The organism is Sphingobacterium bovistauri, from assembly GCF_020295405.1.
GTDB lineage: Bacteria > Bacteroidota > Bacteroidia > Sphingobacteriales > Sphingobacteriaceae > Sphingobacterium > Sphingobacterium bovistauri.
The window spans coordinates 1-57671 of the sequence record NZ_JADEYP010000027.1 but is presented as its reverse complement, the minus strand read 5'-3'; the positions used below and the strand labels follow the sequence as shown (position 1 = coordinate 57671).

Genomic DNA, 57671 nt, shown 5'->3' with positions numbered 1-57671 from the left:
CTAAATTATATAATACCAAGTCTAATGAACAATTTAATTTAATTGCAGCGTATGTTAAAATATTACTATTAATTATAAGACAAATTTACGATAATTCTATTGCTGTTGATAAAGAACTAAATTCAACAGTAGATGCTATGCAAGTCAGAATAATTAATAATTTTTTTTTAGAACTCAAAAATGTTATTGATATTTTAGGAGAAAAGCATAGAGATTATACTGTAAATTATTTTGCACAAAAACTTTCTATACACCCGAATCATTTAAATGCAACCCTAAAAAAGTACACTGGAAAATCAACTCAAGAACATATTCATCAAGAAATTGTCAATATAGCAAAAACGCTTCTATCACATACTAACCTATCAATCAAAGAAATAGCATTTCGTCTATCTTTTAATGAACAATCTCACTTTAGTAACTTTTTCAAGAAAAAGGTTAATAAAACACCTCTACAGTTTAAAAAGGAAAACCGCATTTGATTTACTTATATTTTATTTAATTCACGCAATTCACAACTTTCCTAATTAAAATCTTATGCATATTAATACCAAAATATCTATATTTGTATAATATTTCTGTATAAATTTCAAATTATATGCTTTCTATGACTTTATAAAAATATTTTTCCATTGCTAAATATCAATTTTCACAATTATATTAATCGAATGAAGCTCTCTATATTGAATAAGTTCCAGTCATAATTATCCTTCTTTTCAGTATATTTAAAGTGTATTATTGCAATAAATCCAATCAAAATTTAGATGTTTTCTGCATTTTCTAAGTTAATTATCAAATCGGTGTACATTCAGTCGCTGTTTAAGATGTTAAGAAAGCGTTCCGTCTTTCCTTGTATAAAGATGCTATATTGATGTTTTACAGCTTAATTGCTGTTCAATAAAACATAACCTTTCCTTGTTACGACATTTAATCATGAGCAAATCAATTTCAATGATCTAAAGGATATACAATACGGTCTTCTTCATATTTTAATTTTGAAATGATCTCAAAACTGTATATTTAATTTTGGATTTAAACCGTGTAACAAAAAATTACTGATTGCTTTCAACCGGGATTTTTTTACAAAGCGTCATACTACTATTACGACACATCCTTAAGGTAACCAAATTGTTTTCGCTGTCATAAATTGATGTTTTTTCCATATGTAAAAAACTCGACTTACAACTGTAATAATCAACTATAGTATGAGTCACTCGCAATATAATTCCAGTAATAATTTTATTATTTAAATATTATAATAGGTTTAGATGGAGAATTATGGATAAGTGATAATCGTAGAAAAACCTAATCAGCGTTTAATTTTTCCTATATTCCTAAGGCTTTAGGAATATAGGAAAAATACAAAAATGACCCTGACGGTATTTCTAGTGTTAGAATATTACCTGCTAAATCTAATCAAAAGATGAACGAATATCTAAAAGAAATAGCTGCATTATTTGAACTTAATACATTCTAGAATACGCATAAAGCTAGACGAACATTATGGAGTACAGTACCTTTAGCGAATGGAGTACCTATTCACGTGGTAAAAGACATGCTTGGTCTTCAATATGTAAGACAAACTGAAGAATATGCTATTACAGAACAAGAAGCTATAGGTGAGGGAATGAAACAATTAAAAGAGAAACTTATAAAAAAGCAATTTAAACGAGAGGAATTAAGTGTTAGTCATATACTTAATAGCAAACTGTCCTCTGTTGAAAGAAAAATGGGATTAGAACTCACTGAACAAGAGAGTTTATTAGTAGAAAAGCTCATTAAATCACTTAGAAGTGACCAATAAATTGAGTAATAAAATAAGAGTGATTTAATTCGATTAAAGCAAAGCAACAAGCCTTAAAAATAGGCTTGTTGCTTAATTAATATTAAGTATTACAAATTACTGGAGAAGTAATTTAGTAATTTGGATGGAAATTTTACTTCTTACACGGGGATCGTAAGAAGGATAATAAGTGCAATATTTAAAATGAATTATATCATTCAGATACCTATGATAAGTAGCTATGCTTTTAATTCCTGCCTTCTGCATCAATTGCCGTCGACTTATCAAAATGTCATTTATGAGGTTTTGTTTAAATGATAAATTGATAATGGCTATTAAAAGTGATTTATGCCAAACATTGAGTCTCTTATCACTACTCATAGCATATAGAAGAGAAATCAATTGTTGAGTGTATTCCATGTTAATCTTCAGAAAACAATTTCATCAAATCTTCCTTATTGTAATAATAAGAACCTAATATTTTTCTATACCTAATTTTACCTGTAATCCTTAGATTTTGTAGTGTAGCAGGAGAGATATTCAATAAGCTTCGTACAGCTTTACTTCGAAGCCACAAAAACTCTTCATCCTTTTTATCTGTAATAAGCTTATCATGCTGGAGGAAATCTCTAATTTCCTTTACGAGTAAATCTTTGAATTCAAATAGATCATTCTTGGTTATATTTTGGTCCATAGTTATGAGAATTATAAAAGCTATTTAATTTTTTAAAAGGTAAATGAAATCATGTGCTAGAAGAGTTCTTCTATTGTAAAATCTATAAGGTTTCCATCGATTAATAGTGTAACCCTACACTTAATATCAGGCTTACCTATACTATCTACAGGAAAGCGATTCCCGTTCAAATGATAGTAAGAAGATGAAGGTTTTAAATTCAATGTTGCCATACCAGATCCTCTGATACGGTCGATTCGTTGAAATATTTTTTTCATATGATTGTAAATAAGAAAATTTTGAATCCATCAATTATATTTACATCCTTCGTGCTGTGGATTCAAATGAGGTGTTCAACTGTAGGTGGGTTAGTTATCTAACAGGGAAAATGGTTGGTTGATCTCCTCATGTGCAATTTGAAGATCTAAGGTTGGCTCAAAGTGCAGATCTACCAAACTTAATGGTAGTACATCAGGTGAGACTAACCTTAGTTCTAACAGGGGTATAGAAACTTATCTAGTTCTCTTCTGTGTTTGCTCCTGATCAGGAGTTTGTTCCCAAGGTTGAGTTTCTTTCTGCGGTCCAGCTTTCTGGTTTGTAGAATCTTCTATTCCTTGAGTAGCATTCAATTTCTCCTTGACCACTTTTCCTGGAAATATCGTTTCATCACGAATCTCTACCCTATTTTTATCGTAAATATCAATAGTCTTCATTTGTGGATTGGCAACGATTGAGACAGGTACAGCTTTTTTACCGATCAATATTTCAGCATGCAAATAATTTCCGTTCTTTAATGTGGCTATAGCTTCTTTCAGCTTTTCAGGAGATTCTACTCCTTTTATCGGGTATTTACCAATTGCTTCAGCTAAGTCATACCCGTACTCTGGACGAAAGGTACGAAGTGGATGATTCCCAAAAGCATCCGTTACATCTAGATTAAGCTTAAACCACGTATTAGTTTTATCGGGTTGTTTAGCTGTATCTTGATTTTCCTCCTTGTTACTTAGGAATACTTCTTTTTCAAAAGCTAATCCCGACAAGAGCTTATGTGCTTGTACAGCTGTAATGCGATGATCTCTCGCTAAATCAAAACGCTGGGAAACAGCAATCGGATTATCGACTTTCTTTAAGGTAACATCATAATTGTTCAAAAAATACATATTACCGTCCTTTGATCTATTGAAATTTAAGGTAAAAGCCAAGTGATCTGTTCGAGCTGCATTAAGATCATTTGCATCTAATGGTTTACGCAAACTGCCTATTCCAAGACTAAAGGAAGGCATTTCCCGTCTGATTGCATTTTCAAGCACATCATTAAGTTTAGAACCGAAACCCAGACCTTCAAGCGTTTTCTTTAGGTACTCTAAATTGTTCTCATTCATAGTTATTTGATTATTGGATTAAAAAAAAGGGATTTAAAATAGTGTCATTTGACCTTGCGTAGGTGGTTTATAACCATTTTCAATGGATAGCTTTTCAGCAATAGCTGTTACCAACTCTTCAATATTTTTCATGTGTGTATTGCTTAGCCCTTGCGTGAAGAGGAAATGGGAACGATATCCGGTTTCACTGATAATATGGGAATCAGATCGGTATTCTATATGACTCACTAAAGGATCTTTTTGATTTTCATCACGCTTTTCTGGCCAATAGAATTTGTAGTTGACCTTAACTGGAAATCCGAAAACACGGATTTCCAAATTGAGGTTCTGTTTAAACTGCTCAGGAATCATACTAAATATTGCTGCGCTAATAATTGTGAAAATGAGACAGCGCCTTTGGGTTTTAGTGTTCGGTGATTGGAACGAATTCCTGTTAACATGCGAAAGCGATGAAGTGATAAAAATGATTCAGGAACAGTAAATTCATTTCCTTTATAGGAAAAACTCAGTTGACTTTTTAGCAACTTAAAACTTGCCTGTTGTCCTAAGTATGCTAGCACAACTTTACAGTCCAACACTTTTCCTAGCAGGTCATTATCAAAAACAGTTACAATTTTTGCCTTGGGAAATTGACTTTTTAGTTGTAAAAGGAAATTTATACAGGGATTTAAACCGATAGCGGTAAAGATATTATGACCTGGGGTTTTAAGCAGATTTTGATGAAAGTGGCAAAAGCATAACATATCAGCAGTGCTATAGAAAAGGAAATGCTGTCTAACCATAACTGGCTCAATTAAACCTGCTGTATTTTCATACATAATAACTTCAGGCAAATTAAAATCAATCCAAGCTGAAAAATAATCTTTAACGTTACTGTCAATATGATTTAAAATCAGCATTGCTTACTAGCGGCTGTAGGTATTTCCTAAACTGTTTTCCTGCTTTATATAGTTCTCAGGCTGATTGTTGGCTGTAAATGAATGATTAATCATGGGTTTATTTCGTTCATGCTGCTTCATATCTTGAAGTGCACGTTGATAGCCCTCCGTATAGGGGTCCATTTGTTTTGATTTGTTACCAAATAAATTTCTTAGGTTATGAATTAGAAAATAAGAAATACCACCATCAAGCACAAGAGAATACATTAAGGCTTCTCTATTTGATATCACTCCACTCCGACTACTTGCTCGTCGCTGAAGACGAGTGCCATCCGAAAGTTCCACTACAGAACCATTTCTATATTGCTCTTTCTGTAATTCACTTAGCTTTTCACCATTTATCATAGTAGGCACTTTAATCTTTTCAGGATCTGCAGCTATAAATTCTTTGGTTTCTGGATCATATTCGATAATCCAAGATTTGCTTTTCCCGTTCGCTTCTTGGTAAGTTTTTACAACATGAGTCAATTTCCCTTGCTCAAGTTGTTCTACTTCATCATCAAGTAATAGCGGATGTTTTTTTACATTACGGTATATGGGATGAAGCTGCAATCTCACCTGTCCATCTGCTGTTCTTTCTAAGGATATTTTCGCATCCATTTTTTTAATGTGAATACCATCACCATTTAAATCCTGCAGTGTTATCAATTCTGTTCTGTGGCCAGAAAGTAGCGCATTCATATCTTCTTCGGATAAATTAGGTTTACCATTATTAAGTAGCCCCAATTTTTCTAGTTCTGCAACAGGTATATCCTGCTGATAAAAAATTGTATCCATAAACAATCTATTTAAGAGAAGTATTAATTAGTTTTTGTAAAAATTCCATGGGATTGATATATAACCCATCGTACATTATACCAAAGTGCAAATGTTCACCTGTCACGCGCCCCGAACTTCCAGTTATTCCTATCGGATATCCAGGACTAATCTGCTGATGTACTTTTACAGTAATGGCGGATAAATGACCATATACACTCCGAAAATTACCATGATCAATTCGTACATAATTCCCTAGGTTTTTGTGATATCCGCTATCAATTACATTTCCTTCCATTATATTTCGTACAATCTTATCATTACCTGCAAGATCTACCCCTTGATGAAAATCAGATTTTCCTGTTACGGGGTGCCTTCGCCAACCAAATGCAGAGGTTACCCTAGCATCCATTAAAGGCATTTGAACAACTAATTCAGTTTCAAGCGAATTAGATTCTTCAAGATTAGTAATTGGCTCAACAGCCAATTGTTTAAATTTTAAATCAAGAGCAGGGTAAATTTTAATTTGTTTTACTTGTGCACGCAACAAGCTGGAATATACAAGAAACAGGAAAGTGAACATTAAAAACTTTTGTTGCATCAGCATTAGGTTAAAGATTAATTTAAGAATCATTGCTAGATTTGAGCCCCGATACAATCTCAAGAACTTCATTATTTATACTGTAAAAATTTTGAATGAGTATTTCATCTTGTCTACCTCCAAAATCATAAAAAATGGGTAGTTCCTGATAGGCTTCTTCTTCTGCCTTAATAGCCTTAATGTCAAGATTGATTCGGCAGTTAATTGCAGAGGTATCGTATTTTCCGGTGTATTTTTCTACAGCATCACTGGCAAGCATACCCACCATCTCTCCTGCTTTTAATGATGCTATTTTACCAGCAGGTATCAATGGCTCTAACCTTTCACTAATAGATATAGAGGTTTTAGTGCGGTCTATTGAAATGCTCTCGTTGATCTGTTTGACCTTTCCAAATATTCGTTCTAACCATTCAAGTGTTTCTTTGTTTCTTACCGAGCCTGAAAGCACATTTCCTACTACTGAGGCTATCGTAGATGCAGTTTCTTTGCCGTATTGCTGCTGAAATTGCGGGAGCTCTTGTAAGCCTAACAATACGGCAGTTAAGTTAGAGCGAGCTTGAGCGATAAGGTTTTCTATCTTATGCGCATAGAGTGTTGGTGCCTCATCGATAATCAATCCTACAGGTTTATTACCTCTAGCGTTAACCAGCCTTGTGATACGATTCAGAATCACTGAATAACAAGCAGAATTAATACTCTGCGTATTTGGATCATTTGCCAAAATAAGAATAGATGGACTTGCTGGATTAGAAATTTTAAGATCGAAATCTTCACCAGAAAACACCCAAAATGTTTCCTTTGTAGCTAACCTGCTGATAAAGATTTTTAAGGTTCCCACTTGTCCTTCGAGTTGATCAAAAGCTTTAGCTTTATAGGCCGTCATAAAAGGCGAGAGTAATGACTCCAGTTCTTTATTACTAAATAATACGGTAAATATCTCTTCATAGGAGCGGTTTAGAAATGCCAATACATGCGGAAAACTAGAGTACTTCCCCCCGTGATATTTACTGAAAAAATAAATACAAGAAGCGAGAAAATTGATAGCCGATTGGGTGAAAAATTGATCACTACCTCCACCCTTATCCCCTTTCTTCATTGCTTCAACCAAAGCTTCTGCGGTTTCAGATGCATCGGCTAATGAACGCAGGTATTCAGATTTCCATGGATTAATTCGTCTACTCTTTTGCGGCTCAGTCAAATTGACAACATGAAAACCATAATTATGGCACTTTCCCTGATTTTTGGCGAGCAAATAGTGGTAATAAGCTACTTTACCAAGATCAGGATATTTAAAGTCGTATATACATAACGTAAATTCTAATGCTACAAACTGCCTTATCACAGGCATGACTACACCGAAACTCTTTCCACTTCCTGGTGTTCCTACAAGTAATGTACCTCTGAATACATTTTCAAGTACGACGTATCCTTTACGCACCCGATTTTTGTAGTAAAAAAGCATAGGTATATTGACGGCATAGGCCGTGACTTTAGGCTTTGTAGGTTGCATAAAAGATTCGCCTTCTACATTCCATTTATCCTTCCCAAGCTTAGAACGTATAATCTTAGAGATATTGTCCATCGCTAAGTGGATCAAAAGCACACCAAGTAGACTACAGATTATATAGCCTATATCATACCAACTGCTATATAAACTCAGTATATCTCCAGGTCTATCATAAAACCAAAGACTAGCACAGAGTATCATCAACCCAAAGGTTAGTGGATATACTATGGCATTCTTAGGGTTTAAATCCTTTTCCTTTCTGCTTAATGTACCTATGGCAACTAAGCATATCAATAAAAGCGTAAACAGTTTACAATATAATGGAAAGTGGTAGATGATAATCTTGGACATGCGCTCAAGAAAAAGTACTAAGCCATATCGTTCAGCAATCTGTGCTGAAACCAGCTTTTCTGCATAGACAAACATTAAGATGTCTAAACCCACGGAAAGATAAATGGCAAATTGAAGAAAGCGGTGCATGGATTGCTGTTCTTTACTTTCTTCCATCGTGATTAATTGTGTATAATCTTAAAATGTATCTGCGTTAAGTATATCCTTATATTTTACTTTTAGAGTCAATGTCCTTCCTGAGATTTGTTTTTCAGAAAGCTCAATATGAAGTATTTTGTTATCTGGAAAAGTAGTTTTCTTGAGTACATAAATATTCCTATACTTCTTTTTAAATGTGTTATGTGGGTAAAGCTGCCAGATAGGCTTTATCTCGATAGACTGCACATTTGTGGCTTTTGTAATTTTTCGATCTTCAATCTTAAAGCGTAGCTCATCTATATCATAACTGAGATTAGTATTGTTATAATAAGTAACATCTAGTAGTACGAGATCTCCAACAGTATAAACAGCACCAAGTTCTGCACGCATACCATAACTACTGGACTTTCGGATTGGTACGCTGTTACGCTCAGTTAATAAAGTCAATGCATGACGTTTAAGCTCTGGCGTAGTGAGCTCAGGCATTACAGCAATTGATTTGGTATGCTCGGGCATTATTTCAAAGCTTGCTACTGCATGTTGTGAGGACAGATCTTCACAAAATCGAAGTCTATATTGTGCGATAAAACTTTCACCAATAATTGTGACTACGCCAAGGTCAGCGCTATGTTGGTCATAGTTTTGTACTGAATCTCTCACATGTTTTAGTCGCAAGATATTCACCTCAGGAAGATCACCTACGACCTGATGTGTCGCTATATCGACATAGCGTATCGGCTCGGGTGAAATGATATGAATGGAGCTAATACCATCCAAAACCAATTTAGGAAGCTCTTGCTGTAAAGTACCAGCAATGTCTTGAGCAGCGAGTTTTATAATCCCCGTAACCAGTAGGAATACAGTAAGTATGAATAATTTAATCTGCATGAGTTTTAGTTTAAAGATGTACATTAATAGTTCTTTTGATTGTTACGTAATTGCTCAGGATCAATTAGATATACCATGGTATTATATTTGATTTTAGCCTTGTTCTGCCGGATCATCTTATGTACAGCACCTGTTGTTGATTGAAACATTTTCTGCACCATACTCATGACCAGCTGACTATTATTTTCAGCTGCCTGCTGTAAATTCATTCCCTGACTAGCATTACCTCCTAGTTCTTTGGTAAACTCACGGAATGCGGATGCTGGAACATAAAGTCCACGCAAGCCATCATGATCGTATACATCAAGCCGAACAGGAAGGATATGTTGTCCATTCATAATAGAGCTTATAGTCAGATTTACACGCTGACCTGAAAAGCCTGAAATATCCGCATAGATATAAGTTCCTTTTTTTATCAAAAAATCTCCAGCGAACATATCCTCCAACAAGCGTATACGCAGGCGTGATCCAGCATAGCCTTTAATTTCTTGATCTACAATAGCTGTTATAAACGTTTCCTCCTCATTGGGCTTTACCGTATTAAATAAGTCAGCTGTAGCAGAGGTTTTAGTAACATTTAGGCGTAACTGTTGTTGTTGCTGTACTAGCAACTGTTCATTTTCTAGACGTCTATTTTGCTCCTCTTTGTAGTCTGGATCATTTGCTTTACCGATACTATCTATAACTGCCATTTGCTGCCTAAAAAGTTCCATAGCATCCGGTTCTCGTGCTAGTTTTTGTGTACGATCACGCTGAGGGCTATTGATTTCCTGAAGGGCTTGTTGCAGCGCACGTTCGTGTGGATCATTTACTGGATATCCTTGTCTGGGTGTTACATCTGGAAATCCATTAGTATTGCCACCATATTTACCCTTTATTGCACGATCAATGGAGTCAAGCATATTACGTTCTTGCTGATTGTACAAGGTGTTTGGTGCTTCATTGAGCAGCTGCTCCTCTTGGATATGTCCAATTGCCGTATACCCGTCAGCTTGTTTATACTGGTTACGGTAGGCATCTAGTTTATCCGATAAGGAACGGTTACGAACTTGATCAGAGACTTCTGCTAGTTCAGTCTGCAAGGATTCCCCTCCTGCTTGAGGTAGTTCCTCTTTTCCGAAACTACTTTTATATACGTAAAAAAATATACACAGAAAAGGAAGCAAAATTAACGGTATGGCATACCTTGGTTTATTAAAATCTACATTCATCTTATTAAAATGTTAGGGTTGATGATGAAATGAAATGAAGTTGTATTTATGGTTTGGAGCTAGTGTCTACAGAATGTATAAGCGTGCGTTGAATCTGTTCATAGCGTTTTAGAGCATTGCTTAGTTGTATACTATCGGAATCGGATAACGAATCCTTTTGGATTATTAAAGCAATACTACGTTGCAGTTCCTCCAGTTCTAAAACAGCACCATAAGTCCCAATAATATTTGTCGTCGTATTGACTATCCCTTCAGTATCTAGTCCTGGAAATGTTGGAAGCTTAGCGGACTCATCTACACGCATGATTGTAAAGGCGAGTATTGCAGAAATTAGCATACATCCAAACATGCACAGAAAGAAATAAAAAGGATAGCGATCTATTAGACTGCGAAATATAGCTTTGAATTTTCCAGCATGTTCGACTATTACGGTACTTTTTAGTGCTCTAAAACTATTTTTAGAAGGTGTTTTTTTGTGCATGTTGGATATCTTTATTTGCGATGGTTTTCCAGTTGCTAATAAGTACAGCATGGGGATTATTATCCGATCGTATTTCTAGGTCGTTTAGAAATCCTTCGGTGATCAGCGAACGGGTAATCGTTGAGCTTCTTCGATCGATCTTTTGTGTTCCGTAATACTTGAAATAGCGTTTAGGCATATCCAGTACTATGCTATCAGTCCGTATTGTCAACACCGCACTTGAAGAGAGTATAGAGTTAAAATAGCCCTTTTCTTTGAGGTTATTGTACTGTAGAGCACCACTTTCATCAATCAGGTACATGGCTTGCTTCATTTGGTATTCCATAAACCGATCATCAGGCGTAAGGGAAAAAAATAAGCTATGGAATCGTCCGACATGAGATCGGTATTCTGCTTCGCGGTTCATCTGCACATCGGTCTGTTTGGCAGACATTGGTACATTTGCTTCATCCATGATGTATATACTCTTACGCGCATTGAGAACCTGTCTGTAGGCAAAAAACGAAACGCTGATTACCATAACCAAAGCTACTATTAAACTACCTGCAGATAGAAATGTAGCTAGTTTGATCTTGGATTCTATATTTTTTATAATCATCTGTTTTATCTATTTAATGCTATAATCCTTTTCTGATCACTTTACCCATTATTCGCGATAAGCTTCCCGAACCTCTACCCATCGTTGAGGCTGCAGATGAAATTCCTGACGTGGAGATTATCCAAGTTGAAATACTTGGGACAGTAAGCATCGTTAGTGCTCCTATTACAAATGTGCCTATAACCATTCCGAAGGACAGTACACCGTTAGAAGCAAATACAGTTAGTTTTTCAAGCGCAGCCCCTGATGTATCAACTAGCTGCTGGTAACGAGATATCTCTGCTTCCATGGCATAATGTTGAATCAGTGAGGATACATACATCACCAAATAAGCTATACCAGAGTAAAGATTAACAGAAATAAATCGTGCTACCCATGTACTAAAGGAATCACGAAAAGCCGGTAATATACTTGCCGCCACAGAAAAAGGTCCGAGTATAAGCAGTATGGTAGAATAAATGATCTGTATAATAAAAACGATATATACACAGATACGAAGTAACCATATGGCTAAAATTTCCAGTAAGGAAGTCATTAAAAGCTGCCATCCCACTTTTAGTCTATTACTCATTTCTACGATAGGATTCCAAACTTGTGAAAAACCTTCCTTTACCGATGATCGGACAGATTCCCAAGCCTTTTCATACCATGTGTCCGCCTCTATTCTTGCCGTCTCCGCTTCCGCTTCTAGGGTAAGAAGCTGATCGGCGACATCTACCATCAATTTTGCCCTTTCTAACCTCAGGTTATTGACCTCTGTCTGACTTTCGTTAAATAGCACTTCTGTCTTAAGGGATACAAGATCTGTTGGGTAAGCGATAACTTTAGTAAAAGTAGGCCACCATAAGATTACCATCACGAGTCCAAAAGGACGCAATAAAGGCATTACTTCGAGTTGCTTATCACCAGCCATCATTTCATAGGCTTTAATGGCAAAAAAGACGAGCATAAATATCGCACTTAACGCTTGAGCATCGGCAATAAAAGCATCATAATGTGTCCAAAGGGTATTTTTCATCTGCCGTAAAAAATACATCATGACATCATCGTATACCCCATTCCCTTGCTGAAAATTGAATGTATCTTTAAATGATTGCGGTACATCTACTGCTACTTGTTGAGAGGGTATCGCTGAGATTAATAAATTAAAATTCATCGTGTATCGTTTAGAATTTGGATTTACTTAATATATCATCTGCAATCTGTCGATCACTTCTACCAGCTGGTGCCAAAGTCGACCAGTGCAATCCCTTTATTTGCGCATTTACCTGACTGAGTTTAAGATATAAGTCGGCCCTTTGTTTTTTAGCATCCCATGTAGCTAGAAGTTGCCGGTATTCCTGCAGGATAAGGTGATAAGTCATGATGCTTGATTCCCTTTCCATATTTAATGATCTGGTCGAATTTAGCCGCTGCGCCAGCGCTCTCATCTCTTCCGTATACCATTCTAGCGCTCCAGTTCTAGTCATGTACTGTTTAACCTCTAATGTACTTCCTTGAAGAGGATCATCCTGCTCCATAAGTAGTTTTAATTCATTTTGGTAGTAAATTTGCCATAGTGGATCAGCTATTGAGGTAGCTCCAGAATAACCTGTTATTTCACTAAGAGCTAAATTCCTAAGGGTGTCAGTATGCTTTTTATAAGCCTCCACTGTATTCTTCATTGCTACAACAAGCAGCAATCGTTGCGTCTGCGGTCCAGACGCGCTGAGCGGTCTTAAGTCTTTTCTGGGGTAATTGGGGTGCCATGCCCAGGTCAACCAATAATTTGGATTGAGCCCAAGAAAACCTTTTGTAGGGGTAAACTTATTTGAATCCCATTGTTTATACACCATGCGCTGCTGCTGGTTGACAATATGTTGGTCGGTCAGGTACCTGACTGTCTGCGCAATGCTCTGTTGGAACGCGCAAGTTGCTAGGAACAACAAAATGGAAACTATTAATTTCATAAGCTAATTCTTTAATTGATTAATGTTATAGCGTATATTTTCGATTATACGTTTATCGGTATTAATAAATTGACTATAAGGGTTAAGGGTTCGAAAAACTCCACGCAACTTTGCCCAATACATTGATTTGTGCATACTATAGGCTAGGGCTCGCATGACTTGGAGTTCGAGTACAATCTTACGAAGCAATTGATCGCGTTTGCTGTAATCCATCAATAAATTCTGTCCCTCTTTCAATACGAAGCTGGAAACTTCAGCGACGAGATTAACACCTCTGTTTTTCAACTGTAGGGCAATCTCTTCAGCAAAAAGCAATAAATGAGGATCCTCTTTTGCTGTTTGAATCATCGCATTACATTCAGCAACGATCTCGGTACTAATCTGTGCAATCTGCCGTACTGTAAGCCCCGTGCGCAATGCCTGATCAACTTCTGTTAGCGAACGGTGAATCATATCTTGCACTAAAACCACAGCGCTAACATTGAAGTTGATATCATCTAGTCTGTCATGGATAGTTCCGAGGTAACTGTTGTGTGTTAGCTCTGCTGCGGTACGGGCAGCTCCATTTTCGAGAACTGTTGTCAAGTGTTTTCTATCTAATATGACAGATACCACCCCCTGCCCATATCCATTTCTGCTACACAAAAAAATCAATAGGAAGTAAATAATTTTACGCATTGTCAAAACTGTTTGATTTTAGAAAGAATGCTTTCCAAGAGCTGCTTGTCTTTGTTCAGATATTCCGAAAATGGATTGATAGATTCGAGCATTCGTTTTCGGTTACTGTAGTACATGTTTGCGGCAAGCCCTCTTGATGTACTTGCCATCCTGCGCAGCTCGGTCAATACATGTTCAAACAAAATCTTACGATCGCTGGACTTCATCCGGTTAATGTCGCCTATACTTAGTGCGAGAGCATAGAGAAATTGGCTGAGTCGGTATGCATTGTCGACCAGATCAGCTTGGGTTTGATAGGCCATCACGAGGAGTAAAGGATCCTGCGTAGCTAGGTTAAAAATGGTCGTTTGATGATCTACAATTTCTCGAATGATAGGCGCAGCTTGCAGTCCAATTTGTGTAGCATCAATAGCTAAACCTATGCTGTGAAACCTACTTTGCAAAATCCGATACTTGTCTTTCAGCTCATCCATTTTAGATCGGTTTACTTCTTCATTCGCTGAGGTTTGCGCTTGACGATTACGAGCAATATTTTGACGATCGTTTTCCTCCTTACTGTGGTTCACTAACTGATGGAGCAATTCTACATTCAGTTGAGCATGGCCTTTATAGTGGGACAGCATAAATAATAGCAGGATCAGGACCTTTCTCATTGTTTCAAATATTTAGCGTTGCGTATAATGTCATCGGCTAGACGTCTATCGATATTGATAAATCCTGCATAAGGATTTAATGCGTTCAAGATCCCGCGTTGTTTTGCCCAATACATGGATCGATACATGCCATATACGACACCACGAAGGATCGTCATTTCGGTTACTATTCGGTTTAATAGTTTTGCTCGCTCCCCAGAATCCATGAGGTTGTCCTTTCCCCCTCTGGTAACAAAAGCAGTTACTTCTACCGCCAGATTAGAAGCCCTAGTTTTAAACTCCCTTGCCCCTTGTTCAGCAAAAAGCAGCAGAGCGGGATTATTTCCGGCTAACTTCATCGCACGGTTACCGTACTGAATGATGTCTGTACTTATATCTGCAATATCTCGTACGGCTAGTAAATTCCGAACTACTGAAGACACCTCACTTAGGCCTTTGTAAATCTTATCTTGTAAGTCGTTTACAATAACAAGCTGTCCCGTTACAGCAAGTTGACCACGTTGGATTAATGTTAGTTTATCATTTGTATTATTGAGCTGACCATTAATTACTGCTGCATGGGAAGCTGTAGCTGTTGCTACGGCAGGATCAATATAAATCTGCGCTTGACACTTTATATAGTACAGCATAAAGCAGACTAGAAAGGCTATCTTCATCATAGAGTGGAGGAATAATTAATAAATGAATAATTGGAAATTTTATAGAGATGCTTTATTCACCTGGGTCACAAACTCTCCGAGCTGTAGACCAGAAGATTTTAAATCTTCTACAAAAGCAGTTAGGCCATCACGGTAATTACCCTGTTTACGTACATAACTTTCTACAGCACTCTTTTCAGGTTTCTCAGTCGTATAGCACAGGTATTGATAAATAGAAACCTCAACACCATATACTTCACCTGTTGTACCTCGGCGGATATAAACTTCTTTAAAACGACCTCTTTTCTCCTTATTTTCAAGTTGATTGATCGTAAAAATCTTACGTTGTTCCGTTTCAGTTATGGATAGTAGTTTAGCAATAGCGTCATAGTTCTCTCGAAATTTACTTTGATCAAGCAGACAGATAGTGTCTGAATTGGCTAATATGGAGTCTTTAACAATGGGGTTACCTAATATATCTCCCAATTCCTGCGTTACGACAACAACCTCTCCCCAAAACTTACGTACAGTTTTATAAAGGTATAACAGGTAAGATGCCATTAGTGGGGAGGCTATCGCTTTCCAAGCTTCTTCCACAATAAGAGCTTTACGCCTATCTTTTCTATGCCTCATTTTTTGAAGAAATACATCCATTATAATAAGGGTTACAATGGGAAAAAGCACTTTATTTTCCTTTAGGTTATCAATTTCAAAGACAATAAACTTTTCAGTAAAAAGTGAAGAATCAGCAGTCTCATTAAGTACAGTACCGAATTCCTGTCCAGTATGAAACTTTCTAAGTACATAGCGATACTCATCCAAATCAAAGCTTATCGATTCCTGTTCGGTAATATTCCGTATTCTATCTACAGAATAGGTATAAAAAGAGTCAAAGTCTAGTTTTTCTGGACGTTTGGGGTTTTGCTCACCCGGGTCTAACCAGAAATGTTCGTAGTAATAGGAAGACAATACATTAGAAAGCACCGTATCTTCAATCTGTGTGAGCTGTCCATCAGCACCCTTCCAGAGTAAAGCAATTAAGGTTTTTAAAAAGTCCTTTTTCTCCAAATTGAACTCCTTTCTTGATAGCGCAAAGGGATTCATGGAAATAGGCTTCTCTTCCGTATAGGTAATGTATTTCCCTTTGTAATAACTGCATAATCCGGAATAACTGTCGCCTGTATCCACGATTACTACATCCATATTATACCGGCAGTACTGCTCGACCAAGGCATTCATGAAGAAAGACTTTCCTGAGCCAGATGGACCAAGTGTAAATTTAGAGCGATTGTTTATCCTTCCTGTGCGCATAGGCACATCTGCTGGATCAATCCCTATGGGTATTCCTTGACGATCGGTAAATCGAATTAGAAAATCCGAATTTTCTTCAGTTTGTAACGCTTCTTTAAAAAGAAGACAAATAGCAGCATCAGAGGTTGTTAAAAACCAATCGTACTTTTTGATTTCTACCCCATTTCCTGGCAGAGCGGTACGAAAGAGCTCCAGTTGGTTATAGGCATTTCGTGAGGGAATAATACCCAATTGAAAGAGAGATGCTTCAATAAAGTTAGCGGCTTTACCTATTTTCTTATGGTCAGCACACAGCAAAATATTAAAATGCGCATGTACGAGCAGCTGATTTTCGCGTGCTACATCAACAAGTAGTTTATCGATGTCCTCCACACAAATTAAATTAGCTGGATCAGGCACCCCAGAATGCCTCTTACGCTTCAGCTCCAATTTGTTCAATGTCTGCTGTTGCCCAGGAATTTCTATTAGCTGATTATAGATGATGCAACTGTAATCGGGAACATGGTGTAAAAAGAAAAGATTGTCCACGGGGAAATCACGAAGGTTTCTACTTTCCTGTCGCTGTGTATAGGTACTTACAGTCTCAGGTAGGTCTATGACGTCAGTATTGATTAAACTTATGTTTCGTAGTGCGCGATCACCCAATTTAAGTTCTGTGTCACCTGCAGCTATGTTATCCAGAACAATATTTTCAGAGGTAAAATCCATAGTAAGTATTCGCGATACGAGCTGATGAATTTGTTTTTCATTCAGTCGCTCAGGCATCATCCCAGCCCCTTGCATTAAATCAAATAGCTTATCCAGTTGTTGCGTAAACTCAGCCAAAGCTTTGGGATCATGAACATAAAAAGCATTTCTTTTAACTAGTTTAGTGATTGTCAGGTAGGTCGTAATCTGCGTGTATTCACGCCCTTTGAAGTGTTCAGCATATTTCTGTTGTAAAAACTCTGACGCCACTTCTGATTGAAACTGCATTCTAGAAAACACATCCTGCTTCTGAATAATATACCCCTCCCCGAGTATTTTAATCGTATTCAATAACAAGTTATGATAAGCGGTATAGGGTTCAGGGTCAGCCCCATATTGTGTTACAGGATTGCGTAATTTGAATATTGCTGAAAAATCTCCACGATCTCCATACAGCAATGCTTCACCATGGAAATGATCAATACCGACATAGGGCATTCGGAATTCTGTTTTAGGAGATGTACGCTGCATATTTTTTCTTGAGGTTTATGGGATGAATAAATACACCTTTGGCTCTTGCTTTATCGTGGAGTCCGGATTTCTGTCTATGGAAGGTATAGCTTATGCCTGCTGCAATGCTGATTAGGGTAATAAATCCACCGAAATACATACTACTCAGTGCGCCTATAAGACCTCCAGCAACAATACCTGCTATTAAAGAGCCGATTCCCCAACCGATAAATTTTCCTTTAAAGCCACGATATACAAGGGGCTTCTGCAGCCCCTTGTATATAGAAAATCGACGTAACATTACACCCCAAAGAATGCTTTGATAACCACAGAAACCAATACCAAGAATAGACAGGATCCTCCCCAACCCATTAACTCTTTATTGATATCATTATCGCCAGAATTCCACTTGATATAGACGCGTACACCGCCGATAATACCGACTACAGCTCCGATAGCAAGTGTTAGGGTTGATACGGGATCAACATAACTAGTGAGTGAAGAAGTCGCCGCATTAATACCTGTAGTTCCTCCTCCTGTCTGTGCTATTAATGCATTAACTGCGGCAATCATAAGCACAGCAGATGTAAACAGTTTTTTAGTTGTTACTGTCATTAGATAAAAATTAAAGGATGTATAAAAATTGAATTAACTGATTCCGTAAAGTGCGCGTAGGAATACGCCGATCAGTGTGAGAAAAAGGCAGGAAAAGAACCAGCCCATGACCTGCGCATCGATATGATGGTGCTTACCTGATTGCCAGTTGGTAAAAACTCGTAGTCCCCCAAGAATTCCAGCTATTGCACCAATAACCAAGATGAGGTCTGAAAAAGAAAAGTACCAGCGGTGCACCTCCCTTGTGGCACTATAAAAATCATTAATTCCAGGCTGAGCATTGCCTATTAATGGAGATAAGAACAACAAGCACAGCCAAATCATGCTTACGATCCATCGTGAATTACTAACCATCAATAGCTTATTTCTCCTGTGTATTCTATTAAGTTAATTTTGGCTAGGCTAAACAATTCTTTTAAGCTAACAGCACCAGTTGATTGAATGGGATTTGTAGATGCCTGCGTCTCTTTAGCTGTTTGCTCTAGTATTTGATAATCAAATTCCATATCTATCGAAGGCTGAGAAATACGATCAACATCTTGTTGTGGCTCTTCTTTTGGCAGTATAAGTTGAGGCTGTATGTCCTCATCAAAAAATAATAGCTCTTCTGCACTTTCATTCTTAATAGGCTTTCGAGCTCTAAATAAATCATACAGGAGGTTTAGACCATAATACGTTAGGTATAATAGCGTAAGGATAAGTAGGAAATTTGTCCAGTTCATAAATCGGTATTTTTAAGTATTTCTTGGATATGTTTGGGAAGCCATGGGTGCTGGCTTATGTATTGATGTAGTGCGTATACGATAAAGCGGTTCATATCAATTTCTTTGGCAAGTTTCATCCGTTTGAGTAAATTGATTGTGCGTGAATCAACTCGAATCATACTTTTTTCTGTAGCTTCCAGCTTGAATTCTTCAATGGCTTTAAAGAACGCATCTACTTTTTGTTGATCAGGTGATATAGGTGTTTTATTCTTAGAGGGAATTGCTTCCTTTTGAAGTAAATTTTCAGCCTTTTCTAATCGCTTATCTTCAGTATCAGCAGTTCGAAGCTTTTCTCGGAGCTGATCAGCCAGTGTTTTTATTTCTAGCATATAATGTCCTTTCTACGGATATAGGTTTCATAGATAAGGTCAAATAAGGGCAGAATAACAGGCAGTACTATCGCTGGTGTATAAAGTGTACTGACACGCTGAAAATCTATACGATCAGAAATACCTGAAGTAACTGTTCCAAATTTTTTAAGAACATTATCTACTTCGCCACGAGTGCTGTAGCGTACATTTGATTTTATACGGTTAGGTATAAAAACGATAGGTGCCTGATTATTGATTTTGCTTGCTACCATTGCGAACAGCAGTGTAGAGTCTACTGATAATTCATCGTAATTGAATGGAGAAATAATTAAATCACCTGATAGTATGACTGGTATAAGACCATCATCGTCCATTTTTCCAGGAAGATCAATTAGTACTATTTCATTTGGGTTTTTGGTTAGTACTTTTAATAAAATTGGAAAGTGCTTCAGATCAGCAGGTATTACCTCGTAAGGCGCATCGTTGTCAAGTATCTTAGCCTTCACGTATTTAGATGAAACAGACTGCTGATAATCCATGTCAAGAACGGTTACTTTTTGCTGCTGTACTTCACTCAGGTAATTGGCTAGAAGCAGCGTTATTGTGCTTTTTCCTGCCCCTCCCTTTTGATTTCCTATTAATATGACCATAGTGAATTGCTTTTAAATGATTTATCGTGTAATTGAACCTGGTTTTTGTTTTCCTTTTCTTCTACGGCTATGAACAGCTTCATCATCTACATCATCAGAAATATTGATTTCAACAACCGAAAGACAATTCGAGGCTTCTTCATTAGCACTTGAGGAAAGGTTAAAGAATCCATCTTGGGTAAGAACAGTAGAAAATGCACTAACATTCAGAGCTGTATTTTTGAAATTAAATACCTCAGCTACCTCTTTATCATAAGACTCTTTAATGCCTTTAATTAAATCATCACTTAATGTAATAAACTCTCGTAGTGGCATTATTTCACCACCTTTAAACACTGATTTTTCAGCATGATCAATTACGGTATACCCATATGGAGTTTTACCTGCTTTCCCATGAATGATGACCTGTAAACCAAATTTTTCGTAAAGAAATCTAGACAATTGTGAGCTAAATTTAGCGTCTACTAATTGCAATTTGTTGTCGTATTCACCAGCGTAACGATGCATTAGAGCACGTATCTGCGCAATGCGTACGGTATCCTTATTTCTACCAGCTATTAAAGTATCTAGCTTCTCTACTTCAATTTTATCAATTACGCGACCGTATTTACTGATTTTAATACAGGTCTCTTCTATGCTTATCGCATACCCCTGTAATTCTAGTAAAAGTGTAAATTGAGCACGAGTGGAAAAGCTGTAGGATAATGCTTGTTGCATGTATTGCGTTAAGGTGTATTGTTCATTTTCACCTAAGATTTGGTTCAATACCTGATAAGCACGTAATTTCTCATAGCTGTCTGCTATTTTCTTTCCATCTCTACCTACACGACTAGATACAATATGGATATGGTTGTTTGCACTATCCTTGTGAAATATCAGTAGATAAGGCTGTTTTCCGTATCCCATGCCCTGCATCCACTGCTGGGCAATAGTTGAAAGCTCCTCTTTGCTATGTGCACGTCCCTTTGTGGAGATTGCAACATGAAATTGAGGGTACTTTATTCGGCTATTTCGTGATGATAATGCTTCTAAATAATTAATGTAATCTTGCGGACGAAGATTCTCAATCCCATTTAAAATTCCGAAATTCTGCACAAGGAGAAGTTCACCTCGGTCTTTTTCCACCTTACTAGTATTGTACCGAACTGCTTTAAATGATGCGCTCTTTTGGAGTATTTTTACAATCATTAAATGGCTATTAAATATTCTTAATTTTTCGAAGTAGCTGGCGAAGTGCTTTCTCTAGTTCACCTTGAATCTGGACATATTCTGCTAAAAGTGAATTGAATGCGGAAACTGTAGTGGAATCCAATTTGTGCTGTCTGTTGAGCATATTAGCATGACGGGCCAGTTGGTTGATATTGTTTCCAGATCTTCCTAACTCCGCACCAATAGGATCAAATAGGGCTATAATTTCTGCTATATTCATGTTTAAGACTTTACCTGAAAGAACTCGTTTGCGTATAAGATCTGTTCTGTTCAGGCCTGATTCCCGTTGTATATTATTGAGGAGTATTATTTCGGCATCTGTGAGTTTGGCTTTAATGAGATGTATACGTTTACCACTCATCATGACTGGTCTGCCGACCTTTTTAAGCGCTTTCTTCATCGACATATTGATAATCGTTTTAACTAAAAAAATCCAAGTTGCGCAGGTTTTTCATTCTTTCTACGAGGTCACCGCGAGGGTGTCAGAGGACGAAGGCAAGGTCGTTTTTGGGTACCCGAAAACACAACTTGCAGCTAACAAAACAAGTAATCTTTTACGATATCCTACTCAAGCTTGTGGCGGAAAACACGATAGCAATAGCATATAAAAAAAATAACGATTCATTAAAATGATACTACTTATAATCACATAGTTTACAGTATACTTATGTTATTTTGAATAAACTATCAACTTACACTAAGTATTAATGAATTGTTATAATCGTCAGCACTAGAAAATTACATCAATGGCAAGAGATAAGAACTACTTACTATTTTAAGGGCTATTCAATAGTTCAATAGCTGAACGTTAGGCTAAGTAGTAAACAGGTAGATTACAAAACGACTAAGCTACTAAGCAAGCTAATTATATAATCCATTCCCTCATATAGTAGCAAATCAGCCAACTAGCAAATCCATTAGCTATTCGTAAGGCTAATTTGCTAAAGGATGAGCTGCCCCAATGATAAGTTGAAAGACTAATTAATCGATATATCAGTAGTCTAGGTAATCAGCTAATAAATAAGCTAGCTAATTATCGCCTATATGTAGCCAGCATTTTTTCATAAATATGTTCTTCTTCATAAAAAAGGAGATTTGTTTTACGTGCCATCAACATTTCATTATAGTCTTTGTGCTTATGATAGATAAAGGATTGATCTACGGCATGCGGAATTACACTCTTTAAACTTTGAAAAGCAGATTCACCAGCTTTATCACGATCAAAATAAGCATGAACCCTAGAAAAGCTTTGCGCTTTAGTGATGGCTGCATCCAATAGAACTACAGAGTTTAAAACAATTATAGTATCACCTGCTTCTGGATTATCTACTTTCCAGCTCAGAAAATCCATAAAACCTTCGAATATCGCTAGTGAATCTGCACTTCCTGGTATCGTTGTAATAGCCTTTTTCCCTAAACAAGATTTAAAGTCACGGTCAGCTATCTGATTACGTAATTCCCAGCCTCCGCTATCATTCTGCCATCCTGCTGAAAAAAACTGTCTACCAGCTTTAGGTCCTGCTTTTATGGCATAATACACTTCTTTGATATGCTCTTGAGCAACCTCCCATATACCTCTACTTTTCAAGAAACGTGTAATTGCTGGATGCGTATTCAATGCTTTGATAGTTTCAATTTCATAGTTAGAAACTTTTAATGCGGTAGTTCTAGGACGTTTCACCTGCATAGGGACATTTATACTCTCATCAAGTGGAATAGCCATGATATCAGCTATTTTACGCAGTACCTCTTTAAATCTTAAGGGGTACCAAAAAGCTAAACCAAAGTCAATGATATTTCCGCCTTTTATTCCAGATGTATTTGCCCCACCATGATCATACCATACTCCTAGTTTTTCATCTACGCAAAAAGATGGTGTTCGCTCCTCTCGCAGCATGCTTTTATAAAACAATTCTTTTCCCGAGCTATACGCTGCATTATGTCCTAATTTGGCCAAAAGATCAACCAGCGCTACCTGATCTTTAATTTGTGTTGCAATATTCCATGTTACCATTTAGTTAAATATTTAGACTGTCACTTGGTTATAGAAAGAGAAAACAGATTTCCCTATACCTACTAAAGGGAGCACTCTTTACAGAGATACTCCCTTTTGTAGGTATAGAATGACAAACATCAATAACGGTAATTGATTCATGTAACTGTTTGGGAATACTCACGTAGGTACGTACATACCTGCCGAAACCGGCTGCCTATGGTTCATCGATATTTTAATCGATTGCACTTTAATTTCAGAAACTTAATCTGAAATGCTTCTTCCCTCAATGTCAAAGAACATGTCTTTTATTGAGGTCAAAATTGAGAAGAGTAATAAGGGCTTTTTCACAAGGTGAGAATGTTGGTGTCGATTTATTTTACTGATTAAATGCATTAAAAAAACCAATCTTTAGACTTTAAATAAACCAATATAACCTATTATTATTTAGTCAATTAAAAAAAATATAAGAAAACTATACTTTAGGTTCTAAATAAAATAAGTTGACAATATATTTTCCCAAGTTGAGATTATTGGGATGAAATTTATTTTGAAAAAATGAATGTAATTATTTTAAATAATAGGTCTACTAAAATGAATTAATATCCAATACCATATACCAAAATAGAACAATTGGGAATAAATGAGAACCAATCTATAAATAGCCTAATATAATTTACTAGGATAAAATGAAAACAGAATTAGATTCAAGGTTATACTTCATTAAAGAAAAACGATGATTAAAAGCATTCCATAAATAAAGCCTGTAGCAAAAAGCAATGATCATATTTCTACCATCGAATAGCAGCAAAAATCACAAAATGTTAAGCTGCTTCTTTTCAAAAAAAGGACTTATAATAGCCCTTCATCTCTAAAGGAGTAATAACTAGATTGTGTTAATATAATATGATCGTTTAGATTCAGCGATAACAGCTCACCGGCTTGCACAATTCTCTTGGTAAGAACCTTATCCGCTTCACTTGGCTTAAGTGTTCCTGAAGGATGATTATGTGCTACTACAATGGATGTAGCTCTTGATAATAGTGCTATAGAAAACAATAATCTAAAATCTACAAATACTGTATCCAATCCTCCTTCTGAAATTTTCTGATAACCTATCAAATCTAAGCCAGAAGAAAAACACAGAAAATAGAAACTTTCTCTAACATCTAGTTGATCAGTTTCCCATATCTCTCTAAGGAGATTGCTTACTTTTAATGAACTATTCAATTTCATGTATTGTGGGTCATTTAATTGAATTGATCTTTTATAAGATAAACTTAATTCATTTACAATAATGTCTTCATTGCTGTTTAGGAGTTCTTTAAAATCTAAAAAAGTTTGCATGGTCTAACGCTTTAAGGTGAAAAAAATTAATTAACACCAGTGCGCTACGAGACAATAGATTGACCAAGCAAAACAAATCAGGAAAAAAATGAACGTAGTGAGGAGGCTCCGTTCAATAAGAACGGATACCCATTTTATTACTGATTTTATTGGGTGTGTAAGCCAAATACGCTGGGGCGCGTCAATCTGGCGAAGTAACTTTGTGCTAAATTAATTGAATAACCTAACCTTATCCATACATATTAAACCCTAATAAAAAACAAAAGCCAACCTCTACTCCAAAGAGAAATTGAGTTCATTTATATTCCATTTCTGTATACGAATGAGCATATTATCACCTGTAAATTTTCAACATAAAAGTTTCTATTTGGTACGAATAGAAAAAAAGTCCTATATCCAACAATATTTCAGCGTAGAATACCAAATCGCATTTGACAAAAATTCTTTTAACTCATTCTTCAATTAAATGCTATTTGTAAATCTGAAAAACAGTACATACTTATTATCCTTTCTAAATTCTTTAATTTTATATTTTTCTTATAAAAAACCATAACACAAAATGTATAAAGTCAAACTAATTTACACAACCTTTATATTAAAAACGCAGATTTTCATAAAACCATAAACTACTACTCAACAGAAAGTTATAAATTATTTTAAACGTTTAATAAATAAACATATATTGCGTATATAATAATGTTAGGCGTCATTATAAACCAAACTACACATGAAATTTGAAGTAATAGTAAATGATTTTTTTGAAAATCTTAAACAAGACATGACCTTAACCCAAACAAATAATAAAAGAGTTGTTGGAATTTTAAATGATTATGAGGATGGAAAATGGCGATATGACAAATTTCAAAAATTTATTTGGGATAATATAAAAGAGACGGCATTAAGTCATAATGAAAGAAAAGCTCTTCTTTCTGATGGAGAAAGCTCAATACTTACTGAAGCAGCAAAAAAACTACGTCTTGTTGAAGCTACTGATGCAATTGGTAGAGGAAGCGAAATTGCTGAAATAGTTTTATACGGCATAATGAAGCATCATTATCAAGCATTACCAATAGTACCTAAAATATTTTATAAACAAAATAAAAAAGATGAAGCTAAAGGTTCTGATAGTGTTCACATTGTAATTGAATCTCCTGAATCTTTTTCACTTTGGTTTGGTGAGTCAAAATTTTATAATAGCATTGAAAATGCAAGATTAGATACAATTGTAGAATCGGTAAAAGTTTCACTTAGTTTAGATAAAATAAAAAAAGAAAATAGCATTATAACTAATTTAAGTGACATTAATGACTTTGATGAAATTAACGAATCACTACGCGAATCTATAAAAAATTATCTTTCTCAAGATGTATCAATTGATAAAATTAAGCCATTACTAAATATTCCAATTTTACTTTTATACGAATGTGAGGAAACCAAGAATGAAACTATATATTCTAATGATTATAAACAAAAAATGATAGATTATCATAAAGAAAGAGCTACAGAATATTTTAAAAAACAGATTAATAAATGTAATGACGTGCATTTGTATGATGAGATAAAGTTTCATATTGTTCTTTTTCCAATTGCAGATAAAAAAACTATTGTTGACAAATTCATACAAATAGCACAAGTTTATAGAAATTAATATGAATGAATATATATTTGAAAACTGTCAAGTTATTAATAGCTTACTTATTCAAGAACATGAAAACCAAGCTAGACAAGAACTAATAAAATTATTAGATTTCCATAAAAAAAATAGTTTATCATATACTCCATTAGTCAATCATTTAATTAGAGAAACTGGATTATTCCCCTATTTAGAACCTGAAACCTCTGATTGGCAAGAACGCTTTATTTATAATGCTTTCAAAGTTGATGTTGGTGAAGAGAATCCCCTTACATTGCATCGTGAACAATCATATTTACTTAAGAGTTTATTAAGTGGTAAAAACATTGCTGTAAGTGCTCCTACAAGCTTTGGTAAAAGTTTTGTAATAGATGCTTATATAAAGCTAAAAAAACCAAAAAATGTTTTAATAATTGTTCCTACAATAGCACTAACTGACGAGACTAGGAGGCGTTTGTATAAAAAATTTGCTCACGAATACAAAATTATTACTACTTCTGATGTGGAGCTTAGCGAAAAAAATATATTTATATTCCCACAAGAACGAGCAATAAATTACATTAATGTAGTAGAGCAATTTGACATAATTATTGTTGATGAGTTTTACAAAGCGAGTAGCTCTTTTGACAAAGAACGTTCATCTAGCTTAATTAGGGCAATGATAAAATTAGGGGCTAAGTCAAAACAAAAATATTACTTAGCACCAAACATCACTTCTTTAGATAATAATCCATTTACAGAGGATATGGAATTTATTAAATTAGATTTTAATACAGTCTATCTAGAAAAACATGATTTATATAAAGAAATAAATTCTAATGAGGAAAAAAGTGAAGCTCTTCTAAATATTTTAGATAACAATACAGGAAAAACACTAATTTATGCAGGAACATATTCAAATATAGACAGTTTAACAAATTTATTTTTAACAACGAATAGCCCTACTAAAAGTGAAATATTAAATCAATTTTCTGATTGGCTATCTAAAAATTATGATTCAAATTGGAGTTTAACAAAACTTATAAATAGAAGTATTGGAATACATAATGGACGATTACATAGATCATTAAGTCAAATTCAAGTCAAATTATTTGAAGAAGAAAATGGTATAAACAATCTAATTTCTACATCTTCAATAATTGAGGGAGTAAACACATCTGCCGAAAATGTGATCATTTGGAGAAACAGAAAAGGTTCAGCAAAGTTAGATGATTTCACCTACAAAAATATAATTGGGCGAGGTGGTAGAATGTTTAAACATTTTATAGGTAAAATATATGTATTAGAACAACCTCCAAAAGAAATACAAACACAATTAGACATTCCATTCCCAGAGGAAATTCTTGGTGATTTAGATGAAACTTCTTATCAGGGGTTATTAACAGATGAGCAAATAGCAAAACTTAAAGCTTATAATGACGAAATGTCTAACCTTATAGGTGCTAAAATTTATTCTGAATTAAAAGGAGAATCAGCTTTTCAATCAAGCAACTCAGAATTAATTAAATTAATTGCCATTGATTTAGTACAAAATCCTGATGAATGGAACGGTTTATTCTACTTAAATAAATTTGCTCCAAAAGATTGGGATAGATTACTTTATAAAATTATAAAACTTCAACCAGGAAATTGGGAAACGTCATATTCTACATTTGTTGAGTTTATTAAAATAATCGCATATAATTGGAGTAAATCAATTCCTGAATTATTATCTGAATTAGAAGATTATGATATTGGAATAGATGATTTTTTCAAACTAGAAAGAAATGTCACATACAAATTCACTGCTCTTTTACAAGATATTAATTTACTACAGAAGAGAATTCTAACAAGTAAAAATTATGACATCTCAAGGTTTATCACTTTATGCTCACATGCGTTCTTGCCTAAAGTTGTTTATCAATTGGAAGAATATGGCTTACCTAGAATGATTACAAAAAAAATTCATCTTTCTAAAGTCATTGATTTCTATAATCCTGATTTGAATATACATAACACTGTAGAAATATTTACAAAAATTGGCTATGATTACGTAATACAAAATACGAAAGCGCTAGATGATTTTGATAAATATATTATTACTTATTTCTACGATGGAATAAGAAAAAATAACGACGCCTAACAAGGGTAACTGTTGCACAACTACTTCTAAAAGTTAAAAACCAAGAATATTTAACCTCGTTTAAGCCTTTTAAACGAGGTTAGTTATTTTAAGCTGTGTTCACTGTAGTATTTTAAGAGGCTTAAATTGGCTTATTTGCAAGTTGATAAGTCCGTTTCGATAAAACAAAAGTTTACCTAATACTGCCGTCATACTTTGGGCTATGATTTGGGGATTTTTGCGACTGAATTTCAGATACTTTTTCAGATTGTAGCATAGTGCTGCCATCAAAACATGTTTATTTGCCTGAGCCAGACCTCGACTATTTATTTGTTTCATATTGTGGTGGTTGATCAGCGTGCCTAAAACGGGTTCTACTGTACTGCTCCGTCTCTTGACTAATCTGCGATGATAGGCTTTGTTGGTGGCGAGTTTTTGATGCATGCGGTCATATAGCGGTTTGTGAATGCTTTCATCCAGCTTCTTGAATTTGCTCACTTTTCCACCACACTGCTCGCGTAAAAGACAATCTTTACAATCCTTCTCACTACTCCGATAGGTTTTCTTTTGATATCCTTTACTATCGGCTCAGAGATACCTTTGAAAGGTAACATGGCTTTATTTCCTCCCTCTTGTATACATTCGTAACGGTCTTGATCTGCGTTGAAAAAAAAGCCTAAGCGATCCGGTTTATACTGGCCAAAGTTAGGAATCCAGGCATCGATATTATGATCTTCGCAATATTGCAAACTCTCACCACTGCTGTAGCCTGCATCGGCTAGTACTTATTCCAAATTGATCTCATTTTACCTTAGGTCAGCAATTGTTTGATTCATTATATCACTGAATCTCGCACTATCAATACTTCCTGACGTGCTAGCACAGGCACCAGTGATGACGTGATGTCCATTGTCTACTGCCAATTGACCCGCATAATTCAACTGACGAGGTTTGCCCGGTTTGGTCGAGATCTTCGCATCGGGATCTGTAGGCGAATAATGCGTGTAGTTGCTCAGAAATTTCGGGCGTATTTCCTCACCATCTACATCCTTTTGGATGGTCATCCGAGAGCCAGGCATATCTTTATAGCTTTCTTTCTTCCAAGAATGGTGTTGCTCCACCTCCTTCTGCCTTTGTGCCGTGACTTGATATTCCGAATTGATATTCAACTCTTCAGTGTAAGTCTTCGCATCATCCACAATCTCCTTTTCGATCAATGAATCTATACTCGCATTCGCTTTGATAAAAGCACTGTCTACACATTGACGCTTACCACGAACCATACCTTTAGCTATGCATTTGTGCAAGACTTCTTGAAACAAACTTAAAAACACTTCTTCCACATACAATTGACGCGTTCTAGATATCGTAGGATGCCATGGTAATTCCTCAACCAAATCATAACCCAAAAACAAACGAATACTCAAACTGTCAGCACAAAATCGCAACAATGCTCGATCGCTATTGATATTATTCAAATAACCAACAATATCTTGAAGAAGACAACGGGATCAATACTTTCTTGTCCTTCACTACCGTAATACTTCGAGGTAAATCCATTCAAATAATGTAAGTCCAACTCTCTAAGCAATATGCGATAGTAGTTATCCTTGGGAACTAAAAATTCTAAACTAGTTTAATAAAATAATTGTGGAGTAAAATTATTGCGTCCTTACATACAATAAGATACGCATTTTTTACTATATTGAGTTGTGCAACATGCACATCGGCTTGGCGTAATAGCGGGTTCAGTGCTTCGAATGACAGCCCTGTAGTAGGTTCAAGTGCAATGCTTCGATGAACAGTTGTGCTTCGATTTCCGCCACTCTGCCAAGCCGAAAAACCATAGCTACAATTTTAATCATGAAGCGGTAAAAACCCTTTTTCGTCTAGCATCTTAATAACTCCTCGAAATAAATAGTTATTATCAAATCTTAAAACATACTTTCTAGCAGATTCTCTTTCTGGTACAAGCATTTTCTTTTCGATAAGCTTCTTTATTTGCCGTGAGATTTCAGACTTTGCTTTATCTTTAAAGAATTTTTCTAAATCTGAATTTTGAATAACCTGTTTTTCAATAGTTTCTCTTAAAATCTTAGCTTCAGTATCGGTAATAATTTGACGACTTAATGAAAAATTGATTGAAGGCAAAAGTATTTCCTCTTTTAAGAATTGATAATCAGAAAGCTTATCAATTTTCTCAATTTCTTCTTTTAATCCATTTAAAACGTATTCACACCATTCTAAAATACCATCTTCTGTTCCTAAATCAGCTTTTGACAATTTATCATAATATTCATTTCTATTATTACAAAACACTGCTGTTGGATTTACAATCCTACCGACATTTACATTAAATCCATTTTTTATCAACATAGCATATGTAAATAATCTTACAGTTCTTCCGTTACCGTTGCCAAAAGGGTGAATCCAAACGAATCTGTGGTGCGTAATAGCCGATTTTAACAAATCATATTTTGAAGAATCGTCATTCCTAATGAATTCGAACATTTCATCCATTAAGCTTTCAACAAGAAAAGGTTCTGGTGGTAAGTGATTAGAATTAGAAATTTTAATATTATGACTTCTATATACTCCTGGAGTTTTATCACCTTCACCACCATTGCTAATTGGTAACCCATCTACAATTATTTTATGTAATTCACTTATAAAACTTTTGTTAATTGGATAATCGACTACATTTTGCTCAATAAATTCCATTGCTCTTTCAATATTTTGAATCTCTAAAATATTGTTAGATACATTTTTACTGGAATCTTCATCTAATTTACTTTCAAAATATTCGGCAATAGTCGTATTATTCCCCTCAATTCTTGCAGAACCGATACTTTCAAGTGTGTGAAAAATATGTTTTAACTGAAAAAAAACTTGAGGATGTGTTGAACCACTTAATTGTTTTTTCCTTAAATGCTCTAACTCTATTATTAGGTCTGTTAATCTTGAATCAAAACTCGGTCTGATTAGTTTTAAATCGTAATGTTTAAATTCTGCCGCCATTACCAATTATTCTTAAAAATTATTTCAACAAAGCTACAAAACATTTCAACACAAGTTTTATAACATTTCAACATTATAATTTATTTATTTCAAAATAAAATTCATAAAACACAGAAAAAGAGATCTTTTAGACTAATTTTTGCAAAAAGAGATTTACAAAAACAAATATAAAGATTTCAAAAAAACACCATAAAGAAATAAAACTGTAGCTAATATTGTATTGGCGAAATGGCGGTTTAAAGAAGATATTGAAAGTTTCTCCTTTTTTTGTCGGAACAGCCTTTTATATTTACTTTTTCATAAATTTAGAAAATAATAAAAGACTGTTCTTAGTTTAGTGCAAAATTGAAAGTTTTGGCTTTCTAATCCGCCACTATTGCCAAATTTGACAAATATGAAATCTATAAAAATAACTCTAAACTTATTGTTCGTTATTATATTGACAAGTTGTGGAAATTCTTCAACAGAAAAAGTTTCCAGTTTAGAACAAACACCAATTGTTGAAACTGAAATAAAGCAAAAAGGTACAGTAATGAATTTTTCAAAAGAAGATATAGCAAGATTTGCAATTTCTTCAATTATGGGTCAACCTTCAAAGACAATTAAAGTAAAAGACGAAAATGGATTATATATTCTGACTTACATTAGAAAATCTGACTCAAAAAAATTCGATTTCAAAATAAAAATTGAAGAAGATAAAATTCTTTGGGCAAACCTTGACGGACGTTGGCGGGACACCGAATATGACGAAAAAATTAGTTTTGAAGAAAATGACCAAACAATAAAAATCACTCAAACATATAGCGACAATTCTGTCAATGTAAAAGAATTTAAAAAAGGTGAATAACAAAACCGAACAACTAACAAGGGTTTGGATCAATGACGGTTTAAGGGAGGAATTAAAAGTTTCTCTTTTTTTTACGCAACAACCTTTTATATTTCCCTTTATTCATAAATTTAGAAAATAATATAAAGCAGTTGCTCAGGTAATTGCAATGTTAAAAATTTAGGATTTTCAAATCCGCCACTATCGCCAATACGCGACCCGTTTGCGGAATTGGTATGACGACCTTTCTAATAAAAAAATCTGCAAGAAAATGATTATGGCTCTTCTACTTTCCTATGATTTCCTTTCTATGGTTTAAACCCCAATCGCGGAGTTCTTTAATAACTTTTCCTAACGTTGTGGCATAAGGAGTTGTCGTGTATTCAACAAATACAGGTGACTCATCATAGACAGTTCTTTTAATCAATTTATGTTCTTCCAAGTCTTTCAACTCTTTAGCAAGAACTTTTGAATTAATTTTTCCAATACTTCGTTCAATTTCTCTAAACCTGTGATTTCCTGAAGATATAGAAATTAATATAATCAATTTCCATTTTCCACTTATTACGTCCAACGCATCTCTAACTGGAAGCATTGCTGAACTACAATCTGTATGATTTGCTTTACTCATCCCTAACTTTCTTGCTTACTTTTAGGTAACTGCTTACATTTAGTAAGCAAAAGTAATTAACTTTGTCAAGACTAAAAAATTTAAAAGAATGAATACTACACTTTGGATAGTACAGGGATTACTTGCCCTAATTTTTGCCATGGCAGGAATTATGAAATCTACTCAACCTATTGATAAACTATTAAAATCAGGAGTTACTTGGACTGACAGGTTTCCATTGACAACAGTTCGTATAATTGGATTAAGTGAACTTATTGGAGCCTTGGGACTTATACTGCCTTGGCTTCTCAATATTTTTCCAGTATTGACACCTATTGCAGCAACTTCGCTTGCATTGGTAATGACATTAGCAATGATGCATCACTTAAAATATAAAGAATACAAAGCCATTGCATTCAATTTTATTTTATTAGTATTAATATGTTTTGTTGCTTACAACAGGTTTAACTCTCTTTAATTATGAACGTTACAATATTTGGAGGAACAGGAACTACAGGTTTACTCGTCATTCAAAAAGCATTATCAGCTGGACATAGTGTTACTGCTTATGCACGGACACTTTCTAAAATTTCAATCCAGCATAACAACCTTACAGTTATTGAAGGTGAACTGACTGATATTGAAAAAATTAAAAGTTCCGTAAAAAATGCCGATGCTGTTATCAGTGTGTTAGGTCCGACTGGTAAATCCAAAGGTCTTGTAATTTCTAAAGGCATTAAAAACATTATTAGTGCAATGCAAATGCATGGTGTAAAACGTCTTATTGCAACGGCAACACCAAGCTATAAAGTCAGCAAGGACAAATTTCAATTCGGTTTTACCTTGGGAGTTTTTATGGTTAAATCATTCATAAATGACACCTACCAAGACATTGTAGCAACAGGTGAAGAAATTGCAAAAAGCCCTCTTGACTGGACAATTGTTCGTTTACCTATGTTGAGTAATAATCCATCTAAAGGCAAACTAAACATAGGCTATACGGGTGACGGACAAGTAAATCTTTTTTCGCTATCTCGGACTGACTTAGCCGACTTTCTCATTCAGCAACTTGCCGACAAAACATACTTGCGACAAGCCCCAGTAATTAGCAACTGACGTACTTCTTAACTCGAAAAAAATACTAAAAATAACAGCGGTTTTGCGTAATATGGGCTGACATTAATAATTAAATGCTAGCCCTTTTTATTTACATTTGTGCAAGGCTAAAAGTTTAGTGATTCTAATACCTTACTACACAAAGCACAAAAACGTATAGCTATAATTTTTAAAAACATCTGGTGAACAAGAGACCTAAAGAAATAACTCAACAATTTAATGATATCCTCGACAATCATTTAAAAAAGATTGTTTTGGGTGAAGAAGATATTTTTTTTAGGAATTCAAGATGTAGCAAGGATTATGAACATCCACCCTACTCACTTAAGTAATACAATTAAAGAAGCCACTTACAAATCTCCATGTGATATTTGTAATGAAAAGACCATTAATGTTGCAAAAAAAATATTAGAAAATAGCGAAATGACAATTTCTAAAATTGCTAATATACTGACTTTTGAACCAACAAATATTTCAAAAGACACACGAACAAAACTCCTTCTGATTACAGAAAAAAATTATTAGAGGGGTTATTGCTTAAAATACTGAAACCTTCACCATAAGATTAAGTTTTTTTTAAAAAAATGGAATAAAACCAAATATTAAAACATATTAAATGAAAAATCAGATCGTTAAGCTAAATATTGAGGTCACTGCGTTTTTAGATAGTCTAAATCATCCGTTGAGAAATGAAATTGAACAATTAAGAGTTTATATTCTTTCTGCTAATAATGAATTAAATGAAAATGTAAAATGGAATGGTCCAAATTATCATTTGGATAATGAAGATAGAATTACAATGAAAATTCAGCCACCAAAAAATATTCAACTCATATTTCATCGTGGAGCAAAGAAACAAACACAACCAAAAAATAGATTAATAGATGATCATAGTAAGCTATTAGTATGGAAAGAAAAAGACAGAGCTATTGCAACATTTACAAACATGTCAGAAATTAATAATTCAGAAACAGAGTTGTTTGAAATTGTTAATGAGTGGATAAAGGAAGCTAAAATAGTAACAAATCGTTAACAAAATATTCTAATATAAAACCATATTTTTTGAGAATTAGGAAAGCCACAGCCTGTTTTAACACTTTAAATCAAGTAGTTATATATTAGTCTTAAAATTCATATCAATAAATCCAATCAGGCCTATTTATTATTCAATCATTTCCTTATTGATTCTTCCTATGATGCTTATTACCAAAACCATTTTGGATATGATTAACTAATGTAAATTGCATTTCATCTAAAAACTTTGTGTGACTTACCAATTTACGTCTACTTATATCGATGTACATTCGGTAAGATTGTCCTAAATCAATATTTAAGCTATTTTCTAACCAGGATATTATTTCACCAAGTTCAGCTTTTCCACCATTTATCCTTTTAGAGTGATACAAACCATAAGCAAGTTCTACTAATTCAATCTTATTTCCAGACCACCAACGACGCTGTTTTATTAGCTCGCTTTCTAGCGCATCCAAATCCTTCTTTTTATCTAATTTTTTAATTTTTCCAACAAAACAATCACGCAACATTTCATAAGCTTTAAATTTTGCAAAAAGTAAGTCTAAACTACTAGTATAATTATCCTGTTTGTTTGTGAGTTTAAGTTCTGGAGGTAAATCTTTCAAATTTCGACTCAGGAAGTAATCAGCATCTTTACTGTTATCATCAGCTAAATAATATTGATAATACAGCGCATATCGTTTGAAAAATCGATTAATTACTTTCAACTCATGTAGATAATATTTCTTAATAACTTGATCAGTACTTATTGGAATCATACTAATAACATGGTGAAGCTCAATAATATAAACCTGCCAGCTATGAAACTTTGGTTTGATATATTTAAAAAAATATATTTCAGTTTCATCATCTATAAAGGGATTAGCTATTACTAATTTTTGAAGTTCATCTAATGTTTTCAAAATTATCGATATAGAGCTCGAAAAATCAATTACTGTACTCAATGAGAAATTATTAACACGGCGCAATTCATTAAGCATTCCTTCATATATTGATTCTACATGTAAAGGATTCATAGTGTAAGATTAAAGGTTTTAAGGTTAGGAACTTAAATTATTAAAATCTATTTATGCCTAAGCAATATGCTTATTTGTCTATCATCATTTAAATCGAGAGTAATAGTATTAATTTTAAATTCATTTCTTTTCAAAACGGTATTATTACCCACAATTAAAATTATTTTTAGGTATCTATTATTAAATAACAGCACTAAAAGTGAAAAATGTATGATATAATATGTGATACGTTATATCGCCTTTCAATTAGTTATTCTGCTTAAAAATTTCGTATTTATGCCTAAATTCTTTGGCAAACTCCTGCGTAATATGAAGCGATTGATCCCCTTTTCTATCTTCCGATTTATTCTTAAGAAAAATTTGTTTTCCCCTTACAACTTCGATTTTGTCCAATGCTATCAAATAACTATTATGAGGTTTAGCGAATTTATCTACTGGTAACATACTAGCGAAAGATTTTAAAGACATCTGGGTAACTACAGCATCTAATTCTAAATATATGGTTAGAATATTATTGTTAATTAAAGCATATAAAATATCCTGTACTTGAATTATCACTTCTTCACCAGATACATCTTTAATTTCAAGCTGCTTCACTTCCCTTTTCAATTTCTCAGCTTTACGATCAACTTCAATTACAACATCTTTTAATAATTCTTCTAATACTCTAAAACTAGGAGTTTTACCTATGAAATATTTAATACCCACCTCTCTTGAACTATATACATAATTACTATATGAAGAACATGCAACAGTTACAGGAGGATCGGTTAACATACTTAACCAAGTATTGCCATCTAAATCTACATCACCAAAATCCATATCTAAAAACAAAATATCAATATCCATTTCATCAATGCTTTGGAGGCATTCATTCAGGTCAGATAACACGGTTGTATTACCTATAAATGAAACCTCAGAAATCATCTTCATCAAATAAACCAAGGATTTTGGTTTATCATCCAGAAGTAGAATATTGTATTTTTGCTTTTCCATTCTAATTAGGTATCAATTTCATATTTAACGTAAACGATTTTGTATTAGATTTTTTCACTATTACAGGTAGGTAGTCACTATACTTAATTTTCTCATTTAAAAACAAAAATCCTTTTCCTGACTTCTCCTTACTTTTAAATTGATGTGTAGAGCTCGTACATGTGATTTCAATAACACTATTATCTAAAACTAAATTATAATTGACAGGAAAATCAGGTGAGATATATGCGTGTTTAAGACAATTTTCTAATGGAAATAACAAAAGTCCTCTGGGTAAAAGAGAAACATCACTGTCATCATTAATAATTTTAAAATTTATTGCTCCTTCACCATAATGCTTAAGTAGTAGACGAATAAAACACTGCAATTTATCTAAACTATAACTCCATGTATCTCTCTTCCCAAAATCTTCCAACTCTAGAATATAACCTAAAAATTCAACTATATCCATTATTGTTCGCGTATTCTTAGGTTCATCATTTAATAACATTTCACCAAAACTTTCAGCGAATATATTCTTCATAAAATGAGACGTATACTTCATATCTACTACTCTTTCCCTATTTATGGCTAACTCTTTTTGTAATTTCTTATTCTTTAGATAATAAAGTACATACTGTTGAATCACAATATATATTACAGCTAGAACATTAAGTGATATAAAAGCATCCCAAATTCTATAATGAAATAATGAATCGTTTCTTGGTATAGTGTCATCGAATAATTCTATGTCAAAATACGGCAGTATTTTATATATAATATTATCAATTACCCAAGTTATATTCCATCCTACAACTAAATAACAAAAACAATAAATAACACGAATACTATTCACTTGGTTATATATAACCTCTAAAAAAAATGAAATAGTTAAATAAAAGAATATGTAAACTGCCGATATAGCTACGATGTGATTAAGCGGAATATCTTCTTGCGCATAAAAGTAATTTAGAAAATAATTCCAAAGAAAAATAAATGCAGCGATTATCAAATGCAATAGAATTTTTATTCTTGCATTTTTCATAGTAGATTGTTTGGTGATAACTAAATATAAGCTATTATTTTAAATTAAGATAAATAAAGTTATAACTAGATCTATCAAAATAACCAGTATTACCATTCAACTCCATTAATAGCCACGAATCTCTGATAGTTAAATTATCTTGAATTTGGGTATCATGTATACCTATATCGAAACAAGCCATTTCGTGCAAATAATTCCATGACTCCCATTTAAAAGGCTCGTCGATAATTTGTTGTTCTAAAAAACTATATAAATATTGCATAGCAAAAAGTATATATTCTTTACCCTTATTATAATTAAGCGGTAATAGTATTCTTCCAGGAATAATCTTAAATCTATTTAAACTATTGCTATGTGTTAGTGGAATAATAGGAACTTTCAGTAAATAGCTCAATACAGCGATCCCTTTTCGTACTTTGATTTTATTTCCACAAAAATCAACTTCTACACGATTATTAGTTGCATCTTTTAAAGTACCTGAATTACCATCTGCAAATATTAAAAGATGTCGTCCCTGCAATAAAGTAGATCGAGCTTTTATTAGAACCTGAGGATCATCGCTAAAAAGAAATTGGTAACTAGAGTCTTTATACAACAAATTAGACTTCATTTTATTAATCTCTGTATGCTGATCTTCATATACATTTCTATCAATTAAAATATCAAAGCAAATATTTTGATTAGCAATTGCAGTTGGTATCTGCGCATGATATCCCAAATGATACAAACAAATTATTGATGGTTGATTAGATATAATGGGTATAAGATTATCTAAATCCCAAGAAGTTTCAGGTTTTATAAATTTAGGTTTATGGTATTCAAGCCACTTTTTATAAATCACCGTATGCGAGTTCCAAGCTATATCCGAAAAAAAGTGATGAATATTTGCCGAGAATAAGGCAAAATCCCAGGTATTGTAAATCATAATTAGTGTGATTAAGTTAGAAAATTGAGGGAAAATAAATTTGCCAATTCAGCATATATTCTCCCTCTAAAAAACATGAATTGACTATTTATAGCAATCTAAAATGTTCTTATTGGACAGCGCTCTTTTGGTGGAGGTTCATTATCTAAAAGGGATTGAAATTGTCCCCAAACTAAAATGGTTGGTTTCATTTCACCAAGTTCAGTTCTCCATAGCGTTTGATTGTTTGTGTTTTTCATTTTGAATCGTGTCTTAATATTTTACCATAAGCAAACACTGGATGTACAGGCCTAGAACTTGCTTCGTTTATAACTCTAATTGGATCCAACAAGAGCAAACATGCAAACGAAAAAATGAGAATTCAAATAAAATGGTACAACGTTTAGAAATTAAGAATTACTGATGATTTACAATTTTAAGATAAGAGTTACATCAATTTATACAACGTAAGTCTTATAAAATATACTTTGTACACTTGAATTCTATAATTACAAATTGTAAAAACCATATTAGTGGATTTACCTATGGATTTACTTTATGGAAAGAGTTATTAATTACCTTGGATACTACATTAAGTTATCTGAAGAAGCAAAACACTTTTTACGTATCAACGGAAGGATTAAATTGTATTCTTCAAACTCCTATTACAAAATGCATGATGAACATATAAGTAAATGGAATTTTATAATAGAGGGTTTAGTAGCAATGATAAGCTTTCACAATCAAAAAGAGAATATAGAAAGATTTTATACCTCTCATTACTACTTTTCTGGGACTAAGCACGTCTTTTCAAAAAACTCAGAACCGCTTACTATTAAATTCCTTAGAAATACTACATTATTCGAAATACCAAATAGCAGCTTGCAAAATGGATTAACATTGTATACCGAACTCAATGAAATCTATCAGATTCTAAAACAACACGAAATTCGATATACACAACAATTAATAAGCATTCTTAATTCCCCTTCAAAACATCGAATTCATGCATTAGCTTTACTTCAACCAGATTTATACGATACACTAACTATCAAAGAAAAGATGTCTTATCTAAACATTAGCAATTTTAAATACTATTACCGCGCCTTATCCTATCATTTACATTTATAAGAAATATGCCAATAGCATAATCTTCTAAATAAACAGTTGTAGAGATTTGATAGTACCAAACATCTACAACTAATGAAAAAGTATAAAAGAAAATTTGCCTTATTTAAGATTAAGGTCACACCCTCACCCATCATGTGTGACTGGTAGGCCCATTTAACGTATAACCTAAAACATAGTGGCGAATTCTGAAACTATGTATAATCAATTTTATAAAAAAAATCTTTTTGAAATGAAAACTATTAAATCAAAATTAATAACAGGCATGGCTACTTTAGCTTTACTATTCGGATTAATATTCGTTGTAAAGGCTATGCAAAGTGAAAAAACTGGGAAACTTAAATTTATTACGACGCAATGGTTCGTTTTTAATGGAAATCCAAGTGATGTAGATGAAATTGAAGACCCGAACTTTTATACACCGTATTCACCTACTATGAGCAATCCTGAACCTTCATGTGTAAATGGAACAAAGCTTTGTGCTGTAAAGGCTGAACCAGATGCATCAAATAGCACAATACCAAATCAAACCAGTTTACAGGATGTATTAAATCGTAATCAAGGTTCTAGTCCAGACCGTTCTGAAATAAAGCATCAACCTTAAAAAAAGCACCTGAGTTTTGACAACTCAGGTGTATTTTATTAATTATTCATAATTGCCTCGATCAATTACTACTTGTGGTAGGTTAAACGCAAATCCCTTTATATCATCATTTTCTAAAATATATGTTTTATCTAATAAAATTCGTTTCATTTGAATAGGTCTTTCAAAAGCCAATCTTCTAATATCGGTCCATCTTACCCCTCTTCCAATTAGTTCTTTCCTCCGTTCTAGTAATATTTGTGATAATAAGTTAACTGGTTCTAGTCCTAAAAGCAATGATGTAAAATCATAATTTGAAACATACCTAGACTTTAATAAAAGTAGTAAATCGTTTTGAGCTTCTAAGTATTTCTTTTCTCTTGTGAGACATTCAGCGCGTATTAAATACATTTCTGCCGTAGTTAAACCAGTAAATTTTTCAAAATTACTTTTGCTATAATCTCCCACAAACGAATGGTATCCATCAAGTTGTTTTTTAAAAAGTATTTCCTTTCTTAAATCTGCATCATCATAATAATTATATAAGACCGTATCAACTCTAGCATTGTCTTCACTTAAATTTCTATAAGGATAAGATCTAGTGAAATATAAAATCTCATCATTATATAAATTAAAAGGATAAGGTACCAATGGTATATTATTATAATTTGACAATGTAGATTTTATTTGTAAACTTAAATTGGCATAATTATAAGCACCAGGATAATCCTGTATAGATAATAAATATCTAGCTAATGCGGCATATGCAACAACTTTTGATGGTCTTGTAGGGTATTCAGAAATATTAGGGGGTAAATATTTTGAGGCTTCAATTAAATCTTCACTAATTTGCTTATGAGTTTCAAATAATGTTGCTCGCTTATTAGTTTCATTGATATCAGAACTTAACTTCAAAACTAAGCCAAAGCTATTATCATTTACCATTCCCTTCCAAAATGGGATGCAAAATACTTCTGCTAACTTTTGAAAAGCTATTCCTCTAATTAATCGTGCATTTCCATAGATATAATCTCTTTGCAAAGATGATTGGTAAGAAACTTTATCAATGTATTCTAAAACAAAGTTACTGTCATAAATTTTTCTATACATATATGACCAATACAATTCGGCTACAGGAGTATTCTGCCAGATGTAGGATTCTCTATTTTCAATTTCTTCAATACCCTGCCAATTTGCGTATGGCAAAAAGAAATTATCTGCTGCTATTTCTGACAACGCAGATTCACCATCATTAATCCGAGGTATATTATCCAATATAGCTTGTAAATCATTGCCAGTATATGGTATTGCTAACTTTTTATCTGGCTTTAAATCCAAATATTTCTGACATGAAAAAGAAAACAAGGAAATTGTAAGAAGTATATATACTATCCATTTACTATTAATATTCATAATTTAAAAATTTATATTAAACCCAAAACTAAAAGACCTTGGCATTGGGATACTTGTTAGATTATCCGGAAATTGACCTGATTTGCTAGCACTCCAAATTGTCCCAACATTAGACATAATTAAGAAAGTAGTCAGATCAATAAATTTTAAATTCGATGTTCTATAATCCAATCGAATATTGTCCAAATAAATATGATCTCCTTTTTCAACAAGCACTTCAGAATTTGCATAAAAACTATTTGCCAACGAATTCAATGGGTATAAAAAAGCTGGTACATCAGTGAATTCTTCATCACCTGGTTTTTGCCATCGATTGTAATAATCAACATGTGTATAACTATTATTCAAAACGTGGGCATAATTTATAGATTCCTTTCTAAAATAATATCCAGCCTTCCAACTTATATTAGCAGATATTGCCCAATTTCTAAATTGAACATCATTACGAAAAGCCCCCCAATACACAGGTCTTCGAGAGCCATGAAAAACTAAATCAGAAGGTTGTATATTTTTATTTCTTAAACTTCTATAATCTTTACTCGGTTCGCCATTTAATACTCCCCTAGGTTCGCCTGTTTGTGGATCAAGCCCTCCCCACTTATAAGAATACAATGGAAATGCTAAATGTCCCTCTACACTATTAATCCCTTCAGTCAACAGGTCATTTGGACCTGTATATTCTTTGTAATTACGTTTAATCCATGTATTGTTATAAGAGAACAACAAGTTCGTACTCCATCTAACACTTGAATTAATAGGTATAGCTTTGATCTGAAAATCCACACCTTTACCATTGATATTTGCACCATTAATTACCATTCCATCCAATCCAGTAGTGGGGTCCAACGGTACATTTGTATATATATCTTTTGTATTTTTACTATAATAATCAATACTGCCGCTTAATAGTCCATTTAAGAATCCGAAATCTAATCCTATTGTTATTGTTTTGACCTTTTCCCAACGTAATTCAGAATTTGGTGCATTTAGTATCTGAGCTCCCTGCCATGGAACTAAGTATGGATTTCCAGTAGATAAAAATCGTAATGTTGGCACTGCACTTAGACTATTATCTACATTTCCACTAAATCCATACGATCCTCTTAAATCTAATTTTGACAACCATTGCTTATTTAGAAAATTTTCCTTTGCTAAATTCCATTTACCTCCTACTGACCATAATGGAGACCATTTGTCGTTTGTTGATAAACCAAATAAATTGGACGCATCTTTACGAAAACTTGCACTAAATATATATCTTGACAAATAGCTATATGAAGCATTTCCATAGTAAGAAACATAACGTTGATGTAAATCGGTCATAGGTCGAAGTGGTTGTCCGATAGTTCCAGAAGCCTGTAGATTATCATAAATTGGATAAGGCGTTAGGTAATCAACTATTGCTGGAAAAATTAGTGTATTCTCATCTAAACCAATTATTGTTAAGCCATTCGACATTGTGTGTTTAGAATTAAACTCAAACCCAAGGACACTATTGAATTGATGTTTATCTAGCCATGATTTACTAACATTCGTTTGGAAACGCCCATTATGACCGATTCCTGTACTATAATCTTCTTGTAAGATTGATCCATATGGAAAATTATATATAACATTTCCATCCGAGATTTTAGAACCCAGGTTAATCTGATTTCGTGTTCGGTAATTTGATAAATCATACAATGAATTAAGATTATTTAAATTGTCTGAATACTGATACTTAATATCCATTATAAGCCAAGGAAATAATTTATAAGTTATACCTGTATTTATATACAAATCTTTCTTAATGTTTTTTGTTGGAGGATTCAAAATTTCTTCAAGTGGTTTATACAGCCAATTCATTAATAACCCTTCACCTGTATTTTCAATATATGATAATCGATACTCTTTTGGTATTGCTAATGCATTCCCTAAGCTATCAGCTAACTTCATATAAGGATATTTATATCCTACATTACTATAAACTGGCACTCCATCTGCCATCGATTCACTAGAAATTGCCCACCTAATAGATGTTGATACATTCAACTTATCATTCAGTTGATAATTATTATCAAGTCGAACATTTGCACGATCAAATTCTCGTCCTTTTTGTATTGGCATAGATTTATCATAGTTTGCGCTAAGTATAAATCTATTTTTATTTGATTGCCCATTTAGGTTAATATTATGTTGACGTATCGTAGAATTACGATACAGAAATGAATTAAAATCATCTCTTATGTCTTGGGATTTTAACCTTTCTAAACTTTGACTAAATTCTTCTGTTGAAATGATTTTGTCACGTTCTTTTAAGAATAATTCTACAGCAGGCGATAGTGCTGGTCGACTACGATTTATCTCCATATTTCGGTAAAAACCTTTATCGAATAGGAATCGTTCAATTTCAATATAATCAGCAGGATTAATAACCTGATGTTTCATTAAATCAGGCTTACTATGCATTGTAATATTTGACGAAAAAGTCCCTTTAATTCTATCTGAAGATTTAGCTATCTTACTTGTCAACACTATTACACCATTTCCAGCTTTAGCTCCCCATATAGATGTCGCAGCAGCATCTTTTAATATTGTTATACTTTCTATATCATTCGGATTTATAGAATTAATATCGCCATCATATGGGAAATTATCCAATATGATGAGTGGGGAACTTCGATTAGAATAATCTCTTAAAGTATTTATACCATGCAATGATATTTTTGGTGTAATAGGCAATCCTAACGATATGGAACTGATAGATTGTTTATCAAAATGAATACCTGTAGTTATATTTTCTAACCTAGATAAGATATTCATTCCTACAGTTCGATTAAGTAATTTATTATCTATATATTCATATGCTCCTGTTGCTCGTTCTTTTGAAATTTTCTCATATCCAGTAGATATATAAACGCTATCCAACTCTTGTACATCTGCAACCAAATCGATAATAATTATTGTATTTTCAACACATCTTATATTAACTACTTCAGATTTATATCCTAAGTGCTTTATTTTTATAACACTCAATTCTTTAGATGTAAAAAAATAGACCTGACCATCCTTATTAGTTTTATAATTAAAATTGTCTACTTCCAAACTTACGTTAGATATAGGTTGACCATCATCCTTTTTTCGAACTGTCGCATCCACCCTACAACCTTGAGCAATCAGTTCATCTGAAAAAATAATGGATATCAATAAAATCATTAAATATTTCATCATTGGTTCAAATTAAAATTCGTAAAAAAACAATCCATCACCTTTTACTATTACATCAATACCTAAAAATGTTTTAATATCTTCTATCATTAACTTATATTTATCAGCATTACTCGTTCCCAATGGTATAGTACGTTCATAACTAACAGCATGTAGTTGATACCATTGATCTCTAGTTAAATTTTTACCAGTATACAATTCAAATGCATATTTCCCTGAATTAAGTACCTTCCAACTACTAGAATCTTGCTTTAAAACCGATCCACGTTTAAAAAGGCCTAAACCTGTTGAGATTAATCCTAAATCTAATAGTGACACATTACGGATCGATATCCTTTCAACACCTTCCAGTGTATCAAGTGAGGTAGCATAATAAGCACCTACCCCATCTAGATATCCGGTAAATGCAATGTATTTTAATTGCTTAAATTCATTATTGGGAAGATGTTCCGTTTTATAAGTCCTGCTAACAATTGGACTTTCATAAAATGAAGTAAATTCATGTTTTACTGGCCAACTTTTAGTGTTTCCTGCTAAAAAATCTGCGATTGTAAAATCTTGAATGTGAGCGGTATTTGAAAAGCTATGTACTATACCTTCTTTATCAATCCACACAACATGTGATATATATCGATGAATAAATAATTCTTTTAAAATACGATCATCAGTTATAACAGTTAGTTTAGAATTCTTAGTATATTCATTTTGATTAAAAAACGATGACATGCGATCATGTTTTTCCATTGTTACTGGAATTAAAACAATATCATCATCATAAAAACTAATAATTCTTTCTAATTCAGGTAACGCTTCAATACAACCTTTACATCCGCTAGAAATAAAATTCAGCAGAATTCCCTTATCCCTATAATCAGATAACTTTATTGTATCTCTTCCATTAGGATGATTGATAACTTTTATCGGTAATTGCCATAAGGTATTGGGTATGGTATCTCCAATTTGTAACGCAGTAATTTTACTATTGATGAAATCATTCTGACAGAATACATTGATCGGTGAAAAAGTAAAAATAAAATATAGGAGTAAACTAATTTGCGCGAAATTTAATTTTGCTACTCTATATTTTAGATATGCATTTTCTAAAAGTCTAATAATTTGTAAAAAATATGTCTGAACGATATTATTTACTTTTTCGTTACCATAAGAAGATGTTACATCTTGTTCTTCTTTGTATTTTGATCTTAATTGATGCTCATAAATCTCAAATTCCAAATATTTTGTATATGATTCAACATCACTACTTTCTAGATCGAAATCCTTAGCAATATAAGTCCTGGTTATAATATTTAAATTGAATGGTATGCAGCCCTTTTTGGTAAGCATATCTCTTCCCTCCTCATAAAAATTCTTCATTTTTTAGGTAGATAAATTTGATTAATTCATAAAAGCTGACGCAGAAATTCGAATTATTAAATAGAAAAAATAAATCTACTTCTTACTATATTCAGCTTTTACATACAAAAATTGAATAATTCAAAAGCCGACTTTGTAAACAACATTATTGAATCACAATATGATTCAAATCACTTGTAAGAATAAATAAGGAGTAGTATATTAGAGTGCGAACAATAAAATACAAAACCGATTATTACATCTTACTACGTATTGCTTTATATAGTACAGAAGTCGGCTACAGAACAAATAAGATAAACTAGCATATTCAATAAATTTGATTACGCTCCTTTCTTGATTAAGCTCTGTGTGAAATAAATCATGAATTATTCGGGATGACGAATAACGTTCTTATAAATGTTGTAATGGGATATCCATCGCTGATCGTATATCAGAGATTTGGATTGGTGAGTACTGTCTGTTGTCGTTTTCATAGTTTTTTGTTTATAAAATTGGTATATGAAAACGATGCAACTCAAAAAGCTGGAGGAAAGCTGAATTGGAAGGTAAAAACCAATAGGGCGAACTCCAAAGCTTTTGAAAGTGGTACCGTCAAGAACCTCCATAACCTAAGTCATGGTTCCACAAAAGTCTTACATGAAGTTCGCCCTATTAGACAATATCACGAAGATATAAAAATCTAATAGAAATGGCGAACTCAAGATTAACCCATGTGGAAATTTGACGGTTTTCTTTCATGAGTGACATCGTTTCGGTAGAGAATAAAACCTCTATCCTACTAGTCGCTTAATAACTAATTCAAATATAGTTATTATTTACAAATTGGACAAGTATGTCCAATAAAATTTTTAATTAAATGACTAATGTACAATACAAAGACCAAGAATATTTAATTCTATTGGGCAAAAGAATAGAAGACATAAGAATAAAAAGTGGTAAATCATATGAAGATTTTGCTATCAGATGTGGTTTAGATCGAAGACAATTAAGACGAATTGAAAAAGCAGAAACCAATTCATCTATCTCAATATTGAAAAAAATAGCTGATGGTTTGAATTTAACTATGTCAGAACTTTTAAACTTTGAAGATTAAAAAAAGCAATATTTGAACCTAAGTGACATAATATAGTTCAAAATTATAATAATGACAATTTTTTACTGACTATATTCGATAACAATGTTTGCAGAAAGCATAGAACGCTCCAGACTCATATATTCCCAAACTGATTTGGAAAAAATTATTAAGATTATAAGTGAAAATAATTGGACTTTTAAGTACCATAAGGGCATTACTAACCTCTGGAACAAGTGTGCCAATGATGATGAAAAAAATCTTATCGAAGAATTAATTCACAGATTCTTGATTTTCACAAGTGATGATATTGAAGATTTCCTAATAAACATGGCTAGTTTAATAAACGATGATTGGAAGCTTACGCCCGAAAATACAATTATTAGTTCAATTGCTGATGATTCAAAGCCAGATAGCTCTCATACAGTAATTCAATCACTTAAGGGACATTTAAAAAATAAGTACAGATTATTTGCAAATATTGTTCAGGCAGCGCATGAGATAAAAACTAATGATGTGCTTATAATAGTTGATGACTTTGTAGGTTCTGCAACATCAATTTCTAGCAAAGTAAAATATGTAAAAAGTTTACTATTAGAAAAAGGTATATCTGAGTATCAAATAAAATTCATGTGTTTTCTTGGAATGAAAAGTTCTACAATTCCTTTAGATGAATTAGGGATAGAGTATTTCATAATAAAAAAAATAAAGAAGGGTATTTCGGATTATCATACTCCTGAGATTTCAATTGAAAAAAAAGAAACAATGAGGAGACTAGAATCCGAATTCAATATAGCATCCAAGTTTTCACTAGGCTTTCTTGAATCTGAAGCATTATTTAAAATTCAATCTTATAATATATCCAATAATGTTTTTCCTGTTTTTTGGATAAATAAAACAAAAGATAAAAAAGACTTTGAATCAATTTTTAGGAGAGGCTAAGCATATGAAACTGTACGAAGAGGATATTGTATTTTTAAAAGAATTAATTAGTAGCGATTTGGTAGATATTTATGGAATCCATTTAAAATATCGTCTATCCCCTTTTCAGATAGTTCGATTTATAGATAAATATCAAGGACTTGGGCTAATACATTGCAAAGAAAACACCATTTGCCTTACCAAAAGTGGACAGAACTGGCTTTTTGCAAATAGAAATTATATATTGCTTCAAAGACATAAAATACAAGATAATTTTACAGAAAAATTCGTTATTGATAATGGGAATAAAAAGATTAAATTTGATAAAAGTATTTATAGGTTATTAGGGCAGAAAAATTAGCAATACAGAGTTTAGATGTCGACTCTTTTGATTAGGCTGTAATTAGCCTAACATAAATTATCTGAAAAGAGAATTTATGTTGGTACCTTAACAGGATACCAGTTCTATTATTAGTAATAGAACTAAGATAAATATATAGAAAGTAATTGCCCTAATCCTATAATTACTAAAAATGGAAACAGCAAAATATAACCTTAATATACAAAGATTAATTGAGGACACCTTTCGTGGAGAAAAAACTCTAAATGCTTTAAACATATATTCTAAAGGGTTAATTAACAAAAACCTGCCTATTATATTGAGCAAGGATCATTTAGCTAGTTTATTGGGTCATCCACTAAATTTGATTAATAACGTAATATATTCGCCCGAATCATTCTATAGATCGTTTTACATACCCAAAAAAAACAACAATGGAAAAAGGGTCATACATGCTCCAAAAGGTATTTTACTAGATCTACAGCAAAAAATATATGAATATATTCTTTCTGCTATACCAGTTCATGAAAAAGCTACTGGATATGTAGCAAATAAAACTATAAAAGATAACGCTATCCCTCATTTAAATACAAATGAAATACTGAAGGTTGACTTAAAAGACTTTTTCCCTTCTATTAATTTCAATCGGGTAATAAACGTATTCTTAAAGGCTGGGTACACCAGAGACATTTCATTTAGTTTAGCTAGAATATGTACGTTACACAACTCTTTACCTCAAGGAGCCCCTACTAGCCCGATTCTTAGTAATCTTATTATAAAAAGGCTTGACATAAGATTAGAAAAGTTAAGTAAAAAATTAAAATTAAATTATACTAGATATGCTGATGATTTAACATTTTCAGGCGATTCAATTACTATTTCATTTTTACATTATGTGAAATCTATAATTAATTCCGAAGGATTCAAAGTGAATAAAAAGAAGCTTCGTATTCTCAGAAAATCACATAAAAAAGTAATAACTGGAATATCCATAACCAACAACGAACTTAAAGTACCAAGAGAAAAGAAACGTATTGTTAGGCAGGCTGTCTATTTTATTAAAAAGCATGGCTTTTTAAATCATCTTGAACATATAGATAGATTTGACCCCATAATGTTAGAAAAACTCTTAGGTTACGCATATTATTGGAAGTTCATTGAAGATTCTGAATCTTCAAAATCAATAATAAGCGTATTAAAACTAGAAATTGCAAAACTCAACTCATCAACCTCTAATCTACATACACATCTGGAATTTGTAAAATAAATGACAGGTATACGCTTGGCCATAAAACTACTTATTACTACTTTTGGAAAGGTTCATAGTACACAAACATCTTATTATCAGTGACATATTCCTATTTTGGAATTAGGCTACAATAATAATATTAAACTTTATACTAATCCATAATCTGGTTCTTCATTCCACTCTTTGCCTGCAAGTATACGACCGTTGGCCTTTTTACTACGGCGCACTCCATCTCCTCCCCAAGTGCCCCATTGCTTAAAAAAGAAAGCGACATTTTGCTCATCACACTGTTTCTTAACATTAAGTGCCCACTCCGGTTGCATAGGTCTTGCTTTTGGACCACTTTCTCCGCCTACAATAACCCAATGAATATTTGCCAAATCCAAATCTCCTAAATCCTCTAATAATGGCTCTACAGAGAGAAAACGAATACGAGCCTGAATATTGCGAAGAACTTCTATACGATGTTTAGCTTGTTTGAATTCCACTGTGACACCAAGCCAAACATTGTCGGGTATAACGCGGGTTTTACAATACTCGTCTAAAATATGCTCTCGTTTGGTTAGTATCTGATAGGTATGTTGCGGAGTAGCACAAATCACATCAAAAATGCGATCAAGATATTCGAAAGGCATTTCTTCATGAAATAGATCACTCATGGAATTAACAAAAAACTTAGTTGGTTTCTTGATTCGTAGAGGCATATCCAAACGTTCTGGCATCAAAGTAAATTCAAAACCATTTTCATATCCAGACGCACCCATAGCTTTGAGGCGTTTAGCCATAGTCTCAGCATAACAATGCTTACAACCTGCTGTAATTTTATTACACCCTGTAGAAGGATTCCATGTTGCCTCTGTCCATTCTATATTTGTTGTCTTCATTACTTTGCTCCTTAATTATTTCAAACTAAAATATACCTTTGCAACTTGATTATTCTTGAAATGATCCCATGAAACATAAAAAGCCGATTTTCTAGCTGGTTCCCCATTAAGCAAAGTTGCAACTAATTTCTTATCTTTCTGCCATTTCTTTAAAATCTGCGTACAATGTATAGGTAAATGTCCAGATTTAAGTGTGAAAACATACAATTCTTGATTTGATCGAATCTGATTAAGGAAATCTCCAAGATATCTCTCAAATTTTGATGTATTGGGCTGAACATTACTTTGTGAAAATAAATCAAAAGTTGCAGCATTATATTTCCATCCTCTACCATCTTCAGAGTCAATCTCCCATTTTGTATCTAACATACGATCAAACCCATAAATATGGCTTGTAAAGAAAAATAGGCAAAAAAACTGATTTTTATCTCTGCTTATAATAAATGTATCTACAAAAAAATCTTCGCCAAGCTGAGCTTGAAATGCATTTTTGAGATTCTGCACAAAGTCTAAGCCAGTTTTGCTCTTGGGCCATTGATCACGAGGAACTATATCCTCAATAAAGTCATGTAAACTCTCTGGGGTCCCACTCTCACTGAATCTAAACATAAAATGAGTGGGTAAAAAAAGTAAAACTTCGGAGTTTTTATTCCTCAATAAATCTTTAATCTCACTAAATCTTACATCTTTATAACCATACGGATCAATGAAAACAAAAGCTTTCTCCCCCTTCGCTAGCTTAGAAAAATTTTCTATAATTTCTGGACATAGTTCTTTATAATCCTTATTACTATAATTTAAAGTTCCAATTTGTGAATAATGAACTTTAGAAGCTACTACATTTTCCTTTAAGACACTTATTTTCTCACTACATATATCATTAAATACACAATTATACTTACTACTCATGTCAATTTTCCGAGCTTTTGCGCGAAAATGAGCTTCTTTTAGCTCCCTCAAAATTATCATGGGGCTTCCCTCTCCTGCATTATCGTATATTCCTGGCCCACTGAACATATCATAATAATGAACCATAGTAACATATGGCGTATTACTCATGATATTAAAATATTTTTGCAAATATTTCCCCAATAATTTCACTTTAACTTCTGAATGTTCATAGAGGTTATGCTGAGATTTGTTTTTCATAAAATTCAGGATTATAAACTGGTTAAACATAAATATACTAATATTTTTAGCTAATACTACATTTTCTATTATATGATTTGCAATATTCTAAGACAAATTTATTATTTGAGGTCAAAGCAAAACGTAAGTTAAGGGGGAAAGTAAATTGATGGTATGCACAATTTATCTCATATGATATTTATAGAACTGAGTTTTATGAGATTTTAAAGTTATAAGTTTAAATTTTGAGCCAATATGTTAATAAAAAGCAAGAAATTGTAATTCTGATTTATGGAAAGTTATTTGGTAAAATGCATTTACTAAAACAGGCTAATCCCCAAAAACAAATCACTCATCTAAAAAACCTTACATCAACCACAGGCGAAATATACACATTTCGCAAATAGGACTGGGTTGGCGAACTAACTGAATGGAGATTAACGAAGCTAAATAATTTCTTATTTTTTTTTGTTAAACATGTTGTAATTAGCAATTGCAACACTACTTGCTATAAATTGATCAAAAACTCAAACATCTCGTCTTGAGCCGTTTAACTTATAGTTTTTAACAAAACCACTTAAAGTAATCTCTATTGCAAACATGTCGACGATATGAGATAGATTTCATTATATTCCTTCCATCAATCTTACAGAGGACAAAGTGATATTACACCGACTTTAGAAGCTACCACTGTAGACAAAGAGTAATCCAAATAGATGTCGCGCATCTTAATGGTTATCTTTAAAGTCCAATACAACTTGTGAAACGTATGATTTTATGTTGTAACCATTTTTTTAATGCAATCATTATAAAGATTTACAACAGCATAGCGTCAGCATATATTAACACCCCACGTGAGGGATTGAAGTGTAAATCCTCTTTTCTAAAAGAGATTGCAGCATAAAGCCCGACCCTAAAAGGGGCACGCTAAATAAAGCAACTATTAATTATATCCAAGTTGAAACATAACAACTATTAAGGTGAATTGAATATTTATAAATAAAGATTAGCTCATTTCAACAACACAAACCAATCGAATGCAGCACTCAAACAAACACTAAAATACAAAACAAAAACTTTAACTGAATAACTTTAATAACATGTATTACAAATAATTAAATAAAACAAGTACACAATCACTTTTATCTTACTATTACCTCTCCAAAAAGGTCAACATTTCTAATATTATACAAAGCATCATCAATTACTAGTAAATGTAATTCATGCATAGGTATAGATGCATGAGCTATCCACTTACTATCTAAATCAAAAAATTTCTCCATATCCACCTTCTCTGGTATCCAGGTCGGATTTTCATCACTTAAAGGATTATTAGACCGCAGAATTGTATACCCCTGCATCTTCAATTTCATCAATATCGGATGATTAAGTTTTACAAAGCCCATGGTTCAGTGCTTAATCCTATAACACTATTAAACTGAACTTTATTTATATTTTAATGGTAATGATATCTTTAAGTTTAGTGGTATAGCATGGAGAAAGCATCTCTTGACGCATCGTCCACTTCTTCTTACCTTGAGAAGCTAAACGAACAGTATGCTGCCCATACTGTTTATTCATCAGATCTAAGGCTTTCATCAGCGCATCATGCCTTTTATCTCGATTATCAAATAATGTCATTTGTTCCACATCATCAGGTGTAAAATTAGAAACTATTACCCCTGCCTTTTTATAGGCATAGCCTTCTTTAAATATACGGCGCAACGCTACGGTAGCATATTTAGAAAGTTCAATAGCAGAATTTGTTGCAAAGGGTAAATCAATTGTTATTGAATTTTGGTACTGCACTTGTTCTACTCTAAATCTATTAGTCATCACAAAAACAGTGATGGAACTACAAAAGGATTTCTGCTTTCTTAATTTCTCGCTGCAGGACGAAGAAAATGTAGATACCCGTTCCTGCACCTGGTCAAACGTTGTGTAATTCACATCAAAGCTACGCGTGCTGGCAATATTCTTTTTGTTCTCCACCTCTTCCAAATCTAGGGTAGGTATTCCAGACAAGTCACGCTTTAACCGCAACCCAACAATAGAGAGATTCTTTTGTACCCACTGATCACTGAGCTTCGTAAAATCATAGGCCGTATCTACACCAAGCTGAAATAACCGTTTAGCATGCTGCCTCCCTATTCCCCACACATCTTCTATCTCCAACCATTTTAACGCCTTTTCTATCTGCGCAGCACTGCGCATGACATGACACCCATTGGATTCCTTCGGATATTTCTTAGCAATTCTATTGGCTACTTTAGCCAGTGATTTCGTAGGAGCTATTCCCACACTCACTTGAATCCCTGTATTACGAAATACTTCCTCACGCATTCTAATCCCGTACTCCTTCAAGTCCACAAAATCATAGCCATCAAGCTTCATAAAGCATTCATCAATACTGTATATCTCCTGATCAATACAATAGTTTGAAAGCGTTTGCATGACCCGATTGCTCATGTCACCGTACAAAGCAAAGTTTGCGGAGAATACTTGAACATTATGCTGCTTAAATAATTCCCTATACTGAAAAGCTGCTGCTCCCATAGGAATCCCACAAGCTTTCGCTTCATTACTACGCGCTATTACACAACCATCGTTATTGGATAAAACCACTAGGGGTAAACCAATGAGGTCAGGCCGAAATATACGCTCACATGAAGCATAGAAGTTGTTACAATCAATAAGAGCATACATGGCTAAAAAGCTTTAATCACATGCGTCACCACACCCCAGACAATAAATTCATTATCCTTGGTAACCCGTATAGGTGAATAATCATCATTTTCAGGCATCAGGATAATTTCATCCTTTCGAATTAAAAGACGCTTAGCTGTAAACTCACCATCAATAAAACAAATAGCGATACATCCGTCAGTAGGTTTAATACTCTTATCGATAACCATGATATCCCCATCATCAATACCCGCATTTTTCATGGATACCCCACGTACACGTCCATAGTATGTAGATAGTGGATGTTTAACAATTTCTTTGTTGAGATCTATTTTAGTATCCTCAAAATCCAATGCAGGGCTTGGGAAACCTGCACTAATCCCATTTGCTACATAAGGAAGAAATAAAGATTTAGGAATGTCTACTGTATATAACTCAATTTTCATTCTGCAATTTTACTAAAAATATTAGCAAAATGAATGTCATAAAATGAAATTGATAAAAACGAATAAATGTACAGCAGAATAAAACACCTAAAATAAAGTATTTGCTATGGGCTTATCATTACCCAGTGGTGGTAAGCCTTCCCAATCAAAGGGCTCATAACGATGCTTATCATCAGGTCTATTGGGATAACCTCTTAAGGTATATACAGGATGAAAAAGTAAATCTTTAGTATCTATTTCAAAGTGAAAAATGGCACGCATATCATCTTCCGATAAATCATCCGACAGCCATAGCTTTTCTAAATCTTCAGGTAAAAACAGAGGCATTCGGTGTTTGTTCGGTCCATCGTTATGTATATTAGCCATCACAGCATTCGCATCTCTAGTTATCATCCCAAAGCTACCCACCTTCTCCACTACCCCATCCTCATCTACCGTTTCATGCCATTGATAAAGCCCAGGAAGATAAAATATATCACGACCTTTCTCGGCAATGTAGTAAGGCACTTTCTTCTTCCAACCACTAATCTTACGATGCTCATACGTCCCTGAAACAGGAATCAAGCAACGTTGATTTTTCAATCTATACCAGAATGATTTCTTATCATCTAGAATACGCTCACTACGCGCATTTACCATGCTGCGTCTTCTATCATCCTGTAGTTTTGGATCTTGAATATAAGTAGGTAGTACGCCCCATTCCATTTCCAATAGCGCTATCCCCTCACCTTCCTTATCCTTCATAATTATTGGATATTCGGGAAAAGTTATTGCCTGCACATTTTCAAAATAGTCGTAGTTATACTCTTTCTTTTTACGCTCATCCCTTATTTTAGGGTAAGAATTTTTTACAAGCTCAATGTCCGTATGTAATGAAATATCCCAACACATAAATCAAATTTTAGGTAATTATTTTATTAAATCAAAAGCATTCACTTCCTTTCTAGTTCCATTACTTTCAATGATCGCTTTTACTCGGCCATATTCTAAAGTAAACAAGATATCAATTTTATCCGTTCTTTTAAATTTGGTATTAGAACGTAAATAATTAACGATGTTAAGGTTATAATGTTTTAACATACGTTTCTCCCAATCTATATTTTTAATTTTATTAAGGAAAATCCTGTAACCAGAATCCACTTCAAGAAGCTTTTGTATTTTTTCAAAATCATCGGGAAGATGCAAGGCTTTACCTTCCTTAACATCCAGTTCAGATGCATGTACATGAGCTAGCTCTTTATTCTCATAAGCTGACAACAAGAAACCTTTACCAAAAGTAACAGATGGCCATTCAAACTTTTGCAGTACAAAATCCTTATATCCACGAGATACCAAATCATGGAATAAGTCAATTGTTACCTGTTCAAATGGAATGTATAACATGCATATCTAAGTTTGTTAAAATAATTAACTTATTAAAGTTGTATTCCTATAACTAAACATTTCAAATGAATACTCTAAATGATATTTAAAACTATTCTATCTTAATTAAATTAAAAAAGTAAACAAATCCCCATCTAACTGTAGATTTCAACTAGGTTAAAGGTGCCTGTAACTGCTACATAGCAAAGGTAATTAGCACTTCCTTTAACTCTGATCTATTAATGGTTTTCTTCAAATTATAGAGTTGGTCAATCAATAATATTTTTCTAATTTGAAATTGACCTCATTTTGTTAGTAGTTCGTTAATTATTCATATATATAGCTGTCCCTAATCGCTAATAAATCTTTACTTTTTTTTATGTAGTTTAATTTTTGATTTTTAAAAATCATATAGGCTGCCTTCTTTTCAGAATCGACAAGAAATTGGACAAACATCCGGTAAAATTCCTTTCTCTTCTTTATATCTTTAGTTTTATTTAAATTGATATATGTTAATATTCTATGATTGAATAAAATATTGACCTGCAAGTTTATATCACATATAAATTGAACAGCTGGTTCTTCATTTCCTTTTATAAAAATCGAAAATGATATTAAGTCCCCTTCTAAATCAACTATAAAAGATTGAAATAAAAAATTTCCTATTTGTAAATCAGAAACAAATATTATTTTTTTCATCATAGGTTAGTTTTTCAATTTGTAAGCTAATAATTATTTATTAAAAATCAATATTAATTTACTTAAAATTAAGAATATATAACTTTTTTATTTTCTATTAGTTATTAGAAATAATTATCCACTTCAGTTAAATATAAAGTTTTATGAGCCACTAATACACCTCGGAATTTAATTTATAAGTTTTGATTTTCAACAAAGCAATAAAACTAATTATTCCCAAAAGTAACCAAAGAAAATCAACAACAAATAGATCTATTTTTCCGTTAATAAAATTATTGA

General features: G+C 33.3%; 63 protein-coding genes and 1 pseudogene (1 of these 64 running past the window's edge). 16 read left to right on the top strand and 48 right to left on the bottom strand.

The window, feature by feature from the left end; genetic code table 11:
- Positions 1-482, top strand: the 3' portion of a protein-coding gene (locus tag IPZ78_RS13540) for a helix-turn-helix domain-containing protein (protein WP_225554526.1). It extends 463 nt beyond the left edge of the window; only the last 482 of its 945 coding nucleotides appear in the window; its start codon lies off the left edge, out of view; its stop codon occupies positions 480-482.
- Between the two features lie 1073 nt (positions 483-1555).
- Positions 1556-1804, top strand: a complete 249-nt coding sequence (locus tag IPZ78_RS13535; RefSeq protein ID WP_225554525.1) for a hypothetical protein — start codon at positions 1556-1558, stop codon at positions 1802-1804.
- A 400-nt stretch (positions 1805-2204) separates the two neighbouring features.
- Here IPZ78_RS13535 and IPZ78_RS13530 read toward each other — a convergent pair whose 3' ends face one another.
- The 28 genes from IPZ78_RS13530 to IPZ78_RS13395 all read right to left on the bottom strand — a co-directional run bounded on the left by IPZ78_RS13530 (position 2205) and on the right by IPZ78_RS13395 (position 24622).
- Complete coding sequence (locus IPZ78_RS13530; RefSeq protein WP_225554524.1) at positions 2205-2477, bottom strand: helix-turn-helix domain-containing protein; 273 nt, start codon at positions 2475-2477, stop codon at positions 2205-2207.
- 56 nt (positions 2478-2533) lie between these two features.
- On the bottom strand, positions 2534-2734 hold the full coding sequence (locus IPZ78_RS13525; RefSeq protein ID WP_225554523.1) for a hypothetical protein: 201 nt from the start codon (positions 2732-2734) through the stop codon (positions 2534-2536).
- A gap of 234 nt (positions 2735-2968) precedes the next feature.
- Entirely contained in the window at positions 2969-3838 is an 870-nt protein-coding gene (locus IPZ78_RS13520; protein ID WP_225554522.1) for a hypothetical protein, read from the bottom strand.
- A gap of 33 nt (positions 3839-3871) precedes the next feature.
- Positions 3872-4189: a hypothetical protein gene (locus tag IPZ78_RS13515; RefSeq protein ID WP_225554521.1), complete on the bottom strand. Its 318-nt coding sequence runs from the start codon at positions 4187-4189 to the stop codon at positions 3872-3874.
- Positions 4186-4737 (bottom strand): hypothetical protein, encoded by a 552-nt coding sequence (locus tag IPZ78_RS13510; RefSeq protein ID WP_225554520.1) that lies wholly within the window; start codon positions 4735-4737, stop codon positions 4186-4188. Before IPZ78_RS13510 ends, IPZ78_RS13515 begins: the two co-directional genes overlap by 4 nt.
- 6 nt (positions 4738-4743) lie before the next feature.
- Positions 4744-5553: a DUF4099 domain-containing protein gene (locus IPZ78_RS13505; RefSeq protein WP_225554519.1), complete on the bottom strand. Its 810-nt coding sequence runs from the start codon at positions 5551-5553 to the stop codon at positions 4744-4746.
- Positions 5554-5560: 7 nt separating this feature from the next.
- Positions 5561-6115: a M23 family metallopeptidase gene (locus IPZ78_RS13500; RefSeq protein ID WP_225554518.1), complete on the bottom strand. Its 555-nt coding sequence runs from the start codon at positions 6113-6115 to the stop codon at positions 5561-5563.
- A gap of 40 nt (positions 6116-6155) precedes the next feature.
- Positions 6156-8147: a type IV secretion system DNA-binding domain-containing protein gene (locus IPZ78_RS13495; RefSeq protein WP_225554517.1), complete on the bottom strand. Its 1992-nt coding sequence runs from the start codon at positions 8145-8147 to the stop codon at positions 6156-6158.
- Between the two features lie 21 nt (positions 8148-8168).
- Positions 8169-9017: a conjugative transposon protein TraN gene (traN, locus tag IPZ78_RS13490; protein WP_225554516.1), complete on the bottom strand. Its 849-nt coding sequence runs from the start codon at positions 9015-9017 to the stop codon at positions 8169-8171.
- A gap of 23 nt (positions 9018-9040) precedes the next feature.
- Positions 9041-10228 carry a conjugative transposon protein TraM gene (traM, locus tag IPZ78_RS13485; protein WP_225554515.1) on the bottom strand — a complete coding sequence of 396 codons (1188 nt, stop codon included), beginning with the start codon at positions 10226-10228 and terminating at the stop codon, positions 9041-9043.
- A 46-nt stretch (positions 10229-10274) separates the two neighbouring features.
- The gene (locus tag IPZ78_RS13480; protein ID WP_225554514.1) at positions 10275-10709 is read right to left on the bottom strand and encodes a hypothetical protein; all 435 of its coding nucleotides are present in this window, start codon (positions 10707-10709) and stop codon (positions 10275-10277) included.
- Positions 10687-11307: a conjugative transposon protein TraK gene (gene traK / locus IPZ78_RS13475; protein WP_225554513.1), complete on the bottom strand. Its 621-nt coding sequence runs from the start codon at positions 11305-11307 to the stop codon at positions 10687-10689. The genes IPZ78_RS13480 and traK overlap by 23 nt, the downstream gene beginning before the upstream one ends.
- 19 nt (positions 11308-11326) lie before the next feature.
- Positions 11327-12463, bottom strand: a complete 1137-nt coding sequence (locus tag IPZ78_RS13470) for a plasmid transfer protein (protein ID WP_225554512.1) — start codon at positions 12461-12463, stop codon at positions 11327-11329.
- Between the two features lie 10 nt (positions 12464-12473).
- Positions 12474-13256 (bottom strand): hypothetical protein, encoded by a 783-nt coding sequence (locus IPZ78_RS13465; RefSeq protein WP_225554511.1) that lies wholly within the window; start codon positions 13254-13256, stop codon positions 12474-12476.
- A 3-nt stretch (positions 13257-13259) separates the two neighbouring features.
- Complete coding sequence (locus IPZ78_RS13460; RefSeq protein WP_225554510.1) at positions 13260-13934, bottom strand: hypothetical protein; 675 nt, start codon at positions 13932-13934, stop codon at positions 13260-13262.
- Positions 13935-13936: 2 nt separating this feature from the next.
- A complete protein-coding gene (locus IPZ78_RS13455) occupies positions 13937-14587 on the bottom strand; it encodes a hypothetical protein (protein ID WP_225554509.1) in 651 nt (216 codons plus the stop codon).
- Positions 14584-15246, bottom strand: coding sequence for a hypothetical protein (locus IPZ78_RS13450; RefSeq protein ID WP_225554508.1), 663 nt, complete (start codon positions 15244-15246; stop codon positions 14584-14586). The genes IPZ78_RS13455 and IPZ78_RS13450 overlap by 4 nt, the downstream gene beginning before the upstream one ends.
- A 39-nt stretch (positions 15247-15285) precedes the next feature.
- Positions 15286-17754 carry a TraG family conjugative transposon ATPase gene (locus tag IPZ78_RS13445; RefSeq protein ID WP_225554507.1) on the bottom strand — a complete coding sequence of 823 codons (2469 nt, stop codon included), beginning with the start codon at positions 17752-17754 and terminating at the stop codon, positions 15286-15288.
- Complete coding sequence (locus tag IPZ78_RS13440; RefSeq protein WP_225554506.1) at positions 17735-18100, bottom strand: DUF4133 domain-containing protein; 366 nt, start codon at positions 18098-18100, stop codon at positions 17735-17737. Before IPZ78_RS13440 ends, IPZ78_RS13445 begins: the two co-directional genes overlap by 20 nt.
- Positions 18034-18348 carry a DUF4134 domain-containing protein gene (locus IPZ78_RS13435; protein WP_225554505.1) on the bottom strand — a complete coding sequence of 105 codons (315 nt, stop codon included), beginning with the start codon at positions 18346-18348 and terminating at the stop codon, positions 18034-18036. The genes IPZ78_RS13440 and IPZ78_RS13435 overlap by 67 nt, the downstream gene beginning before the upstream one ends.
- Positions 18349-18381: 33 nt before the next feature.
- The gene (locus tag IPZ78_RS13430) at positions 18382-18672 is read right to left on the bottom strand and encodes a DUF4134 family protein (protein WP_225554504.1); all 291 of its coding nucleotides are present in this window, start codon (positions 18670-18672) and stop codon (positions 18382-18384) included.
- Positions 18673-18701: 29 nt separating this feature from the next.
- Entirely contained in the window at positions 18702-19070 is a 369-nt protein-coding gene (locus IPZ78_RS13425; RefSeq protein ID WP_225554503.1) for a hypothetical protein, read from the bottom strand.
- Positions 19067-19441 carry a hypothetical protein gene (locus IPZ78_RS13420; RefSeq protein ID WP_225554502.1) on the bottom strand — a complete coding sequence of 125 codons (375 nt, stop codon included), beginning with the start codon at positions 19439-19441 and terminating at the stop codon, positions 19067-19069. Before IPZ78_RS13420 ends, IPZ78_RS13425 begins: the two co-directional genes overlap by 4 nt.
- Positions 19435-20073: a ParA family protein gene (locus tag IPZ78_RS13415; protein WP_225554501.1), complete on the bottom strand. Its 639-nt coding sequence runs from the start codon at positions 20071-20073 to the stop codon at positions 19435-19437. The genes IPZ78_RS13420 and IPZ78_RS13415 overlap by 7 nt, the downstream gene beginning before the upstream one ends.
- A 21-nt stretch (positions 20074-20094) precedes the next feature.
- Entirely contained in the window at positions 20095-21261 is a 1167-nt protein-coding gene (locus IPZ78_RS13410) for a relaxase/mobilization nuclease domain-containing protein (protein ID WP_225554500.1), read from the bottom strand.
- A gap of 10 nt (positions 21262-21271) precedes the next feature.
- Positions 21272-21646: a plasmid mobilization protein gene (locus IPZ78_RS13405; protein ID WP_225554499.1), complete on the bottom strand. Its 375-nt coding sequence runs from the start codon at positions 21644-21646 to the stop codon at positions 21272-21274.
- 669 nt (positions 21647-22315) lie between these two features.
- Positions 22316-23296, bottom strand: coding sequence for a toprim domain-containing protein (locus IPZ78_RS13400; protein WP_225554498.1), 981 nt, complete (start codon positions 23294-23296; stop codon positions 22316-22318).
- Between the two features lie 831 nt (positions 23297-24127).
- The gene (locus IPZ78_RS13395; protein ID WP_225554497.1) at positions 24128-24622 is read right to left on the bottom strand and encodes a JAB domain-containing protein; all 495 of its coding nucleotides are present in this window, start codon (positions 24620-24622) and stop codon (positions 24128-24130) included.
- A 727-nt stretch (positions 24623-25349) separates the two neighbouring features.
- Between IPZ78_RS13395 and IPZ78_RS13390 the strand changes: the two genes are divergently transcribed.
- Positions 25350-26270 carry a HamA C-terminal domain-containing protein gene (locus tag IPZ78_RS13390; protein WP_225554496.1) on the top strand — a complete coding sequence of 307 codons (921 nt, stop codon included), beginning with the start codon at positions 25350-25352 and terminating at the stop codon, positions 26268-26270.
- Position 26271: 1 nt separating this feature from the next.
- Entirely contained in the window at positions 26272-28377 is a 2106-nt protein-coding gene (locus tag IPZ78_RS13385) for a DEAD/DEAH box helicase (protein WP_225554495.1), read from the top strand.
- 99 nt (positions 28378-28476) lie between these two features.
- Here IPZ78_RS13385 and IPZ78_RS13380 read toward each other — a convergent pair.
- The 4 genes and pseudogenes from IPZ78_RS13380 to IPZ78_RS13365 all read right to left on the bottom strand — a co-directional run.
- Positions 28477-28875 (bottom strand): annotated as a pseudogene (locus IPZ78_RS13380) (transposase); the annotation flags it as partial.
- Complete coding sequence (locus IPZ78_RS13375; RefSeq protein ID WP_225554494.1) at positions 28851-29105, bottom strand: hypothetical protein; 255 nt, start codon at positions 29103-29105, stop codon at positions 28851-28853. The gene IPZ78_RS13375 and the pseudogene IPZ78_RS13380, both read right to left, overlap by 25 nt.
- A gap of 57 nt (positions 29106-29162) precedes the next feature.
- On the bottom strand, positions 29163-29834 hold the full coding sequence (locus IPZ78_RS13370) for a transposase (RefSeq protein ID WP_262903877.1): 672 nt from the start codon (positions 29832-29834) through the stop codon (positions 29163-29165).
- A 379-nt stretch (positions 29835-30213) separates the two neighbouring features.
- Positions 30214-31374 carry a Fic family protein gene (locus tag IPZ78_RS13365; protein ID WP_225554493.1) on the bottom strand — a complete coding sequence of 387 codons (1161 nt, stop codon included), beginning with the start codon at positions 31372-31374 and terminating at the stop codon, positions 30214-30216.
- Positions 31375-31768: 394 nt separating this feature from the next.
- Between IPZ78_RS13365 and IPZ78_RS13360 the strand changes: the two genes are divergently transcribed.
- Complete coding sequence (locus IPZ78_RS13360; RefSeq protein ID WP_225554492.1) at positions 31769-32221, top strand: hypothetical protein; 453 nt, start codon at positions 31769-31771, stop codon at positions 32219-32221.
- A 265-nt stretch (positions 32222-32486) separates the two neighbouring features.
- Here IPZ78_RS13360 and IPZ78_RS13355 read toward each other — a convergent pair whose 3' ends face one another.
- A complete protein-coding gene (locus IPZ78_RS13355) occupies positions 32487-32795 on the bottom strand; it encodes a winged helix-turn-helix transcriptional regulator (RefSeq protein ID WP_225554491.1) in 309 nt (102 codons plus the stop codon).
- 124 nt (positions 32796-32919) lie between these two features.
- Here IPZ78_RS13355 and IPZ78_RS13350 point away from each other — a divergent pair, with 124 nt between their 5' ends.
- The 4 genes from IPZ78_RS13350 to IPZ78_RS13335 all read left to right on the top strand — a co-directional run bounded on the left by IPZ78_RS13350 (position 32920) and on the right by IPZ78_RS13335 (position 34959).
- Entirely contained in the window at positions 32920-33288 is a 369-nt protein-coding gene (locus tag IPZ78_RS13350; RefSeq protein ID WP_225554490.1) for a DoxX family protein, read from the top strand.
- Between the two features lie 2 nt (positions 33289-33290).
- A complete protein-coding gene (locus IPZ78_RS13345; protein ID WP_225554489.1) occupies positions 33291-33926 on the top strand; it encodes an NAD(P)-dependent oxidoreductase in 636 nt (211 codons plus the stop codon).
- A gap of 258 nt (positions 33927-34184) precedes the next feature.
- A complete protein-coding gene (locus tag IPZ78_RS13340; RefSeq protein WP_225554488.1) occupies positions 34185-34451 on the top strand; it encodes a helix-turn-helix domain-containing protein in 267 nt (88 codons plus the stop codon).
- Positions 34452-34542: 91 nt separating this feature from the next.
- Positions 34543-34959 (top strand): DUF1801 domain-containing protein, encoded by a 417-nt coding sequence (locus IPZ78_RS13335; protein WP_225554487.1) that lies wholly within the window; start codon positions 34543-34545, stop codon positions 34957-34959.
- Positions 34960-35104: 145 nt separating this feature from the next.
- On the opposite strand, the gene IPZ78_RS13330 is transcribed toward IPZ78_RS13335, so the two are convergent.
- From IPZ78_RS13330 to IPZ78_RS13315, 4 genes are all read right to left on the bottom strand, one after another.
- Positions 35105-35977, bottom strand: coding sequence for an RteC domain-containing protein (locus tag IPZ78_RS13330; RefSeq protein ID WP_225554486.1), 873 nt, complete (start codon positions 35975-35977; stop codon positions 35105-35107).
- A gap of 246 nt (positions 35978-36223) precedes the next feature.
- Positions 36224-36973, bottom strand: a complete 750-nt coding sequence (locus IPZ78_RS13325) for a LytR/AlgR family response regulator transcription factor (protein WP_225554485.1) — start codon at positions 36971-36973, stop codon at positions 36224-36226.
- A gap of 1 nt (position 36974) precedes the next feature.
- Entirely contained in the window at positions 36975-37997 is a 1023-nt protein-coding gene (locus tag IPZ78_RS13320; protein WP_225554484.1) for a LytS family sensor histidine kinase, read from the bottom strand.
- Between the two features lie 34 nt (positions 37998-38031).
- Positions 38032-38922, bottom strand: a complete 891-nt coding sequence (locus IPZ78_RS13315; protein ID WP_225554483.1) for a lysophospholipid acyltransferase family protein — start codon at positions 38920-38922, stop codon at positions 38032-38034.
- A gap of 537 nt (positions 38923-39459) precedes the next feature.
- On the opposite strand from IPZ78_RS13315, the gene IPZ78_RS13310 reads away from it, so the two are divergent.
- Positions 39460-40032, top strand: coding sequence for a hypothetical protein (locus IPZ78_RS13310; protein ID WP_225554482.1), 573 nt, complete (start codon positions 39460-39462; stop codon positions 40030-40032).
- Positions 40033-40261: 229 nt separating this feature from the next.
- Positions 40262-40633, top strand: coding sequence for a hypothetical protein (locus IPZ78_RS13305; protein WP_225554481.1), 372 nt, complete (start codon positions 40262-40264; stop codon positions 40631-40633).
- A 42-nt stretch (positions 40634-40675) separates the two neighbouring features.
- On the opposite strand, the gene IPZ78_RS13300 is transcribed toward IPZ78_RS13305, so the two are convergent.
- Genes IPZ78_RS13300 through IPZ78_RS13290 form a run of 3 tightly spaced genes read right to left on the bottom strand, consistent with a single transcriptional unit; the run spans position 40676 to position 46606 of the window.
- Entirely contained in the window at positions 40676-42025 is a 1350-nt protein-coding gene (locus IPZ78_RS13300) for a RagB/SusD family nutrient uptake outer membrane protein (protein WP_225554480.1), read from the bottom strand.
- Between the two features lie 3 nt (positions 42026-42028).
- Positions 42029-45235: a SusC/RagA family TonB-linked outer membrane protein gene (locus IPZ78_RS13295; protein WP_225554479.1), complete on the bottom strand. Its 3207-nt coding sequence runs from the start codon at positions 45233-45235 to the stop codon at positions 42029-42031.
- A 9-nt stretch (positions 45236-45244) separates the two neighbouring features.
- Positions 45245-46606, bottom strand: coding sequence for a peroxiredoxin family protein (locus IPZ78_RS13290; RefSeq protein WP_225554478.1), 1362 nt, complete (start codon positions 46604-46606; stop codon positions 45245-45247).
- A 374-nt stretch (positions 46607-46980) separates the two neighbouring features.
- On the opposite strand from IPZ78_RS13290, the gene IPZ78_RS13285 reads away from it, so the two are divergent.
- The 5 genes from IPZ78_RS13285 to IPZ78_RS13265 all read left to right on the top strand — a co-directional run bounded on the left by IPZ78_RS13285 (position 46981) and on the right by IPZ78_RS13265 (position 50206).
- Positions 46981-47289, top strand: a complete 309-nt coding sequence (locus tag IPZ78_RS13285; protein WP_225554477.1) for a hypothetical protein — start codon at positions 46981-46983, stop codon at positions 47287-47289.
- 173 nt (positions 47290-47462) lie between these two features.
- Complete coding sequence (locus IPZ78_RS13280; protein ID WP_225554476.1) at positions 47463-47699, top strand: helix-turn-helix domain-containing protein; 237 nt, start codon at positions 47463-47465, stop codon at positions 47697-47699.
- Between the two features lie 84 nt (positions 47700-47783).
- Positions 47784-48620, top strand: a complete 837-nt coding sequence (locus tag IPZ78_RS13275; protein WP_225554475.1) for a phosphoribosyltransferase-like protein — start codon at positions 47784-47786, stop codon at positions 48618-48620.
- Complete coding sequence (locus tag IPZ78_RS13270; protein WP_225554474.1) at positions 48595-48960, top strand: hypothetical protein; 366 nt, start codon at positions 48595-48597, stop codon at positions 48958-48960. Before IPZ78_RS13275 ends, IPZ78_RS13270 begins: the two co-directional genes overlap by 26 nt.
- A gap of 172 nt (positions 48961-49132) precedes the next feature.
- Positions 49133-50206 (top strand): reverse transcriptase family protein, encoded by a 1074-nt coding sequence (locus IPZ78_RS13265; protein ID WP_225554473.1) that lies wholly within the window; start codon positions 49133-49135, stop codon positions 50204-50206.
- 128 nt (positions 50207-50334) lie between these two features.
- On the opposite strand, the gene IPZ78_RS13260 is transcribed toward IPZ78_RS13265, so the two are convergent.
- From IPZ78_RS13260 to IPZ78_RS13225, 8 genes are all read right to left on the bottom strand, one after another.
- Entirely contained in the window at positions 50335-51072 is a 738-nt protein-coding gene (locus IPZ78_RS13260) for a phage Gp37/Gp68 family protein (protein WP_225554472.1), read from the bottom strand.
- A gap of 15 nt (positions 51073-51087) precedes the next feature.
- The gene (gene tcmP / locus IPZ78_RS13255) at positions 51088-52221 is read right to left on the bottom strand and encodes a three-Cys-motif partner protein TcmP (protein ID WP_225554471.1); all 1134 of its coding nucleotides are present in this window, start codon (positions 52219-52221) and stop codon (positions 51088-51090) included.
- A 1121-nt stretch (positions 52222-53342) separates the two neighbouring features.
- On the bottom strand, positions 53343-53606 hold the full coding sequence (locus tag IPZ78_RS13250; protein WP_225554470.1) for a hypothetical protein: 264 nt from the start codon (positions 53604-53606) through the stop codon (positions 53343-53345).
- Between the two features lie 43 nt (positions 53607-53649).
- Positions 53650-54906: a Y-family DNA polymerase gene (locus IPZ78_RS13245; protein WP_225554469.1), complete on the bottom strand. Its 1257-nt coding sequence runs from the start codon at positions 54904-54906 to the stop codon at positions 53650-53652.
- 2 nt (positions 54907-54908) lie between these two features.
- Positions 54909-55331 carry a LexA family protein gene (locus IPZ78_RS13240; RefSeq protein WP_225554467.1) on the bottom strand — a complete coding sequence of 141 codons (423 nt, stop codon included), beginning with the start codon at positions 55329-55331 and terminating at the stop codon, positions 54909-54911.
- 87 nt (positions 55332-55418) lie between these two features.
- Positions 55419-56222: an SOS response-associated peptidase gene (locus IPZ78_RS13235; protein ID WP_225554466.1), complete on the bottom strand. Its 804-nt coding sequence runs from the start codon at positions 56220-56222 to the stop codon at positions 55419-55421.
- A gap of 18 nt (positions 56223-56240) precedes the next feature.
- Positions 56241-56714, bottom strand: a complete 474-nt coding sequence (locus IPZ78_RS13230) for a hypothetical protein (protein WP_225554464.1) — start codon at positions 56712-56714, stop codon at positions 56241-56243.
- Between the two features lie 306 nt (positions 56715-57020).
- Positions 57021-57395, bottom strand: coding sequence for a hypothetical protein (locus IPZ78_RS13225; RefSeq protein ID WP_225554462.1), 375 nt, complete (start codon positions 57393-57395; stop codon positions 57021-57023).
- Positions 57396-57671: the final 276 nt, after the last annotated feature.

Bases quoted from the DNA above. Each gene is read 5' to 3' on its own strand.
- IPZ78_RS13535 (WP_225554525.1), top strand. From the start codon at position 1,556: ATGCTTGGTCTTCAATATGTAAGACAAACTGAAGAATATGCTATTACA.
- IPZ78_RS13530 (WP_225554524.1), bottom strand. From the start codon at position 2,477: ATGGACCAAAATATAACCAAGAATGATCTATTTGAATTCAAAGATTTA.
- IPZ78_RS13525 (WP_225554523.1), bottom strand. From the start codon at position 2,734: ATGAAAAAAATATTTCAACGAATCGACCGTATCAGAGGATCTGGTATG.
- IPZ78_RS13520 (WP_225554522.1), bottom strand. From the start codon at position 3,838: ATGAATGAGAACAATTTAGAGTACCTAAAGAAAACGCTTGAAGGTCTG.
- IPZ78_RS13515 (WP_225554521.1), bottom strand. From the start codon at position 4,189: ATGATTCCTGAGCAGTTTAAACAGAACCTCAATTTGGAAATCCGTGTT.
- IPZ78_RS13510 (WP_225554520.1), bottom strand. From the start codon at position 4,737: ATGCTGATTTTAAATCATATTGACAGTAACGTTAAAGATTATTTTTCA.
- IPZ78_RS13505 (WP_225554519.1), bottom strand. From the start codon at position 5,553: ATGGATACAATTTTTTATCAGCAGGATATACCTGTTGCAGAACTAGAA.
- IPZ78_RS13500 (WP_225554518.1), bottom strand. From the start codon at position 6,115: ATGTTCACTTTCCTGTTTCTTGTATATTCCAGCTTGTTGCGTGCACAA.
- IPZ78_RS13495 (WP_225554517.1), bottom strand. From the start codon at position 8,147: ATGGAAGAAAGTAAAGAACAGCAATCCATGCACCGCTTTCTTCAATTT.
- traN (WP_225554516.1), bottom strand. From the start codon at position 9,017: ATGCAGATTAAATTATTCATACTTACTGTATTCCTACTGGTTACGGGG.
- traM (WP_225554515.1), bottom strand. From the start codon at position 10,228: ATGAATGTAGATTTTAATAAACCAAGGTATGCCATACCGTTAATTTTG.
- IPZ78_RS13480 (WP_225554514.1), bottom strand. From the start codon at position 10,709: ATGCACAAAAAAACACCTTCTAAAAATAGTTTTAGAGCACTAAAAAGT.
- traK (WP_225554513.1), bottom strand. From the start codon at position 11,307: ATGATTATAAAAAATATAGAATCCAAGATCAAACTAGCTACATTTCTA.
- IPZ78_RS13470 (WP_225554512.1), bottom strand. From the start codon at position 12,463: ATGAATTTTAATTTATTAATCTCAGCGATACCCTCTCAACAAGTAGCA.
- IPZ78_RS13465 (WP_225554511.1), bottom strand. From the start codon at position 13,256: ATGAAATTAATAGTTTCCATTTTGTTGTTCCTAGCAACTTGCGCGTTC.
- IPZ78_RS13460 (WP_225554510.1), bottom strand. From the start codon at position 13,934: ATGCGTAAAATTATTTACTTCCTATTGATTTTTTTGTGTAGCAGAAAT.
- IPZ78_RS13455 (WP_225554509.1), bottom strand. From the start codon at position 14,587: ATGAGAAAGGTCCTGATCCTGCTATTATTTATGCTGTCCCACTATAAA.
- IPZ78_RS13450 (WP_225554508.1), bottom strand. From the start codon at position 15,246: ATGATGAAGATAGCCTTTCTAGTCTGCTTTATGCTGTACTATATAAAG.
- IPZ78_RS13445 (WP_225554507.1), bottom strand. From the start codon at position 17,754: ATGCAGCGTACATCTCCTAAAACAGAATTCCGAATGCCCTATGTCGGT.
- IPZ78_RS13435 (WP_225554505.1), bottom strand. From the start codon at position 18,348: ATGACAGTAACAACTAAAAAACTGTTTACATCTGCTGTGCTTATGATT.
- IPZ78_RS13430 (WP_225554504.1), bottom strand. From the start codon at position 18,672: ATGATTTGGCTGTGCTTGTTGTTCTTATCTCCATTAATAGGCAATGCT.
- IPZ78_RS13425 (WP_225554503.1), bottom strand. From the start codon at position 19,070: ATGAACTGGACAAATTTCCTACTTATCCTTACGCTATTATACCTAACG.
- IPZ78_RS13420 (WP_225554502.1), bottom strand. From the start codon at position 19,441: ATGCTAGAAATAAAAACACTGGCTGATCAGCTCCGAGAAAAGCTTCGA.
- IPZ78_RS13415 (WP_225554501.1), bottom strand. From the start codon at position 20,073: ATGGTCATATTAATAGGAAATCAAAAGGGAGGGGCAGGAAAAAGCACA.
- IPZ78_RS13410 (WP_225554500.1), bottom strand. From the start codon at position 21,261: ATGATTGTAAAAATACTCCAAAAGAGCGCATCATTTAAAGCAGTTCGG.
- IPZ78_RS13405 (WP_225554499.1), bottom strand. From the start codon at position 21,646: ATGATGAGTGGTAAACGTATACATCTCATTAAAGCCAAACTCACAGAT.
- IPZ78_RS13400 (WP_225554498.1), bottom strand. From the start codon at position 23,296: ATGGTAACATGGAATATTGCAACACAAATTAAAGATCAGGTAGCGCTG.
- IPZ78_RS13395 (WP_225554497.1), bottom strand. From the start codon at position 24,622: ATGCAAACTTTTTTAGATTTTAAAGAACTCCTAAACAGCAATGAAGAC.
- IPZ78_RS13390 (WP_225554496.1), top strand. From the start codon at position 25,350: ATGAAATTTGAAGTAATAGTAAATGATTTTTTTGAAAATCTTAAACAA.
- IPZ78_RS13385 (WP_225554495.1), top strand. From the start codon at position 26,272: ATGAATGAATATATATTTGAAAACTGTCAAGTTATTAATAGCTTACTT.
- IPZ78_RS13365 (WP_225554493.1), bottom strand. From the start codon at position 31,374: ATGGCGGCAGAATTTAAACATTACGATTTAAAACTAATCAGACCGAGT.
- IPZ78_RS13360 (WP_225554492.1), top strand. From the start codon at position 31,769: ATGAAATCTATAAAAATAACTCTAAACTTATTGTTCGTTATTATATTG.
- IPZ78_RS13355 (WP_225554491.1), bottom strand. From the start codon at position 32,795: ATGCTTCCAGTTAGAGATGCGTTGGACGTAATAAGTGGAAAATGGAAA.
- IPZ78_RS13350 (WP_225554490.1), top strand. From the start codon at position 32,920: ATGAATACTACACTTTGGATAGTACAGGGATTACTTGCCCTAATTTTT.
- IPZ78_RS13345 (WP_225554489.1), top strand. From the start codon at position 33,291: ATGAACGTTACAATATTTGGAGGAACAGGAACTACAGGTTTACTCGTC.
- IPZ78_RS13335 (WP_225554487.1), top strand. From the start codon at position 34,543: ATGAAAAATCAGATCGTTAAGCTAAATATTGAGGTCACTGCGTTTTTA.
- IPZ78_RS13330 (WP_225554486.1), bottom strand. From the start codon at position 35,977: ATGAATCCTTTACATGTAGAATCAATATATGAAGGAATGCTTAATGAA.
- IPZ78_RS13325 (WP_225554485.1), bottom strand. From the start codon at position 36,973: ATGGAAAAGCAAAAATACAATATTCTACTTCTGGATGATAAACCAAAA.
- IPZ78_RS13320 (WP_225554484.1), bottom strand. From the start codon at position 37,997: ATGAAAAATGCAAGAATAAAAATTCTATTGCATTTGATAATCGCTGCA.
- IPZ78_RS13315 (WP_225554483.1), bottom strand. From the start codon at position 38,922: ATGATTTACAATACCTGGGATTTTGCCTTATTCTCGGCAAATATTCAT.
- IPZ78_RS13310 (WP_225554482.1), top strand. From the start codon at position 39,460: ATGGAAAGAGTTATTAATTACCTTGGATACTACATTAAGTTATCTGAA.
- IPZ78_RS13305 (WP_225554481.1), top strand. From the start codon at position 40,262: ATGAAAACTATTAAATCAAAATTAATAACAGGCATGGCTACTTTAGCT.
- IPZ78_RS13300 (WP_225554480.1), bottom strand. From the start codon at position 42,025: ATGAATATTAATAGTAAATGGATAGTATATATACTTCTTACAATTTCC.
- IPZ78_RS13295 (WP_225554479.1), bottom strand. From the start codon at position 45,235: ATGATGAAATATTTAATGATTTTATTGATATCCATTATTTTTTCAGAT.
- IPZ78_RS13290 (WP_225554478.1), bottom strand. From the start codon at position 46,606: ATGAAGAATTTTTATGAGGAGGGAAGAGATATGCTTACCAAAAAGGGC.
- IPZ78_RS13285 (WP_225554477.1), top strand. From the start codon at position 46,981: ATGACGAATAACGTTCTTATAAATGTTGTAATGGGATATCCATCGCTG.
- IPZ78_RS13280 (WP_225554476.1), top strand. From the start codon at position 47,463: ATGACTAATGTACAATACAAAGACCAAGAATATTTAATTCTATTGGGC.
- IPZ78_RS13275 (WP_225554475.1), top strand. From the start codon at position 47,784: ATGTTTGCAGAAAGCATAGAACGCTCCAGACTCATATATTCCCAAACT.
- IPZ78_RS13265 (WP_225554473.1), top strand. From the start codon at position 49,133: ATGGAAACAGCAAAATATAACCTTAATATACAAAGATTAATTGAGGAC.
- IPZ78_RS13260 (WP_225554472.1), bottom strand. From the start codon at position 51,072: ATGAAGACAACAAATATAGAATGGACAGAGGCAACATGGAATCCTTCT.
- tcmP (WP_225554471.1), bottom strand. From the start codon at position 52,221: ATGAAAAACAAATCTCAGCATAACCTCTATGAACATTCAGAAGTTAAA.
- IPZ78_RS13250 (WP_225554470.1), bottom strand. From the start codon at position 53,606: ATGGGCTTTGTAAAACTTAATCATCCGATATTGATGAAATTGAAGATG.
- IPZ78_RS13245 (WP_225554469.1), bottom strand. From the start codon at position 54,906: ATGTATGCTCTTATTGATTGTAACAACTTCTATGCTTCATGTGAGCGT.
- IPZ78_RS13240 (WP_225554467.1), bottom strand. From the start codon at position 55,331: ATGAAAATTGAGTTATATACAGTAGACATTCCTAAATCTTTATTTCTT.
- IPZ78_RS13235 (WP_225554466.1), bottom strand. From the start codon at position 56,222: ATGTGTTGGGATATTTCATTACATACGGACATTGAGCTTGTAAAAAAT.
- IPZ78_RS13230 (WP_225554464.1), bottom strand. From the start codon at position 56,714: ATGTTATACATTCCATTTGAACAGGTAACAATTGACTTATTCCATGAT.
- IPZ78_RS13225 (WP_225554462.1), bottom strand. From the start codon at position 57,395: ATGATGAAAAAAATAATATTTGTTTCTGATTTACAAATAGGAAATTTT.